Below are 47,409 nucleotides of genomic sequence, written 5' to 3' on the forward strand. Positions count from 1 at the left end.
TCCTTGCGTCTAGCGCAAGGAAGGGGGCCTTCATGTACTCGGGCTGGACCTCGACCGCGGTCGAGGTTGCACGGTGGCTTCATGACCGAAGCGAGTTTCGCCGTACAAGCCTTCCTCGACGAGCCGCGCCTGCCCGCCAGTGTCGCCACCACCACCGGCCGAGAGAACCCGGCGCTGGCGATGATGTGGTTCGTGGCCGAGGAAGGCAGGCTGTGGTTCCACACCCCGGTGGCCGGCGACCGGCCGTCACCGTTCCTGGCCGCCGCTCGCGCGAACCGTGAGGTCGCCGTCATGGTCGCGACGTTCGACCCGCCCGATGACGTCCGTCAGGTGCGGATGACCGGGCCCGCGAGGCTGGAGACCAAGGACCTGGCCCGGGTCCGTCGCATCTACGAGCGGTACGTCCCCGAGTGGTCCCCGGCCTGGGCGGACCATGCCGCGTCGCCTGCCGCCCTGCTGTGGTCGATGTCCCCGGACCGGGGGATGGCCGTCGCCTACCCCGGTCTGGGGAACCACCCGGTGTCGCGCTGGTCGAACGCCGCGGAAGGACCGTTCAGCGCGTGAGGAAGTCCAGCGTCCGGTACTCGTCGACCACGGCGGTGAGCTCGGCGATGCGGGCCTGGCCGGCGTCGATGAGCCGTTGCCCGGCCTGGGACCACTTCTCGAGGTCGGGGGACATCGGCGGGATCTCGGCCAGGATCTGTGCGCTTTCGGCGAGGCTGAGCCCGACCCGCTGGGCGGCGACCGCGAGCCGGATCCGGCAGATGGCGTCGATGGTGAACCGGCGCGCGTTGCCCACGGTGCGCTGCGCGGTGATGACGTCGTAGCGCTCGTAGTACCGGACGGCGTTGGCCGAGACTCCCGCCCGGCTCGCGACCTCGCTGATGGTCAGGTGGGCATCGAGCCGGGTCGGGGTCGTCATGCTGCGCTCCGTGCCGTCGTGGGTTCCACCGCCGAGGCTACCGGGACCGGCCGGGTCCTCAGCCTGACCACCAGGGCGATCACCATGACCGCCAGGACACCGGCGAGCGTCAGGCGATACGCGGAGACCACGTCCCCGGCGAGCGTCGCGCCCGCCGACGGATCGCCCAGTGCCGCGAGTCCCCGTCCTCCAGTGGCCTCGGCGATCAATCCGGTGAACACGGCGCTCACCGCCGCGGTGCCGACCGCGCTCGCGATGGTGCTGGACAGCGGGAGGATCGCGGAACCGGACGCGAGGTCCGGGCCACGCAGGTTCCGGCCGGCACTCACGATCGTGGGCATCATGATCGCTCCGGTGCCGGCTCCCTGGAACACGCCCAAGAGCGCCAACAGCGGATAAGGGGTGTCCGGGGTGAGGACGAGCATCGTCAGCCCGGTCGAGACGATCGCGAGACTCAAGCCTGTCCCGACGACGACCCGCGGACCGAAGCGCTCCAGGACACGGGCCGCGAACTGGATGGTGATGCCCATCCCGAGCGCGGCCGGCACCGACATCAGCGCGCTGACCATCGGCGAGTCACCGCGGATGACCTGGATGTAGGCGGGCATCAGCAGCATCGAGCCGAAGTACGGCGCGGCGTACAGGACCAGGATCGCGGTGTTGCGCCCGAACGTCCGGTCACGCAGGAGCCGGACGTTCAGCAGCGGCGCGGGATGACGCCACGACCGGCGCGTGAACACGGCCACGAGCGCCAGCCCGGCCACGACGATCGCCGCACGGGTGCCCGCGCCGAGCGTCTCTTCGCTGAACCCGTACGCCACCGCGACGACGCCGGGGACGAGCAGCAGACCGCCGACGAGGTCGATCGGGGCGCGTTCCGCCGACGAGACATCGGCGGGGATCCAGCGCAGCACGCCGACGATCCCGAGCAGCGCAGGCGGAACGGTGATGAAGAACAGCGCCCGCCACGACAGGCTGTCCAGCAGAAAGCCGCCGAGCAACGGACCCAGAATCGGTCCGATCAGCAGAGGAAGCCCGGTGATCGTGGTCATCCGGCTCCGGCGCGCCGGGTCCACGGCCCCGAAACCGATGGTCATTCCCAAGGGGTTGATCAGGCCGCCTGCCAGCCCCTGCACGGCCCTTGCCGCGATCAGCCAGCCGAGATCGCCGGCGGCTCCCGCGGCCGCGGACGACGCCGCGAACACGAGCAGCGCGGCCAGGTACACCCGGCGGGCACCCCAGCGTTGAGCGAAGGTGGCCGCCAACGGCATCGCCGCGACCATGGCGAGCGCGTAGGCGGTCACGACCCACTGGATCGTAGTGAGGGACGCGGAGAAGGTCGTCATGAACCGCGGCAGCGCGACCGCGACGATCGTGGTGTCCAGAACGGCCATCAAGCCGCCGAGCGCGATCACCGCCGCGATGCGGAGTTCCTGTGTGGTCAGGCGGTTCATGCCGCACTCTCCTGATCCTGGATCCGTCCGGCGCGCAGCGTGCGGGCCCACCAGCCCAGCTCGGCCATCGTCCCGGCCAGCGCGGCGCGCTCGCCTTCGGTGCCCTCGTATCCGTTCGGACCGAGACGGGTCCACGGAGCGTTCAGCAGCACCGCGTCGCGGATGGTGGTGGCCCTGAGCTCGGGGAAGATCAGCCGCAGCTGCTCGATCGCGCGGATTCCACCCGAACCCGCGCCGTAGCCGACGAACGCGACGGGCTTGTGCGCCCATTCGCTGAAGTGCCAGTCGATCGCGTTCTTCAGCGCGGCCGGGAAACTGTGGTTGTACTCCGGGGTGACGACAAGGTAGGCGTCGGCCGCGTGCAGCCTGCCGCTGATCGGCGTCTCGGTGCCGCCGGGCTGGGTTCCCTGCAACGGGAGGTCGACGTCGGCGAGGTCGATCGGGTCGACCTCCAAGCCGTCGATCGCGGCGAGTTCGGTCAGCAGCCAGCCCGTGATGGCGTCGGCGAATCGTTCGTGCCGGACGCTCCCGATGATCACGGCGACGCGAAGCGGGGACTGTTCCGTGGTTTCAGTGCTCATGCCGACGACGCTAAAAGTTCGTCCATAGGCGAACTCAAGCCGTTGCGGCGCTGGTCACGAACACTGGACCTCTATTTAAGTCGAGGTTGTATGGGTGCTCAATGGCGAGCCTTGTTCCCCGCCGGACTTCATGATGTCTCGAGCGCCACGCTCGAGACGGTGAGCGTCCCAGGCGTGGCGCTCGGGGCGCGCGAAGCCCGGGAATCCGACCAACAGGCAGCGGGACCTTCCGTCGAAGTTGACATGTAGGAAATCTCCTACGTATCGTCTGGGTATGAACATCGACCGCATCCAGTTCCTCACCGTGCCGGTGTCCGACCAGGTCAAGGCGCGTGACTTCTACGTCGGCAAGCTCGGCTTCGATCTGCTCGTCGACGTCAGCGGCCCGCACGGTCCGTTCGTCATGGTCGGGCCCAGGGGGGCGGAAACCGGCATCGTCCTGGTCGACCACGCCGTCGGTGGTCTCGATCACGACACGCGCGTGCACTTCCAGCTGAGCACCTCCGACGTCGATGCCGACATCACGGAACTTCGCGCCCGGGGCGTCGAGGTCGAGGACGCGGAAGAGATGCCGTGGGGTCGGGTGACCTCCTTGAAAGACCCTGACGGCAACGCGATGGGGCTGCCCGAACCCTCCGGCTACGGGAACTGGCCGCGCTAGTGCCGGTCAACGACGACGTCTTCGCCGCGCTCGCCAACCCGGCCCGCCGCGAGGTGCTGGGCATTCTCCTCGACGGCCCACAGGCGGCGGGGGAGATCGCCGACCAGTTCGACATGCGGCGACCGAGCCTGTCGGAACACCTTCGGGTGCTCCGCGAAGCCGGGCTCGTCCGGGAAGAGCGCCAGGGACGCAATCGCGTCTACTCTCTGGAAGCCGGTCCGCTGCGAGAAGTCTCCGACTGGCTTTCGCCGTATGAACGGTACTGGCGCGACAAGCTGGCCAACCTGCGTGACCTGCTGGACGAGGAGGAGCTCTGAACGACGAGGATCCGACGGCCATCCACGTCGATCAGTTTCTTCCGCATCCTCCGCGGAAGGTGTGGCGAGCCTTGACCGAACCGCAGCTGCTGGAGCACTGGCTCCGGATGCCGAACGACATCAAACCCGTTGTGGGGCACAGGTTCGAACTGCTCGCGGACCCCGTTCCCGCCGCCGGTTTCGCGGGCGGGCCGGTCGCCTGCGAGGTGCTGGCCGTGGAGCCGGAGCGGTTGCTCAGTATCAGCTGGGGTCCGGAGTGGACTGTGACGTGGCGGCTCGAACCGGAGGGCCGTGGCACCCGGCTGTTCCTCAGTCACGAGGGTTTCGATCCCGACGACGAGTTCCAGCGGATGTCACGCCGGATCATGGGCGGCGGCTGGCGCACCGGTGTCCCCAAGGCGCTGGCGCGCGTGCTGGACGAGATCCCGGACCAGGCCCCGTAGCGGCTCTGGACACCGGGTCTAGGATCCCCGCTTGTGACGGACGAAAAACCGCTCCGAGCCGATGCCCGCCGTAACCGCACGCGGGTGTTGGAGGCCGCGGAGCGCGTCTTCACGGCCAAAGGCACCAGTGCGCCCACCGAAGAAGTCGCCCGCGAGGCAGGCGTCGGCGTCGGCACGGTGTTCCGGCACTTCCCGACGAAAGAAGCCCTACTGGAGGCGGTCCTCTACGCGCGCCTTCACCGCTTCGTCGACGACGCGGAAACCACGGTCGCCGCGGACTCGCCCGATCCGGGCGCCGCGTTCTTCGGGTTCCTGACCGGCTGGATCGCGATGGCCGACGCCAAGAACGCTTACTTCGAGGCCTTGTCGGCGGCCGGAGTCAGCGTTCCCTCGGCGGGCTCGGTCATCGGCGTCCGTCTCAAGGACGCGCTCGGCGTACTGCTCAGCCGGGCTCAGGACACGGGCGACGTCCGGAAGGACCTCGGTGTGGACGAACTGATCCCGGTGATCATCGGGACGGCGAAAGCGGCAGAGCACGCCGGGCCCGAACTACGGACCCGGACGATCTGCATCCTCTTCGACGGTCTCCGGCCGCGTCAGGCGTAGGGGTCCATCGTCGGCCGCTTCGGCGGGAGCGCGTCGCCCGAGGATTCGCCGCGCAGCCTGCGCTTGATCCACGGGACGGCGTGTTCCTTGCCCCACTGGAGGTTCTCGGTGCGCCGAGCCTGCGGGCTCAGCAGCGGCCGCGGTCCGAGTTCGGCGGGCGTCAGCTTGTGCGGTTCGCCGAGCGCGTCGAGGACGGCGATGGCGATCTCGTTGTGTCCCGACGAGTTCAGATGCAAGCGATCCGGTGCCCACAGGCGCCGGTCGCGGAGACGGCGCATCGCCCACATGTCCACCAGCAGCGCCCCGTGCCGCGCGGCGATGCCGCGGACGTGCTCGTTGTAGATCGCGACGCGGCCCCGGATCTTGCGGAACAAGGCGTCCTCGACCCCGTCGACGCCCGTGAAGAGAACGACCCGCGCGCCGGCCGCCACGACCCTGCCGACAGCGACGTCGTAGTCGTCGATCAGAGCGTCGATGTCGACCTTCGGCCGCATCAGGTCGTTGCCACCCGCGTAGAAGGTCACGAGATCCGGGTTCAGCGCGAGGGCCGGTTCGAGCTGCTCGGTGAGGACCTGCCCGAGGAGTTTGCCGCGGATCGCGAGGTTCGCGTAGCGGAAGTCCTGGTGGTTGGCCGCGAGCCGTTCCGCGACGCGGTCTGCCCAGCCCCGGACGCCGTTGGGGAACGACGGGTCCTCGTCGCCGACACCCTCGGTGAAGGAGTCCCCGATACTGACTAAGCGCTTGCTAGTGGTGCAAAACACGGGATGGATCCCTAAATCGGTGATGACATACCTGTTGATGCTACTGCTCCGGTGCGGCCGAGAAAGATCAGGGCACAGTGCGCAACCGACGCCTGCGGCTGATCAACCCGGCCACCCGCCTGCTCGGCCGGGCGGACTGGGAACCGCACAACGTCGCCGTGACGATGAACCGGGGGGCCCGGCAGCGCACCGGCCGCCGGGCCTGTCGACGCCCATCAGGTGCTAGTCGTCGGCGGAGACCTTCTTCGTCGGCTTCCGCCCGTTCTTGCGCAGAGTAAGCAGGAGCGGGGAGAGCAGCCCGGCCACTACCAGGGGCGTGGTCGTGGGCATCTTGACCGCGAGGAACACCAGCGCGCACACGATGCTGAGCAACAGCAGCGTGATCGGGATGAGCAGCGTGACCGCGCGGCGAGTCCGGCGTTCGTCACCCAGGACATAGTGCAGCAACTCGGTCCAGCTGGTGTTCCGGTGCGAGAACAACAGCGTGCGATGGGGAAACTTCGCGCATCCTTCAGCGGTGCGCAGCAAACTGGCGTCACCGATGAAGAAATTGGTGTCGCTGTCCGTGAGTATTCGTTCGTACTTGCTGGGGAGACCGCTGGCTGCCTCCGCACGCTTCGTCATCGAGGGGGGCGCGGTGTCGTCGACAGCCTTTTCACTGTTGGAGCGGATGTTCTCCGCCTCCTGATGCAGCTTGTGCCACAGGTCCATCACCAGATCGACCTGAGTGGGGGTGAGGCCGCAGGCCTTGACGAAGGCCTCGACCTGGTCGGGGTTGCTGGGCAGGCCGGTGCGTTTGGTGTCGGGCAGGCTGTAGGCGGTTGACCGCGGCATGCCGGTCTTGATCGCGATCTGGCCGCAGCTCAGCGGCGACTGACCCAGAACCCGGCCCAGCAGGGCCCGGAACTCGGTCGCGTCGGCCGCCTCGTAGACGTTCTGCTGCTGGCCGGGGATGGTCATGGTCATCGCCGTTCCTCCTGCTCGTAATGCAGGCGGGCGAGTTCGTCGGCTGCCGAGCGGAGGAACCGCAGGTTCTTGGTGATCTCGCCGATGCCACGCGGGACCGTGATCACGGCGACGAACACGGCCATCACCCCGGCGGCGATGCCCGCGGCCGCGACGATCGGGGTGTGGTCGTGCACGTTGAGGAAGATGGTCAGGCCGACGGCCAGCGTGATGATGAAGGCCTCCGGCCAGGTCAGTCTGACCGCGGCCGGGACGGCGCCGGCCCCCGAGGGCGGGCTCACCGCTTTCAAGGTCATGTTCGTGCCCCTTCTGCGAGAAACGCGCCTGCCCGCCCCGGAGAACATGGAGAAGGGGGCGGGCGAGGATGGTGCGTTTCGTGGTTGCGGATTTACGAGCACTCACCAGTCGGGCTTGCTGTGGCTGGAACCACGGCCCTGTCGGCGACATCCCGGGGTGGGACCGGAACAAGGAAATCGTCCCGCACGCGCACGCACAGGAGAAGACCTTGCAACACAACGGTGTCTACGTAGACACGACGAAGGCCCCGAGCGAAAACTACGCTCGAGGCCTCGCCTGAGTGCGCGGGCTAGTTCCAGCTAGACCGCAAGTCCCTGCTCTACCGCAACCACGCAGAAGGGCTTCAGGACCCCCGCCGCCCCACTCACGGGCGGAGAAGACACAGCTTGGGCACCGGATGGCATGGAAGGGGGCATGCGATGCGGCGACCGCGTGACGACGTAGGTGGTCACAATGCCCTCCAATCCAGGCCGGGTAGCTCCCGTAGCTTGCGAGAACAAGGATGCCGCGTACCTCTACTGTGCGGAGACTACACGTGGACATCTGGACACCGAGTTTCTCGATCGTGCAGGTCAAGAGGGTCGCAGAGCCGTCCACAAAGATCGCGTGGACACCATGAACACGCATCGGTGAACGCCCCGCGCGATCCCGCCGCCCGTACCACCGCCACCCGAGAAGGCCACCAGCGGAGCCCCGCGATAGCTCTGGCGCCCAAGCGCCGGAGCTGTACCGCGACACGTCTTTCACCGGGTCGAAGTGGCGCGCTGCCCCGCCGGGGCGATGTTCGGCCGGCGCCGCGCTAATGGTTCGTCGCCCGGGTCTGGGTGCGGTGTGTGCGGAGTCGCCTGCCCGCGCGTCGTGCCCGGTCGATCCAGACGCTGCGGCCGGCCTTGAGCATCTGCTCGGTCCGGTAGTCGACCTCGGCCAACACGCCGGTGAGCAGGACGTCGTTGCTGTTCATCTCGGTGTTTCCCTTCAGGACTTCATCACTGCCTCGTTGGTAGTGATCAGAGTCGTCCTGAGGGGTGCCACAGGGCATCGGGTGATCACCTACACCCGTACCCGATATAGCCCCTTACCTTCGTCTATCACCTGCTCAGGCGGGGTAAGGGGTCGCCCGTGGGCGATGGGGTGACGGGTGCGGGGAGAACTTCCCAGCGGACCACGATTTCCGGGGCGGCGGCCAGGGCGCTGTCCGTTCAGCACCCCGGCTGTCCTGAACCGGCTACCCACACGCACGGGCAGCGTCAGGTGTCGAGGCCGAGGCCGGGTTCAAGGTCCGCACGGAAGTTGCGCTGTTCGCCAGTCACGCCGCAGACGTGGGTGCCGTTTACTGCTCCCTGTAGGTGGGTTTCGATGGGGGAGGAAGCGGCGTGGTCGGCGTGAGACGGGCTGTCTGGCTGAGGTTCGTGCGTGCGGTGATGGCGGCGGCGCTGTTCGCTTCGGTGGTCTCGTGCGAGGTACCTCGCACCACACCGGCCACTCCGGATAATGGCTCGGCCGAGGGAACGGCACCGGCTGTTTCGGCGGCCGAGGCACGGAAGCTGCTGGGCACGTTGCAGGTCGCGGTCCGCGGGGTGCTGGACGGGTACGACCGGGATAAGTTCCCGCATTGGAAGACCGTGTCCGGCAGTTGCAACGTGCGAGAGGAAGTGCTCAAACGCGCCGGCGAGAACGTCGGGGTCAATGCGGACTGCGCTCCGACGTCGGGGTCCTGGCGCAGCCCTTACGACGGCGAGACGTGGCGGAAGGCGTCCGATGTCGATGTGGACCACGTGGTGCCGTTGGCTCATGCGTGGGTCAGCGGCGCGAAGTCGTGGGATCAGGCCAGGCGTGAGCAGTTCGCCAATGACCTGACTAGTCCGCAGCTGCTGGTGGTGACCGACAACGTGAACCAGGAGAAGGGCGACAAGGCGCCGGATGAGTGGAAGCCGCCCTTGGTGTCGTTCTGGTGTGCTTACGCGACCGATTGGATCGTCGTCAAAGCCGGGTACGGGCTGTCGATCACCGTGCCGGAACGGACCGCGCTGGCGGGCATGCTCGATCGGTGCCCCTGACACGATCTGCTCAGCCGCGTCACTGGCCGGTCCCGGACTCGTGGTGAAACCTCCGCGGGCTCTAGCATGGGCTGATCCCGCGTGGACGAGGGAGCGTGACCATGAGGCGGCAGCTGCGAGGACGGATGGCGAGCCTGGCGGTTGGCGAGTTGGTCAGTGTCGTGGTGTTCTTCGTCGTCTTCTTCGTGCTGGCGGGGGTGCCACTGACAGTCGCGAACGTGTCGGGGTACCTGCTCACCACGGTCCTGCTGTTACAGGGCAGTGCCTACTGGATGGGTAAACGCCGCGAACTCGAAGGTCACCGTGGCGCTTTTACCTTCGTGGTTCGAGTGTTGCGGGTGCTGGCGCCGGTGAACGTGGCGCTGATCGCGATCGGTGTTGTGCCTATCGTGGTGGAGGCACAGGCGGGATCTCTTGGTCGTTTCTGGCTGGGTGCCGCGTTGTGGGCTCTGGCCGTCGCCGAGTACGTCAACTATTTCCATGTTCAGCTGGCCTATGGGCGCCGGGCGGATCGCGCCTGGATCCTTCGCAATCGACGGCTCAGGAGATCCCATCTGGCTCGTGACATCTCGCGACTCCGGTCGGCCGAAACACTGGGCCACAGCGCCCTTTCGCGTTGAGGACTTGCCGGCGGGTGGAGTGAGCCCTTGGGGACCAGAGTGGCCGGTCAGAGCTTGTAGCCGCCGCTCGCCTCGATGACCTGGGCGGTCACCCATCGGCTTTCGTCGGAGGCCAGAAACGCCACGACCGCCGCGATGTCCGAGACTTCGCCGAAGCGCCCGAGCGCGGTGTCCGTTTCGATTTCCGCCACTATGGCGTCGTTCTCGCGGACGGCGGCGTTCATGTCGGTTCGTGTCCAGCCGGGTGCGACGGCGTTCACCGTGATTCCGCGCGGCCCCAGTTCCATCGCGAGTGCATGGGTCAGGTTGTTGATGCTTGCTTTGGCCATGGAGTACATGGGGACGGCTTGCATCGGGCGCGTGGCCGCGGCGGAGGAGATGTTGACGATCCGTCCGCCGTCGGAAAGGCGGCTCAACGCTGTTTGGACAACGAAGAAAGGGGTGCGGGCATGGACTGCGAACAGGGTGTTCCAGCTTTCCGGCGTGGCGTCCGCGAGGCCTCCCCAGCCGGAGTTTCCCGCGTTGTTGATCAGCAGGTCGAGGGTTGTGGTTCCGGTGCGCTGAACGAGTTCATTGTCGAGTTTTGTGAACAGGTCCGGAATGGACTCCGCGTCGATGAGGTCGGCGTGAAGTGCGAATGCGGTGCCGCCGAGGTCTTCGATGGCCGTGACCGTTTCGGCGGCGCCGTCCTTGTTCTCATTGTAGGTGAGTGCGACGGTGGCGCCGTCGTTCGCGAGGCGTTCGGCTATCGAACGTCCGATGCCCCGCGAGCCACCGGTCACGAGGGCGGTCTTTCCGGCAAGCGTCTTCTGTGTGGTGTTCATGTCCTTCACCTGTGGGAATTGTCTGAGGAATTCCATAATGCGAAGTCCGATAATGTTTACGTATCGTCCAGTCTCACGCCTTGCTCTGGTGGCGCGCTCGGTCCCGGAAGTGTCGAGGCGACGCCCCGACGACGCGGCGGAATGCCGTGCTGAAGGCGCTTTCGGATTCGTAACCCGTGGCGGCCGCCAGTTCGGAGATGGTCCGGGTGTCGTTGCGCAGGGCGTCGCGGGCCAGGCTCATCCGCCATTCGATCAGGTAGGTCAACGGCGCTGTGCCGACCTTGGCCTTGAACGAGGCTGCGAACGCCGACCGTGACATGCGGCTGATCGAGGCGAGTTCGTCGAGTGTCCAGCGTCGGCTCACGTCTGCGTGCATCGCGCGCAGCGCTGACCCGACACCGTCTTCGACCAATGCCCCGAGCCAGCCGACGGGGTGTTCAGTGGCGTCCGCGTGGACCCGCAGCATGTGAACCAGGATGAGTTGGGCGAGGTGCTCCAGCACGAGGGTTCTGCCGACGCCGCCGGACTCCATCTCGGCGACTGTGAGCGCGGACAAGTTGGTGAGGAGTGCTCCGCGTGGGTCGTCGGCTCGGACCACCACGATGGGTGGGAGTACGTCGAACAGCATCGAGGTGTTGGTCTCCTCGAACACGAAGTCGATGCAGCACACGTAGGTGTCTTCGTCGGCCCTGGTTCCGATGCGCACCTCGCCGTCGTTCTCTCCGGCCTGGAAGTCGGCGGCTTCGCATGGTGCCACCTCGAGCGCGCTGGCGAGTGTGTAGGCGGGTGGGTTGTTCAGCAGGAAGAAGTCGCCCGTGTGCAGAAGCAGCGGCTCGCATCCGTCGAGGGTCATCCAGCATTCGCCCGTGAGGACGACGCCCAGCTTGACGTGGATGTGCGGGTCGAAGCGCACCGCCCACGGCGAGGCGGCGTGCACTCGTACCGGCAGGACGGCCTGCGTGCGCAGTAATCGCAGCACGTCGACGATCGGATCGCCGGAGCCGACGACCATCTCTCGCGTGGACGATGAGTAAGGTTTTTCGGAGTTCACATTATTCATCTTATTCCATGGTGGTCCTACGGTTGAGTCCATGAGCACTGCACAGAAGGTGTCCGCCACCGGAACGGACGAGCTGCCCAGCGAGAACTACAAGATGATCGACGCCCTCGGCCACCGGCTGCGGGTGTACGACGAGGGACCGGCCGATGCGCCGACCGTGGTCATGCTGCACGGTGCCCCGCACAACTCCTCGGAGTTCCGGTTCAACGTCCCGGCGCTCGTCGGAGCCGGTTATCGCGTGGTCATCCCGGAGCACCTGGGCGCCGGTGGATCCGACCGCCCTGAAGACGTGGAGCTCTACTGGGCCCCCCGCGACTACGACCGCGCCCTGGCGGTCGTGGACGCGCTGGGGATCGACAAGTTCTACGTCGAGGGCGGCGACCGCGGGAGCATCCCGCTGTGGATGTTCGCCGCGCTGAATCCCGACCGGGTGCTCGGTCTCATCTCGGAGAACGTCAGCCACCTCAACGGCTTCTTCGTCAATCCGGCCATCGACCAGCGACGGAGGTCCTGGTACATGAGCTACTTCCAGTTCGAGGCAGCGGAAGAGGCGCTGCGGGAAGACGACTGGGCTCTCGCGAGGGAGTTCTTCGACTGGCACCCGGACATGGACCTCATCCTCGCGGACTGGGAGCGCCCGAACGGGTTGAAGGCCAGCTGGCTCAACTGGTACCGCGCGACGATGAATCCGGACACCTCCAAGAAGATGGATCCCCTGCCGTCGGCGACGGTGCCGGTCCTGTTGTTCTACTCGATGACCGACCCCTACATCGGGCCGGAGCAGCTGTTCGTCGGCCGAGAGTTCATCGAGGGTCCACTGACGATCAAGCGGATCGGGGGCGCCGGCCACTTCATCGCCCGCAACGCTCCCGAGGTGTTCAACCGCGAAGTCCTCAACTGGCTCGGCGACCGCGAGAGCGAGCGGCGCGGTAACTGAAACCGCGTCCGCGATCCGCAGCCGTCCGGGGGGCGAACGACGAGTCCCCGGACGGCTGCGATGGGCACGCCGACGATCGTGACGGCGTCCCGGCACTACTTCTGGACGGTGTTGCCGCTCGCGAGGTCCATGAAGATGGCGACGTGGGCGGGCGGCATGGCCGCGAGCGTTCCGCCGGGCGGAGACAGGCGCTCCGCGCTGTCGATCATCTTTCGGGCGTCCTCGGGTGTGACGGGCGGGACCGGCTGCTTGAGGTAGTAGCTCTTTTCCTCGTCCCCGGTGAGGCCTTCCGGAATGGCGGGGGCGTACGGCCAGAAGTAGATCGGGGTGTTCGGCTCGATACGCCAGCTTTCGGCGAGCGAGCCGGCGTCGACCACGTCGTAGCCGACCGTCTCCAGGAACCGGGTCACGGTCTCCTTGGCCGCGGCGTCGTCACCGGCGATAGGCATGGTCGTCCGTTCGGGGTCGCCCTTCGGGCGGGCGTTGGAGTACATGTGATTCCAGTCGAGGTTGTGCAAAGCCTTCACGACGATGGAGTCCTTGAGGTGCCGCTGCACGAGCTCGCTCGAGGTGAGCTCCCCGCTGTCGAGCTCGGTGTTGCGCCAGAACTCGGGGTAGTAGTTCGTCTGGTCGATGACCACCTTCCCGGCGAGCGTGCCGGCCGGTAGCGCCTCGAGACCCGCGAGCGGGAGAGGGAGCGCGACGATGTCTCCCGCCGCGATCGCCTCGTCGACGGTTCCGGCACGCGCGAGCGGCCCGAGCTCCCGGGTCAGTGCCGAGATCGTCTCCGGGCCCCGCGAGTTGCTGAGCACGACGCGATAGCCCGCGTCGACGGCCAGCCGGGCGATCGCGCCGCCGGCCAGGCCGGAGCCGATGATTCCGATGGTTCGCGTCATCACAAGTTCCTTGTTGTCCAAGAGCGGCGAAGTCCCGCCGCTCGGTGTGTCCGTGTGACTCGATGGTCGACGCGGCGACACAGGCGCACCAGGCGTTGTCGTCCCTGGTAATCCGGGTACCACCCAGCTTCTGAGGCAGGAATGCATACTGGAACGGTGAGCACGCACAAGGAACTCGGCACCGCCTTGCGCGCCTGGCGCGAGCGGATCCGCCCGGCTGAAGTCGGCCTGCCCGCAGGCGGCCTAAGGCGGGTGCCCGGACTCCGGCGCGAGGAGCTGGCCGTGCTGGCCGGAATCTCGGTCGACTACCTGGTGCAGCTCGAACAGGGCCGCGCCGGCAACCCGTCGCCCCAGGTGCTCGGGGCCCTCGCGCGGACGCTGCGACTCAACCCGGTGGACCGCGACCTTCTCTACCGGCTGGCCGGTTCGGTGGTCCCTCCGTCCGGTTCGGTGCCCCGAACGGTGCCGCCCGGCGTGCAACGCATGATCGACCGGATGAGCGACACCCCGCTGGCGGTGTTCACCGCCTCGTGGGACATCGTGCAATCGAACCCCCTCTGGGGCGAACTGTTCGGCAGCTCCGCCGAACCCGGTACCAGCCTGAACAACATGATCTGGAGCCATTTCGCCGCCCCGCGCCCGCCCGGCGCGTCCCGCATCGAACGCGACACCGCCCACGCCGACGCGTTCGAGCGCATGATGGTGTCCGATCTGCGACGGGCCGCCGACCGCTACCCCGACGACCGCGCCGTCACCGAACTGATCAACGGCCTCCGCGAGGCCGACCCCCGGTTCGCCGACCTCTGGAGCCGCTACGAGACCGTGCCGATCGGCCGCTCACACAAAACGGTCGTCCACGCCGAGCTCGGAGAAATCGTCCTGGACTGCGACATCCTGACCATCGAGCACGCCGACCTGCACATCGTGCTCAACTGGGCCGCCCCGAACACCGGCGCCGCCGAGAAGCTGGCCGTACTGCGCGAGCAGGTCGGCGCTGCGACAGGGTGATCAGCCCGGACTCCGCGGTAAGTCTGGCCAGGTCGCGCTTCCTGTCACCTGACAAACGAACGTCTTGGCAGCATCCCGCCGAGGACCGTCGAAAGCCCGACGTCACGTCTGACGGCGAGAATCACCATGGCGTAACGAATCCCACCGGCGCCTCGACTGTCATCGGTGTCCGCGAGTGGGAGCCACATGAGAACCGTCGTCTTGTACGCAGTCCTGATCCTGGCCTTGACCGGCTGTAGTTCGACTCAGCCCGAATCACCTGGGAGCCGTTACCCCGGCACCCAGGACGGTGCCCGTCAGCTGGTCACGGATCTCCGCACCGGCGATCCGCTGCCGCTGATCAAGACCCTCGTTCCGACGGCGGAAGACTGCCGGGCCGTCTTCGAGGGCGAACTCGCCGCGAAAGCCGAGGCGTACTACGGCAAACAGTTCGCGACGCCGGAGACCGGGCCCATCGCCAAACCGGACCAGACCGAACTGGAACTCTGGGCCGCCTCCAGCGAGGACCTCAAGGCGAAGGCCGGGAACTTCGTCCATTTCCCGGGCGGCTACGCGAAGATCGCTCCATCCCTGAAACCGGGATTGACTTTCTACCGCTGGAAGTACGTCGTGCCGGGCAGCGACCTCGGGATGGCCTACGACGGCTTGGTGTACCTCGGTTCCCGCTGGGTCTGGCTGCCCAAACCGTGGCGGCCGGCCGAGTCGGCTTGACGGTTTCCGGAAAGCGACGGATCAATGCGCCGCTACATCAGAAAAGCCGTCCCGCGGCGGCGGTTGTACTCCCGGATGACGCCGCGGCCGGTCCGCCGCCCCGCCGCGGCGTCGAAGCACAACTGGGTGCAGTCGATTGTTTCGGGCTTGACCGTGCTGACAGCGATCGCCGCGCTCGTCTACACCTCCCGGTCGACGACCGAGCAACTACGGCTGACCGAACAGGGACAGATCACCGATCGCTACAGCCGGGCCACGGACCAGTTGGGGTCGGAGAAGATCGACGTGCGCCTGGGCGCGATCTACTCCCTCGAACGCCTGATGCGCGACTCCGCCGCGGATGTGCCGACCATCGTGGAGGTGCTGTGCGCGTTCGTCCGGGAGCACGCGCCGCGGAAGGTCACGCCACCGTCCACCACCACAACGCCCCCTCGGCCGAGCCGGACGGCCAAGAGCCCGGTCCGGCCACCGCCGGACGTCCAGGCGGTGCTGACCGTGCTGAACCGCCGGCCGGACGGCGGTTCAGCACGGATCGACCTGCACCAGACCGAACTGGCGGGCGCGGATCTCAGCAGGGCCAAGCTGGCGGGCGCGGACCTCACCGGCGCCAACCTCGCTTTCGTTCTGTTGCACGAAGCCTCACTGGAGAACGCGCTCCTGCGGCAGGCCGACCTGCACAACGCGAGCCTCACCCACGCGCGGCTTCACAGCGCCGACCTTTCCGAGGCGAACCTGGTCGACGCCACCCTGACCTCGGCCGACTTGACTCGCGCGCACCTGGACCAGGTGGACCTGACCTACGCCCGCCTCGGTGACGCCACCCTCAACGGAGCCGACCTGCCACAGGCCAACCTGACCCGCGCGAGCCTCGGCGCCGCGAAACTGATGGGCGCCAACCTGTTCGCCGCGAAACTGAACGACGCCTATCTCGGCGCGGCGAATCTTTCCGCGGCCAACCTGACCGAAGCCGACCTGACCGGAGCCGATGCCACGACGCCCGAACAAATCGCCCAGGCGCGGACGAACTCCAGGACGAAGCTGCCGAACGGCTGACGCGGGGGACAGGCACCCGGCGGTGTACTTCGGTCGGTAGGCAGGCCGTAGTGCATCGGAGGGCGTCCCAGCACGAACTTCGCCCTCATGGCTCCGTGAGCTGCTGGCCCCATCACGGCGCCTCGTGAGTGGGTAAGGACGATCGGAGCCCCGGTGGGGCCTCGCTCAGGTTCGTCGCGCGTGGAGGAGGGCTTGCCAGCGGGTTTCGATCTCCGCCCACGAGGTGAGCGGCTGGAGGTCGGGATCGAACATCGACCCGAACTCCCTTCGTGTGGTCGTCCAGGGGATGCCCGCCTCGTTGTCGAGGATCCACATGAGGCGCAGCGGAGACAGCCGAAACGTTTCGCGGGCCCGGAGGAACTCGATCAGCTCGAGGAGATCACATCCGCGGTCGACCATCCGGCCGACCGCGCCTGCCACGGAGTCCATGTGCCCAGTCCTGTTGTGTGAGAACGACTTCGACCTCAGGGTACGTCCCTGGGGTTCGTTCTCGATCTGGCTATGCCGCTAGGGGTCGGTACACCGACTATGTGAGAACAGGTTGATGCTCACAGCACTCACCGCGTGCCGATGCCGAGCGTGCGCAGCCTGCCCTCCAGCACCGGGCCGATCACACGCAGCGCCTCCGGCGAGGTCATCCCGAGGTGATCCGCCGCGACCTCGATCGATTCGGCATCATCCTCGAGATATGGCCGCCAGGCACCGGGGTCGAGGACGCCGGTCGGCTCGTCGGCGGCGAGGAAGTGCAGCGTGGTGACCTTCACTCGTTCGTGGGTGAATTCGGTGACGATTCGCCGGTTGACGCTCATCACCCGGACCATCCGCAGCACCTGCTCTTCGTCCAGGCTCGCGAGCACGGTGTGGCCCGCCCCGGCCAGTTCGAGGAACCGCTCTTGGGAAAGCGTCTCCCGTTCACCGGACGGGACGGCGATGCCGAGTGCCTCCAGCAGTTGGACGCGGGCGATTTCGTCGGGTACCTCGGCGCTCTGCCCAGACGCTGCCCACAGCGCCGGTTCCGCCGGGGTCGTGTCGAGGAGGGTGAGCAGCGCGACTTCCCGGCCCTGGCGCAGCAGCTCGGCAGCCAGCGCGTGCGCGATCATGCCCCCGAACGACCAGCCGAGCAGGTGAAAAGCACCGTCAGGCTGGATGCGGACGACGTCGTCGGCATAGTGGCCGACGAGCTGTTCGACGGACTCCGGGAGCTCCGCGAGGTCGGTCAGGCCCCGCGTCTGCAGCCCGTACACAGGAAAGTCCGCGTCGAGATACCGCAGCAGCCCGGCATACGTCCAGCTCAGCCCGGTCACCGGGGGAACGCAGAACAACGGCGCGTACCGGCCGCCCGGACGCAGTGGCAACAGAGTGCCCAGCGCGCCGGAGCCGCCGCTTTCCACTCCGTCGTCGAGCCTCTTGGCCAGCGTGGCGACGGTCGGCGCCTCGAAGAGAGCCTGCACCGGCAGGTCGACGCCCAGTACCGCGCGGATCCGCTCCGCCAGCTTCGTCACCAGCAGCGAATGCCCGCCCAGGTCGAAGAAGCTGTCGTCCACGCCCACCCCGCTGGTGCCGAGGACTTCGGCGAACAGTCCACAGAGGACCTCTTCGCGTGGGGTCCGGGGCGCTCGCCCGGCGACGGCGGCAGGCGCGGGCAGCGCTCGCTGGTCCAGCTTGCCGTTGGTCGTCAGCGGCAGTCGGTCGAGTGCGACGAACGCCGCCGGGATCATGTACTCCGGCAGCCGTGTAGCGGCCAGCTCACGGAGAGCCGCACCGTCCACCGCGCCCGACGGCACGAAGTACGCGACGAGCCGGGCCGAGCCGGGCGTGTCCTCACGGACCACGACTGCCGCCTGCGAGACGCCGGGATGCCCGGCCAGCACGGACTCGATCTCGCCGAGCTCGACCCGGAATCCCCGGAACTTGACCTGACTGTCGGCACGCCCGGCGAACTCCAGCAAACCGCGGGTGGTCCAGCGGCCGAGATCGCCGGTGCTGTACATCCGCGCGCCGGGTTCGCCGAACGGGTCCGCCACGAAGCGCGACGCGCTGGTCGCCGGCCTGCCGAGGTATCCGCGAGCGAGCCCGCTGCCCGCGACGTACAGCTCGCCGATCACGCCGGCCGGAACCGGTCGCAGGCGTTCGTCGAGCACGTAGACGCGTTCGCCGCGGAACGGGCGCCCGATCGGGACGACGCCGCGCGCGTCCTCCGGGTGGCAGCGGAACGTGGTGGCGCCGATGGTGACTTCCGTCGGGCCGTAGCCGTTGAAGAAGCGGTGGTCGCCGGACCAGTCCGCTGCCAGCTTCGGTGTGCAGACGTCGCCGCTCACCGTCAGTGTCACCCCGGTGGGCAGGCTGCCCGGCCGCAGCCCGGACAACACCGCGGGCGGCATGGTGAGATGGGTCAGCCGGTACCGGGCCGCGAACGCCGTCAGCTCTTCGCCGGTGACCCCTCGGGGCGGGGCGAGCACAAGCGTTCCGCCGGACAGGAGCGCGCCGAGGATGTCCCACAGCGACGCGTCGAAACTCGGTGAGACGAGTTGCAGGACCCGGTGGCCCGGTTCGATGGCGAGGGTCTCCCTCAGCTCTTCGAGAAGGTCCGGAATCCCTTCGTGGCTCAGTGAAACTCCTTTGGGACGGCCGGTGGAACCGGACGTGTACACGACGTACGCCAGGTTGAGCGGCAACGGACGCCGAGGTGGCGCACCGGTTTCGTCGTCGTTGTCCACCAGGAGAACCGGGAAGTCCCGGGGGAGACGGCCGGCGAGTTCGGTGGTGGTGACGACCAGCGCCGGGGCGGCGTCGGTGAGCATGTACGCCACACGTTCGTCCGGGTAGGACGGATCGATCGGCAGATAGGCCCCGCCCGCCTTGACGGTGCCGAGGAACGCGGCGATCAGCTCGGCCGAGCGGGGCAGCGCGACCGCGACGATTCGTTCCGGGCCGACGCCCCGCGCACTGAGCCGTTCCGCCAGGCGATCCGCCCGTGCGTCGAGTTCGGCGTAGGTCCATTCAACCGCGCCGTCGACCAGTGCCGATCCGTCCGGGGTGCGGGCCACCTGCGCCTCGAACAGCTCTGGCACCGTCGCCGGTGCGGCATCCGACGCGCGTGCCCGCCAGAGCGCCGCGAGGTCTTCCCGGTCCTCCGGTGTCATCAGGTCCACGGCGATCGACCGGGCGGGATTCTCCGCCATGGCACGGAGAACGACCGTCCAGCGAGCCGCCAGCGTGGTGGCGGTCTCCTGGTCGAACAGGTCCGTGGCGTACTCGATCAGCCCTGTCATTCCCGCCGGTTCACCGGTTTCGTCGTGGTTCTCGGTGAGGCTGAGGAAAAGGTCGAGGCGGGCGACGGCTGGGGTGGTGAAGTCGAGACGGCTTTCCAGCCCGGCGAACGCGAACCGTGCGCTTTCGGTGTTCTGCAGCGCGAAAGCGACCTGGAACAACGGGTGATGGGCTGTCGAGCGCTGCGGGTTCAGGCGCTCAACGAGGTATTCGAACGGGACGTCCTGATGCGCGTAGGCGCCGAGACTTGTTTCCCGCACCTGCCCGAGCAACTCGGCGAAAGTGGGGTCGCCGCTGGTGTCGGTACGGATGACCAGCGTGTTCACGAACAGGCCGACCAGGTCCTCGAGCCGGTTCTCGACACGCCCGGCGACGGGCGAGCCGACGGCGATGTCGGTGCCCGCGCCGAGCCTGGTCAGCAGCACGGCGAGGCTGGCGTGCAGCACCATGAACAACGTCACGTCGTGGCGACGCGCGAGAGTGCGCAGCCGGCGATGGAGGTCGGCGTCGAGTTCGAACCGGACGGTCGCGCCGGAGTGGGAAGCGACGGCAGGGCGTGGCCGGTCGGTGGGCGGGCCGATGCGATCGGGGAGGTTGGCCAGCCGCTCCGTCCAATAGGCGAGCTGGTGGTGCAGCCGGCCTTCCTGGCGTGCCGTCTCAGCTGCGGAGCCGAGGAGTTCTCGTTGCCATAGTGTGTAGTCGGCGTATTGGACCGGTAGAGGGGTCCAGTGGTGGTCGGTTCCTTCGCGGTGGGCTTGGTAGGCGGTGCTGAGGTCGCGGGCCAGCGGGGTCAGTGACCAGCCGTCGGCGGCGATGTGGTGCAGGACCAGTACCAGGACGTGCTCCTCCGGCCCGCAGGACAGGAGCTCGGCGCGGACCGGAAGCTGATTCGCGAGGTCGAACTCGTGGCGCGCGGCGGTCGAGAGTAGACCGTCCATATCGGACTCGTCCGCGTTCCGGACCGTCAGTACCGGGGCGGCGTCGACGATCAGCTGACGTGGTTCCCCGGCCACCTCGGGGAAGACCGTTCGGAGGGCTTCATGGCGGTGTGCCACGTCGGCGACGGCCTGCCGCAACGCCGGGATGTCGAGTGGGCCGAGCAGCCGTACGGCGAGCGGGATGTTGTACGTCGCCGACGGTCCTTCGAGCCGGGCGAGGAACCACAGACGGCGCTGGGCGAACGAGAGCGGAAGCGGTTCGGGGCGGTGCCGGGGGATCAGCGGCGGCCGGGCGGGCAGGCTCTCGTCGAGGTGCCGGGAGAGCCTGGCCACCGTTGGGGCGTCGAACAGCGCGCGGACGGGCAGTTCGACGCCCAGTGCCGCGCGGACCCGGCTGATCAGACTGGTGGCGAGCAGCGAATGGCCGCCGAGGTCGAAGAAATCGTCGTCCACGCGGACCTGTGGCCTGCCGAGCACCTCGGCGAACAGCCCGCACAGCAGGATCTCGCGCTCACCGTCCGAAGTGGACTCTGGAACGAAGTCCACAGTGGACTCCAGTGCGGGCAGCGCGGCTCGGTCGAGCTTTCCGTTGGCGGTGAGCGGAAGCCGGTCCAGGACGACCACCGAGGGCACGAGGTATTCGGGCAGCCGGTCCGCCAGGTGGGCCCGCAGGCGCACGACGTCGATGTCACCTTTGGCGGGTACGACGTAGCTGATCAGACGCCGGCCGGTCGCGTCCTCGTGCACCACGACGACGGCCTGCGCGACGTCGGGTGCGGCCGCCAGCACCGCCTCCGCTTCACCGGGCTCGACACGGAACCCGCGGATCTTGACCTGGTCGTCGGCCCGGCCGACGAACTCCAGCTCGCCCGCCCGGTTCCAGCGCACCACGTCGCCGGTCCGGTACATGCGGGAACCGGGCGGCCCGAAAGGATCCCCGACGAATCTCGACGCGCTCGCACCGGGCTGTCCCGTATAGCCGCGGGCGAGACCAGGGCCGCTGACGTACAGCTCGCCGGGCACGCCCGGCGGCACCGGTCGCAGCCGGGCGTCCAGCACCCGCAGGCCGCTGTCGTCCATCGGGCCACCGATCGGAACGCCGTTCACCGGCGGACCGCCCACGAAATACCGGGTCGCGAACGTGGTTGTCTCGGTCGGTCCGTACCCATTGACGATCCTCAGCCCAGGGTGTGCCGCGAGCAGGCGCCGCACGGCCGCCGCCGAGACGACGTCTCCACCGGTCCAAACCTGTTCGACGTCCCCGAAGCAGTCCGGTCGCTCTTCGCTCATCAGGGCGAACAGGCCCGCCGTCAGCCACAGCCCGGTCACCCCGTACTTGGCGATGTCCCCGGCGAGCAGAGCGGTGTCCAGCAGGCCTGGGGTGCCGATGACGACCGTGCCACCGCGGAGCAGCGGCACCCACAGCTCGTACGTCGATGCGTCGAACGACGGGGGAGAGTGCAGCAGGACCCGGCGGTGCGCGTCGCCCCAGCAGCTGTCAAGCGCGAGCCCCGCGACGGCGCGCTGCGGTACCACGACACCCCTGGGCAGCCCGGTGGAGCCGGAGGTGTAAAGGACGTACGCGGCGTTGTCGCCGGTGACCCGAGACGGGACATCGGACGCTTCGGCCCGGTCGGGGATGGCGAGTTCCCACACCGCGGCAGACGGGAAGAGGTTTCGGGCGCGCGAGGCTACCTCGCCAGGGACGACGATCGCCGAAACCCCGGAATCCGCGAAGACGCGCCGCAGCCGCTCGTCGGGATGGCCCGGGTCAGCGGGGACGTACGCGCCGCCCGCCTTCAGCACGCCGAGGATGACGGCGACCAGGTCGGCCGATATGGGCATCAGGACGCCGACGCGATGTTCCGGGCCGACTCCGAGTGCGGTCAGCTCCAGCGCGACGTGATCGGCACGTGCGTCGAGTTCGCGGTAGGTCAAGGCGGCCCCGCCCGAAATGACGGCCTCGGCCTCCGGGGCGCGCCGGACCTGCGCCTGGAACAACTCCGCCAGTGACGGGCAGTCGGCAGGGGTCGCTGGGTTGACGAGCAATCGGTGGTGTTCGGCCGGGGTCAGGATCTCGGCCTCGCTGATCGGCCGGTCGGGACGGGCGGCGAAAGTGCGCAGCAGCCGTTGCCAGCGTGCGGTGAGCTCATCGACGGTTCCGGAGTCGAACAGGTCGGTGGGGTACTCGGCGAACCCTTCGATCCCGGCGGGTGCGCCCGCCGTGTCGAACGTTTCGTCGAGGTTGACGAACAGGTCGAACCGGGACACCCCGGCGTGCGCGAATGCGGTGTCGCTGTCGACGCCGGGGAAGTCGAAGCCGGCTTCCTCGTTGTTCTGCAGGGCGAGCGAAACCTGGAAAAGCGGGTGGTGAGCGGGGGAGCGTCTCGGGTTGAGCTTCTCCACCAGGTATTCGAAGGGGACATCCTGGTGGGCGTAGGCGGCGAGATCGGTTTCCCGGACCCTGGCCAGCAGCGTGGTGAACGTCGGATCGCCCGAGGTGTCGGTCCGCAGTACGAGCGTGTTGACGAAGAACCCCACCAGTGGGTCGAGCGCGTCGTCGGTGCGACCGGCGACGGGGGCGCCGATCGGGAGGTCGGTGCCCGCGCCGAGGCGGGTGAGCAGCGCGGCGAATCCGGCCTGCACCACCATGAACAGCGTCGCGTCGTGGCGGCGGGCGAGGGTGAGCAGCGCGCGATGCAGTTCGGCGTCCAGTCGGAAGTGGATGGTGTCGCCGGCGTAGGACGCGGTGGGCGGGCGCGGCCGGTCGGTGGGCAGGTCGATGCGATCAGGGAGGTCGGCGAGCCGCTCCGTCCAGTACGCCAGCTGGCGGTGGAGGATGCTGCCGGAGTCCTTTTCGGAGCCGAGGAGTTCTCGTTGCCATAGTGTGTAGTCGGCGTACTGGACCGGTAGCGGGGTCCAGTTGTGGTCGGTGCCGTCTCGGCGGGATTGGTAGGCGGTGCTGAGGTCGCGGGCCAGCGGGGTCAGTGACCAGCCGTCCGCGGCGATGTGGTGCAGCACCAGTACCAGGACGTGCTCATCGCCGTGTACCAGCAGCTCGGCGCGGACCGGCAGGTCGACGGACAGATCGAAACCCCGGGCCGTTGTCGCGGCGATCGCGGCGGGGATGTCCTCGGCCTCGCTCACCGCGAGGACCGGAACCGCTGCCACGACTCGCTGCACTGGTTCGCCGGCGACTTCGGCGAAGACCGTCCGGAGGCTTTCGTGCCGCTCGGCGACGTCGGCGAGCGCGAGGCGCAACGCCCGGACGTCGAGTTGGCCGGTCAGCCGCACAGCGAGCGGGATGGTGTAAGTCGCCGATGGACCTTCCAGTTGCGACAGGAACCACAGCCGTCGCTGCGCGAAGGAAAGCGGCACGGTTTCGTTTCGTGGCAACGGTTTCAGTGGCGGACGGACGACGGCGTCGCCTAGTCGCGGGGCGAGCCCGGCCACGGTCGGATGGTCGAATAGGTCGCGCACGGCGACCTCGGCCCCGAGTACGGTGCGGATCCGGCTCACCAGGCGGGTGGCGAGCAGGGAATGCCCACCGAGGTCGAAGAATCCGTCGTCGACGCCGACCCTGGACAGGCCGAGCACTTCGGCGAACAGTCCGCAGAGCAGCTCCTCCCGTGGCGTGGCGGCCTGCCGCGAACCGCTCGCGGTGTCCTGGACCGGCGCGGGCAGCGCGCGCCGGTCCAGCTTGCCGTGCGCGCCGAGCGGCAGCCGGTCGAGGACGACGAACGCCGAAGGGACCATGTAGTCCGGCAGCCGCTCGGCGAGGTAACGGCCGAGGGAGCCGGTCAGGGCGCCGAGTTGGTGTGAACGCGCCGGATCGCCCGCGTACGAGGAAAGCGGCACCTGCGCGAGGCCGGGTGGAGGGACGTTCGGCGTGGCCGCACCGTGGGTGAAGACGTAGTCGACTCTGCCGCCCCCTCCGGCCGACCAGCGTGCTGTGACGTGGCGGCCGAGCCGTTCGCCGTATTCCCTGACGTCCTCCGGGTCGAGGATCTCGCGACCGGGCACCGCGTTCAGCGCGTCGAACGCACCCTCCTCGTCGGCAAGCGTCCACGCCCGCTCTGCCTGTACCTCTGTCCACACGCGACGGTCGGGGACGCCTTCGAGCCGCAGCTGTCGATCGCCGTCCGATGGCCGCAGTTCGTCCAGAGTGGACAGATCGACACCCCAGCGCAGAACTGTTTCGCCGGGTGGTGTGGCAGGCGCCGTCTTGTGGAGGATCGCCGAGTAGCGATACCGGGTCAGCTCGTTGTGCGCGCGGCCGCGTTTGAGCCGGACCTGGTAGCCGCCGACGCCGCCGAGCCTGGCGCCGAGCGCGGCGAAGAACTCCGGGTCGACGAGGAGTTCTTTCTCCAGCAACAGACTTTGCTCGATCGTCCGCCGCAGTGCGGCCCGGTCGCGGCCCGAACCCGCGCGCAGCTCCACCGCCGTGCGGAACACCCGGTTCAGCGCGCGCACGCGGACGTCGCCGACGTACACCGAGCCGCCGGGCGCCAGCGCGTGGACCGCCGCGCGGAGGACGTCGGCCAGGTAGTCCACATTCGGGAAGTACTGCACCACCGAGTTGAGGACGATCGTGTCGAAGAACCCCACGGGGATCTCGTCCCAGTCGTCGGCGGCCTGGCGCCGCAGGGTGACCCGGCCCGATGGCTCGGCTTCGAGCCGGGTCCGCAGGGCGTCGATCGCCGCCGCCGAGAAGTCCGTTCCCCAATACTCTTCGCAGTCCGGCGCGAGCTTCGCGAGCAGCAGCCCCGAGCCGACGCCGATTTCGAGGACCCGCTTCGGCGCCAGCGCCGCGATCTCGGCCACCGTGGCGTCCCGCCATTCGGTCATCTCGCCGAGCGGGATGGGCGCGCCGTCGTAGCTGGACCTCCAGCCGGAGAAGTTCTCCCCGAGCGGGACGCGGTCCGCGTCGCGGTAGACGGAGGTGTAGATCTCCTTCCACTCGGCCACCTGTCGCTCGGGCAGGTCGGCAGGGACTTCCTGGTCCCGTGGGACGACGTAGGCGACCAGCCGTTTGCCCGCGCCGCCGTCCTCCCGAACGACGACCGCGGCCTGCGCGACCTCGGGATGCCCGGTCAGCGCGGCCTCGATGTCGCCGGGTTCGATCCGGAACCCGCGGAGTTTCACCTGCTCGTCCACCCTGCCGACGAACTCGAGCGCGCCTTCGGGCCGCCAGCGCACGAGGTCACCGGTGGCGTACATCCGTTGTCCCGGCCCGCCGAATGGATCGGGCAGGAACCGGGTGGCGGTCAGCCCTGGCGACCGGGTGTAGCCGCGGGCGAGCCCGGTCCCGGCGAGGTGCAGCTGCCCGATCGCGCCCGGCGGCAGCAGGCGGAGCCGCTCATCGAGCACGTAGCCGCGGGTGTTTTCCATTGGTTCGCCGATCGGCACCCCGTCGTCCGGCCGGTAGTCGCGGCCGAGCCGGTGGTAGGTGGCGAAGGTGGTGGTCTCGGTCGGGCCGTACACGCTGACCACCGATGTGTCCGGACAGGCGTCGAGCACCCGCCGGAACGCCTGCGGCGAGCCGGCCTCGCCACCGGTCCAGACGTCGGCCAGCCCGGCGAAGCAACCGGGGTCGTCCTCGGCGAGCGTCCGGAACAGGCCGGTGGTCAGGAAGACCGAGGTGATCCGCCCACCGCCCGCGTATCGGCGCAGGAGGGCGGTGTCGACGTCGCCGGGGGCGAGTACCGCGCGGCCGCCGGACAGCAACGGGATCCACATTTCGTAGGTGGAGGCGTCGAACGCGTGCGGGGAATGCACCAGGACACGCCGGTGCGCCGGACGATGCCAAGCACTGTCCGCGGCGAACTCGGCGACCGCGCGATGGGTGATCTCGACGCCCTTCGGCGCGCCGGACGAGCCCGAGGTGTACATGATGTACAACAGCGAATCCGGTGCGACGTGCCGGGGTAGTACGTTTCCCGGCGCGGGCGGCTCGTCGGTGTCCGCGGCGAGCGCCCGGTGCTCGGTCGCCACCTCGTGCGTGCCGGTGGTCCGGTCGACGAGCAGCAGCGGAGCCCCCGCGTCGGCAAGCACATTTCGCAGGCGCGGCAAGGGGTAGCGCAGGTCGAGCGGGACGTAGGTTCCGCCTGCCTTCGCCACGGCCAACACCGCGACGATCAGCTCGGCCGACCGCCGCATCAGTACCGCGACCGGCGTCTCCGGCGTTACCCCCGCGGCCACGAGCCGCAGTGCGAGCCGGGTGGATTTCGCGTCGAGGTCCGCGTACGACAACGTCGTCCCGTCGGATTCGACGGCGACCTCGTCCGGGGACGCGGATGCCTGCGCGGCGAACAGGTCCGGCAGGCTCGACGGCGGCACGGAGCGGACCGCGCCGTGCCGGGCCGTCAGCAGCGCGCGATCGGCGTCGTCGATCAGGTCCGGATCGCCGATCCGGCCGTCGGCGCCGTGTTCGGCGAGAGAGGTCAACACGCCCACCAGCCGTTCGTGGTGGCGATCGAGCTCCCCGGCGGGATAGCGGGCGGGGTGGGCGTCGGTGTCGAACCGCAGGCCGCCGTCCGCGGTGGGGTAGCAGAGCACGGACAGGTCGTCGACGGGCATCGGCGAGCAGTTGTGCAGGTTCGCGACGAGCCCGGCGAAAGAGTACCTGGGGTGGAATGGGACGGAGTTCACGATCGGCCCGAAGAACGGCCCGCCACCGTGGCGGACGAGGTCACGGCGGACGTCCTCGCCCCGGTACCGCTGCACCGCGATCGCGGCGCGGACCTCGTCCGATACCGCGCCTGCCAGCTCCGCCCAGGTCCCCTCCGGGCGCACGGCGACGCGGATGGGCACCACGGTGGAGGCCATCGCCGGCACAGTCTTGCCGAGAGGGGTCGCGCGACCGGCTATCGCCATGCTCAGCAGGACATCGTCCTCGCCCCGCATCCGGGCCAGGTAGGCGGCGGTGACCGCCAGGACGAGTCGGAACCAGCGGGTACCCGCGGCCGACGCGGCCCGCTCCAGGTCCGCGAAGACCGACGCCGGCAAGTGCGTGGTCCGGCGCACGACATCGTGGGCGAGCCCACTGCCCGCCGAGAGGTAGGTCGGCCCGGACACCCCGTCCAGCCGGTCCGCCCAGTACCTGCGGGCCTCCGCGAACTCGGCCGAGTCCCGGTAGGCGGCGTCCTCGGCGAGATACTCGGTGAAGGAGCCGAACGGACTTTCCCCGGCCGGTTCCCCGGCGAGGAACCGGGTGTAGAGCTGGGCGAGACGTCCGCTGAACAGGTTCAGGCCGAACCCGTCGATGACGATGTGGTGAAAGCCGAGGTAGCACCGAAACCGTTGGGGGGAAAGGGAAATCAGTGCGAAGTCGAACAAGGGCCCGTTCTCGAGGTTCCACGGCTCGCTCAGGCGTTCCCTGATCCACGTGTCGGCCGCGGCGTCCGGGTCGGGCTGATCGCCGAGGTCGATCAGCGGCAGTGTGACCTCGGTGGCCGGGTGGACGAACTGCCGGACTTCGCCACTGGTCTCGGCGAAGGTGACCCGCAGGCCGTCGGCTTCGGCGAGCGTCCGCGTCAGCGCCCGCCGGAGCACTCCGACCTCCACCACGCCATCGAGATCGAGGTAGAGCCCCAGGTGGTAGGCAGGGTTTCCGGGATCTGCCCGGCTCGCGTGCCAGATCTCCCGCTGGGCAGCCGAAAGCGGTAGCGGAGCGTTCACTCGTTCGTCCCCCTCGTCACGCCGTCACAGGCGTAGTGGCAACCTGGCCAGTCTGCGCATCCCCGGATGCGGCTGCTGCCATTCGAACTCGGACTCGTCGACGGCGAGGGCCAGGTCCGGGTACTTCCGCAGCAGCGCGCCGAACGCGACCTCGCCTTCCTCCTTCGCGAGCCCGGCACCGAGGCAATAGTGGGGTCCGTGGCTGAAGCCGACGTGCTGCTCGCCGCGGAACTCGTAGGTCCGGGTGATGTCCAGCCGGTCCGCGTCGGGGAACCGCCGCGGATCGCGATTGGCGCCGGGGAGGATCGCCATCACCCGCTCGCCGGCGGCCAGCGGCACTCCGCCGAGGTCGAGGTCGACGGTGACGTGCCGCGGCCTGGTCAGCATGACCGGCGTGCACCAGCGCATCAACTCGTGGATCGCCTTCGGCAGAAGGGAAAGGTCCGACCGCAGCAGCGCGAGCTGGTCGGGATGCGTCAGCAGAGCGGCGGTGCCGGTGCCGATCAGGTACGACGTCGTCTCGTGGCCGGCGACCCCGAGATCGAGCAGCAGCATGACCAGTTCGGTGTCGGACAGCCGGTCGCCGTCCTCGTCCTGGACGCGGATCAAGGCGTCGATGAGATCGTCGGCCGGCGCGGCCCGCCGCTCGGTGATGAGTTCCTGGATCTGCGCCACCATGGCCCGCATCGCCTCGGCGAGTGTCATCGCGCCAGGTTTGACGTGCCACATCGCCGCGTGACTCCATTCGAGCCACAGTGGACGGTCGGCCTCCGGCACACCGATCAGGTCGCAGATCACGGTCAGCGGCAGCGGATGCGCGAAGTGCTCGATGAGGTCGACGACTCCGTCCTCGGCGTGCTCGGGAAGCGCGTGGAGCAGTCGCGCGGTGACCTGTTCCATCCGGGGCCGCAGTTCCGCGATGCGCCGGGCGGTGAACGCCCGCGACGCCAGCTTGCGCAGCCGGGGATGGCCGGGGGAGTCGAGTTCGGCCATGCTGGCGGACAGGTACGGGCGCGCGATCTCCTCGTCGATGCCGATCGCGACCATGCCCTCGACGCGGCGGTCGGGGACGGCGCCACCGGGTACCGAAGCCGGGTTCACCACGAACCGCGGGTCGTCGAGGATCGTCCGGACTTCGGCGTCCCGGACGAACATCCAGCACGGCTCGCCGTCGATGAAGGTGCCCTTCACCGCTGGTCCCGCCTCGCGCAGCCGGGCGATCGTCGCGTACGGGTCGGCCTGGAATTCGGGTCCCATCAAGGAAAAGATGGTATCCGGGGTGGTGGTCATGGAGCTCTCCGTCTTCGGTTTCCCTCGCGGGATTCAGGCCTCTTGGCGCGCGTGGCGGTACAGGCGCAACCGGACCGCGTCCGGGCGCAGGGACGCCTTGACCGCGGGTCGCACCACTGCTCCCGGCATCGGGCGCAGCCGCCACATGCCGAGGATCCGGGCCAGCGCGATGGCCGACTCCGTGTGCGCGAACTCGTCGCCGATGCACTTGCGGCTGCCGCCGCCGAAGGGCACGTAGCCGCCCTTGGGCAGGTGGTCGGACGCGCCGGGCAGCCAGCGGTCCGGCCGGAACTCGTGCGGCTCGGGGTACAGGTCGGGCCGGTGGTGGATGACGTACGGGCTGTAGAACAGGTTCGAGCCCTCGGGGAGGCGCGTGCCAAGCACCTTGGACTCCGTCCGCAGTCGCCGATGGAAGATCCACACCGGCGGGTACATGCGCAGGGTCTCGGTGAGCACGCGGCGGGTCAGTTTGAGCTTGCCGACATCGGCGAGGCCGACTCCCTCGTCGGGCAGTTCACGGGCCTCTTCGCGGATGCGGTCCTGCAGATCCTCGTCTTCCGACACCAGATGCAGTGCCCAGGCCAGCAGGCTGGCCGTGGTCTCGGTGCCCGCCATGAACACCGTCAGTACTTGTGCGTGCACCTCGTCGTCGGTGAGCGCGTCGCCGTGTTCGTCGGTGCTTTCCAGCAGCATGGACAGCATGTCGCCGTGGTCGCGGCCGCTGCGGCGATAGTCGGCGATCAGGTCGGTGACGGTCTTGTTCATCCGCGCGATCGAGGTGTCGAACCGCTTCCCGGCCGCGGTCGGGACCCAGGCGAGCCCGGACATCCGCGCGAACAGCTTGTGCCGCGCGCCGTCCATGATGTTCGTGAGGTCCTCCCGGACCTGCGCCACGGTGTGTTCGCCGAGCGCGGAGCTGAACATCGTGCGCGCGGTGACCCGCATGGCCAGTCGTTGCATCTCGCCGACGCCGTCGAGGACCCGATCGGTCGACCAGGAGTCCGAAACGGCGCGGATCTCGGTGTCCATCACCGCGGCGTACTGGTCTAGACGCTGGTGGTGGAACACCGGCTGGACGAGCCTGCGCTGCCGCTTGTGCGGTTCGTGCGGGGCGACCACCAACCCGTCCTGGACGATCAGCCGGGTCGCCTCGTCGAACGTGCCTCCCTTGTCGAACGTGCGGCCGTCCTGCAGGACATGATGGGTCAGCTCCGGGTCGCACAGCATCCACACCCGTACCGTGCCCAGCCGCAGCCGCACGAGGTCGCCGTGTTTCGGCAGGCTTTCCAGGAAGCCCAGCGGATCCCGCCACAGTCGCACGATGTGCCCGAGGCCACCCCAGGAGCCCGGAATGGCATCGAGTTTGTAATCGCGGTCTTTCCCACGCACGACCGGCCCCCAATCACGAATATGACACGGCGGCGAGTGTAGCGAAGACTCGGCAGGCCGTCGAGCTACGGAAACCGCACAACCAATTCTTCTATTGCGTCGCAATTCGTACGGTGTCGCGGGTTCTCGTGCCGTGTCTCGAAGCGGACGCTGGGCTGACCGGATGAAACCCGCGTGGAGGGCTTGTCTTGATCCACATCCCGTGCTTACCGTCGAGGCGATCAGCCGTGGTGGGGAAGTTTCCCGCTGCCAGGTAAAGGTTTGCTTGCCCGGCGAAGCGGCTGGTACGGTGTGATCGAGGCCGTATGGGGCGGCGTTCGGGCCGACGTCGGCAGAGACGTCCGCTGGGGGTTCCATGACTGGACTTTGTTTGTAGTGCGCCGTTTCCGGCATTCTCCTTTTGTCGGAGGTGTGCGGGGGAAGGAATGTCATTCATGCGTTCCATGAGTTGTCCGGCCCGATGCGGATGAGTGGTCACAACGACGATCCGATCGCCGTTGTCGGCATTTCCTGTCGATTTCCCGCTGCGCGCGAGCCAGGTGAATTCTGGCGATTGCTCCTTACGGGCGTGGACGCGGTTTCCTCGCCGCCGGAGGAGCGGTTTCCCGAGAGCTCGCTCGCCGGAGCCGGGTTGACCGCCGAGCAGGCGAGCGCGGTTCGTCACGGTGCCTATCTCGACCGGATCGACGAGTTCGACGCCGGCTTCTTCGGTATCTCCCCGCGTGAGGCTGCCGCGATGGACCCGCAGCAGCGGCTCGCGCTCGAGCTCGGCTGGGAGGCGCTGGAGGACGCGGGCGCCTGCGCCGCCGCACGACGTGACGGCACCGGGGTCTTCGTCGGCGCGGCCTCCGGCGACTACGCCGTCCTGCTCGACCGGCTCGGCGCCGCGGCCAGGACCGCGCACACCTTCACCGGTAACCAGCGTGGCGCGATAGCCAACCGGCTCTCCTACTTTCTCCGCCTTTCCGGCCCCAGCTACACCGTGGACGCCGGGCAGTCGTCCTCGCTGGTCGCCGTGCACCTGGCCGCCGAAAGCCTCCGGCGCGGCGAATGCGGCCTCGCGCTCGCCGGCGGTGTCCAGCTGAACCTCCTGCCGGAGAACGCTTTCGCCGCCGCTCGCTTCGGCGCGTTGTCGCCGGGTGGCCGGTGCCGCACCTTCGACGCGGCCGCTGACGGCTTCGTCCGCGGCGAGGGAGGCGGACTCGTGCTGCTCAAGCCGCTTTCGCGCGCACTCGCCGACGGTGATCGGGTGTACTGCCTGCTGCGTGGCAGTGCCGTCAACAACGACGGCGGCGGGGACGCTTTCGCCGTCCCGAACGGCGCTGCGCAACAGGAGGTACTGCGGCTCGCCTACGAGCGGGCGGGGCTGGACCCGTCTGTCGCGGGGTACGTGGAGCTGCACGGAACCGGGACGAAGGTCGGTGACCCGATCGAGGCAGCGGCGCTCGGCGGGGCCCGCGGCCGTCACGGGCCGCCGCTGCGCGTCGGCTCGGTCAAGACCAACATCGGGCATCTGGAGGCCGCGGCCGGGATTGCCGGGCTGCTGAAGACGGTGCTGTGCCTGAAGAACCGGAGGCTGGTGCCCAGCCTTCATTTCACCACCCCGAACCCGAGGATCCCGCTTGACGAGCTGAACCTGCGGGTCTGCACCGAGACGGCCGAGTGGGCCGGGACCGATGGCAAGCGCGTCGCCGGGGTCAGCTCGTTCGGCGTCGGCGGAACGAACTGCCACGTCGTTCTGTCCGATTTCGTGTCCGATCCGGTGCCGGGCGTACCGCCGCGCGCGCCCGCCGGTCCCGTGCCCTGGGCGGTGTCGGCCGCTTCTGTCGAGGCACTGCGGGCCCAAGCCGGGCGACTGCGCGAGGCGGAGATCGACGACCTGCGCGACGTCGGATTTTCACTGGCCACCACCCGGACCCCGCTGCCGGTGCGCGCGGTGCTGATCGCGGAGGACAGGGCCGGGTTCGAGAACGCGCTCGAGTCCGTCGAGAGGGGCGAGCCGCATCCGTCGGTGGTCGGCGGGGTGGCGGGCGACGTCGGGCGGACGGCGTTCGTCTTTCCCGGTCAAGGTTCCCAGTGGCCGGGGATGGCCGCCGAACTGCTGGACACCTCGCCGGTGTTCGCCGAGGAGATCGCCCGCTGCGCGACGGCGCTGGAGTCCTTTGTGGACTGGTCGCTCACGGAGGTGCTGAGGGGTGGCGAAACCGCGCTCGACCGCGTCGAGGTGGTCCAGCCCGCGCTGTGGGCGATGATGATCGGGCTGGCGGCGCAGTGGCGCGCGTTCGGGGTGCGTCCCGAGGCCGTCGTCGGCCACTCGCAGGGCGAGATCGCCGCGGCGTACGTCGCGGGCGCGCTGTCGATGGAGGACTCCGCGAAGATCGTGGCACTGCGGTCACGGGCGCTGGCCGCGATCGATGGGACCGGCGCGATGGCCGGGGTCGACCTGTCCGCCGCGGAGGTCGTGGCCGCGGTGCCCGGGTCGGTCACGGTCGCCGCCGAGAACGGGCCGTCTTCGACCGTGGTCGCCGGGCCGTCCGACGAAGTCCGCCGGTTCGTGGACGCATGCACCGAACGTGGTGTTCGCGCCCGGCTGATCCCGGTCGGGTACGCGTCGCACACCGAAGCCGTCGAGGGCCTGCGCGACCGGCTGTTACGCGAACTCGTCGACGTGCGGCCGAGGCCGTCGGAGCTCCCGTTCTACTCCACTGTCACTGGTAGCGTGCTCGACACCTCCGAGTTGGACGCCGCGTACTGGTTCCGCAACCTCCGGCAGCCGGTGCTGCTGCGCCCGGCTACCGAACTGCTGGCCGCGCACGGGTTCCGGACGTTCGTAGAGGTCAGCGCGCACCCGGTGCTGACCATGGCGGTCCAGCAGACCTGCGCCGGCGGTGCCCCGGCCGCGGTCACCGGCACGCTGCGGCGTGGTGAGGGGGGACGGCGTCGCCTGCTGACGTCGCTGGCCGAACTCCAAGTCCGCGGGGCCGACGTCGATTGGCCCGCCGGGCTCGGCTGGTCTGATGCCCGCCGGATTCCCTTGCCCGCCTATGCTTTCCAGCGCCGACGGCACTGGCTCGGCACCAGCGCGACAGTGTCCGAGCCGGTGCCCGCCACCGACTCGTTGGGCATGGTCCGCGCCACCGCCGCGGCCGTGCTCGGCCATCCCGATCCGGCGGCCGTCGATCCGGCGCTGACGTTCAAAGCACTCGGCTTCGACTCGGTCTCGATCGCCGACCTCGCGGCGCGGCTGAGCGGCACGCTCGGACGGCTGCTGTCACCCGCGGCCGTGTTCGACCATCCGACGCCGGAACTTCTTGCCGCATCGCTTGGCGAACCCCGACAGGTGGAAGCCACTCGTACCCGCCCGGCCGGCGACGACGAGGCCGTCGCGATCGTCGGGATGGCCTGCCGTCTGCCGGGCGGGGTCGCCTCGCCGGACCAGTTGTGGGATCTGGTGCGGCTCGGCAGGGACGTGATCGGGCCGTTCCCCGAAGACCGCGGCTGGGACCTCGCCGCGCTGTACGACCCCGATCCCGACCGGCCGGGCAGCAGCTACACCCGGTCCGGCGGGTTCCTCGACGACGTCGCGGGGTTCGACCCGGAGTTCTTCGGCATCGCCCCGCGCGAGGCGATGGCGATGGACCCGCAGCAGCGCGTCCTGCTGGAAACCTCGTGGGAGGCCTTCGAACACGCGGGTGTCGACCCGCGTTCGCTGCGTGGCAAGCCGGTCGGAGTTTTCGTCGGCGCCGGTGCCGGAGACTACGGACCGCGGCTGCACGAAGGCGGACAAGATGATTCGGGCTACCTGCTGACCGGCACCGCGGCAGGTGTCCTGTCCGGCAGGCTGGCCTACACCTTCGGCCTGGAGGGGCCGACGCTCACCGTCGACACGGCCTGCTCGTCGTCGCTGGTGGCGACGCATCTGGCCGTGCGCGCGCTCCGGTCAGGTGAATGCGACCTCGCGCTCGCGGGCGGGGTGACGGTGATGCCGACACCGGGGATCTTCGTCGAGTTCAGCAGGCAGCGCGGGCTCGCCCCGGACGGTCGGTCGAAGGCCTACGCCGCGGCCGCGGACGGCACCAGCTGGGCCGAGGGCGCCGGGATGCTGCTGGTCGAACGGCTGTCGGACGCGCGAAGGCACGGGCACCGGGTACTCGCGGTGATCTGCGGCTCGGCGATCAACTCCGACGGTGCGAGCAACGGCCTCACCGCGCCCAACGGCCTCGCCCAACAGCGCGTGATCACCGGCGCGCTGGCCGACGCCGGGCTCGGCGCGGCCGACATCGACGCCGTCGAAGGACACGGCACCGGCACCGCGCTCGGTGACCCGGTCGAGGTGCGGGCGCTGCTGGCCACTTACGGACGCGCCCATCGCCAGGAGGAGCCGGTGTGGCTCGGATCGCTGAAGTCCAACCTCGGCCACACACAGGCCGCGGCCGGAGTGGCCGGGGTGATCAAGATGGTCCAGGCGTTGCGGCACCGGGAGCTCCCGGCGACCCTGCACGTCGACGCCCCATCGCCCCATGTGGACTGGTCGCCAGGCGGGCTCCGCCTGCTGACCGAGAGCCGTGACTGGGACTTCGGGCGTTCGCGCCGCGCGGGTGTGTCGTCGTTCGGGATCAGCGGGACCAACGCGCATCTTATTCTCGAAGAGGGCGACGACGAACACCGGCGGGGGACCGGCGAGCACATCCGGGTGCCGTGGCCGGTTTCGGCCGCGACCCCGGAAGCCCTGCGGGCGCAGGCGAAACGGCTGCGCGAGTTTGTCGCCGGGAACCTGGACGCGGGCATCGCCGACGTGGGCTTGTCGCTCGCGACCACCCGGGCCCGGCTCGCCTGCGGAGCCGTCGTCACCGGCGCGGATCGCGAGGAGTTGCTCGCGGCGCTCGCCGCGGTGGAGTCCGGCGACGAACCACCTCAGCGGCGAGCTGATGGTGGCCTCGCCTTCTTGTTCACCGGTCAGGGCGCGCAGTACCCGGACATGGGCCGGGAACTCGCGCAGGGTTCCCCGGTGTTCGCGGCGGTGTTCGACGAGGTGTGCGCGCAGCTGGACGGTCTGCTGCCGAAGCCGCTGCGCGAAGCCCTTTCCGACGCCGAACTGCTCGACCGCACGGAATTCGCCCAGCCCGCGTTGTTCGCGCTGGAGACGGCGTTGTTCCGGTTGCTGGAGCACTACGGCGCGAAGCCGGCCGCGCTGGCCGGGCATTCGATAGGGGAAATCACCGCGGCACACGTTGCTGGGGTGTTCACTCTGCAGGACGCGTGCGCACTGGTCGCGGCCCGCGGACGGCTGATGCAGGCGGCCTCCTCCGGCGGTGCGATGGCCGCCGTTCGCGCGGGTGAGGACGAGGTGCTGGCCGTCATCGACGCGGTGGCCCCCGGACAGCTGTTCCTGGCGGCCGTGAACGGACCGGCGTCGGTGGTCGTCTCGGGTGACGATGCCGCGATCGGCCTGCTGGGCGAGTACTTCGCCGCGCAGGGCCGGGACATCAAGCGGCTCCGGGTCAGTCACGCATTCCATTCGTCTCATATGGACAGTGCGAGGGACGCTCTTCTCGATGTCCTCAAGGGACTGTCCTTTCACGAGCCCGAAATCCCGGTCGTCTCGACGGTGACCGGCCGGATTGCGACGTCCGAACAGCTGTCCTCGCCGGAATACTGGGCCGACCAGCTCCGCCTGCCGGTGCGCTTCGCCGACGCGGTCGCGACACTCGGCGAGCGCGGGGTCACGACGTTCCTCGAACTCGGCCCGGACGGCACACTCACCACGATGCTGCCGGACGTGGCGTGCGCACCCGTCCTGCGGCGCGACCGCGTGGCGGTGACCGAGGCGCTCGGGCACCTGCTGCTCGGCGGTGCCTCGCTCGATCCGGCCACCGTGTTCCCCGGAGGGAACCGGATCGAGCTACCCACCTACGCCTTCCAGCGCCGTCGGTTCTGGCGCGACGGGCCGGTGAAGAACCCAGGATCGCTCTTCCGGCTCGACTGGACAGAGGTGCCCGTTCCGGCATCCCGCGACCTCGGCGACGACGTCGTGATCCGGGTCGGGCGCGGCGGCGAGTCGGTGGTGGGGACAGCGCACGTGGAAGCCCGCCGGGTGCTGGAACTCGTCCGGGAGAAGGTTTCCGGCGAGGGGCCGGGCAAGCTGGTCGTGCTGACCAGCGGCGCCGTCGCCACCGCGGACGAGGAGGTGGATCCCGCACAGGCACCGGTGTGGGGCCTGGTGCGGTCGGCTCAGTCGGAGTTCCCCGGCCTGCTCGTCCTCGTCGACACCGAGGGCGAGGTGACGTCCGCGGAACTGGGCCGCGCGCTGGCTACCGGAGAACCTCAGCTCGCCCTGCGCGACGAGCGGATTCTCGTACCCCGCTTGGCAACGGTGATCCCCTCGGCGAGCGACCGTCCGTCGTTCGGTACCGGCACGGTGCTGGTCACCGGCGGTACCGGAACGCTCGGCGCACTGCTGGCACGCCACCTCGTCACCGTGCACGGTGTCCGGCGACTCGTGCTGACCAGCAGGCGAGGCATGGCGACGGAAGGCGCCGCCGCGTTGTGCGGCGAACTCGCCGGGCTCGGTGCCGAGGTCCGAGTCGAGGCTTGTGATGTCGCGGATCGGGTCCGGTTGGCCGCCGTACTCGACGGCGTCCCCAAGGACCGGCCGCTGAGCGCCGTCGTGCACGCGGCAGGGGCACTCGACAACGCGCTGGTGCCGGAGCTGACACACGAGCGGCTCGACCCGGTGCTCGCGCCGAAGGTCGACGGCGCCTGGCATCTCCACGAGCTGACCGCGGGGCTCGACCTCGCCGCTTTCGTGCTGTTCTCGTCGACAGCCGGCTTGCTCGGCCACGAAGGCATGGCGAACTACGCGGCGGGCAACGCGTTCCTGGACGCGCTGGCCCGGCACCGGCACGCCCGCGGTCTGCCCGCGACATCGTTGGCATGGGGCCTGTGGGCGACGGAAAGCGCGACGACCGGGCACCTGACCGACACCGACCTGGAGCGGCTCGGCCGGTGGGGCATCAGCCCGCTGCCCCCGGCCCGCGCGCTCAGGTTGTTCGACACGGCGGTGGCCTCGGGCGAGGCCTTCCTTGCCCCGATCGCGCTCGATCCCGCGCGCCTGCGTGCGGGGGAGTGGCTGCCCGCGCCGTTGCGCGGGTTCACCGGTGAGGCGGCGGTCGAGTCCCCGATGGGCGCCGATCCGGGGACAAGCCTGCGGTCCTTGTCCCCCGACGACCTCGATCTGGAGCTGACCAAGCTGGTGCGCGTGCACACCGCCGTCGTGCTCGGCCGCGACGACCCCGCCCGGGTCCCACTCGACGCGGCGTTCAAGGATCTCGGGTTCGGTTCGCTGGCCGCGGTCCAGCTGCGGGGCAGGCTGACCGTCGCGACCGGCCTTCCCTTGCCCGCGACGCTCGTTTTCGACCATCCGTCCCCGGCCGCGGTGGTGCGGTACCTGTGGCGGTCGATCGCTCCGGAGCCCGAACCCGCACCGGCGGCCGGGGCCGACGACCCGATCGCCGGGATGGACGCCATGAGCCTGGTGCGCATGGCGCTGGACACCGAACTTTCCGACTGAGGGAGCTTGCCGCCCATGACCGCGTCTGCCGACCAGCTGGTCGACGGCCTCCGGGCCGCCCTGAAGGAGAACCAACGACTTCGCGGGCGCAACCGGGAGTTGACCGCCGGGGCCAGGGAACCGATCGCGATCGTCGGCACCGGCTGCCGCTATCCCGGTGGCGTCGCGAACGTGCGGGACCTTTGGCGGATCGTCGCGGAGGAACGGGACGTGATCACCGGCATGCCCTCCGGGCGTGGCTGGGACCTCGACGAGCTGTACCACCCCGACCCCTACGAGCCGGGCCGGTGCCACGCGCGCGGTGGTGGTTTCCTCGACGCCGCCGACGAGTTCGACGCGGCGTTCTTCGGGATCAGCCCGCTGGAAGCCGCGGCGATGGACCCGCAGCAGCGGCTGGTGCTGGAAACCGCCTGGGAGGCACTGGAAACCGCCGGGATCCGGCCCGGCGAGCTGCGCGGCACGCAGACCGGAGTGTTCGTCGGTGCGAGCATCGGCGACTACGCGCCGCGCGAGATCCCCGAAGAGCTCGAGGGGCAGGTGCTGACCGGAAACGCACTGAGCGTCGTGTCCGGCAGGGTGTCCTACCTGCTCGGGCTGGAAGGTCCCGCGCTCACCGTCGACACCGCGTGCTCCTCCTCATTGGTGGCACTGCACCTCGCGGTCCGCTCGCTGCGGCAGGGGGAGTGTTCGGTCGCGCTCGCCGGCGGGTCGACGGTCATGTCGACGCCGAACAACCTGATCGAAATGTCCCGGCAGCAGGTGCTTTCCGAGGACGGCCGGTGCAAGGCCTACGCCGCGGCGGCCGACGGCGCCGGATTCGCGGAGGGCGCCGGAATGCTGGTGCTGGAGCCGCTTTCCCGGGCCCGTGCCGCGGGACATCCGGTGCTGGCGGTGATCCGCGGCAGCGCGGTCAACTCCGACGGCGCGAGCAACGGCCTCGCCGCGCCGCATGGCCCCGCGCAGGAGCGGGTGATCCGCGCCGCGCTGTCCGACGCGGGGCTGGACACCGGTGACGTCGACGTCGTGGAGGGCCACGGCACCGGCACCCGGCTGGGTGACCCGATCGAGGCGCAGGCGCTGCTCGCGACCTACGGCCGTGGGCGGGCGCCGGAAAGCCCGCTCTGGCTCGGGTCGGTCAAGTCCAACCTCGGGCATACGCAGGCGGCCGCGGGTGTGGCCGGCGTGCTCAAGATGGTCCAGGCGCTGCGGAACCGGTGGCTGCCGAAGACGCTGCACGTCGACGCGCCCTCGGATTATGTCGACTGGGCCTCCGGCGGCGTCCGGGTGCTCGAGTCCGGCCGCGTGTGGGAGGGCACCGACCGGCCGCGCCGCGCCGCGGTGTCGTCGTTCGGCATCAGCGGCACGAACGCCCACGTGATCCTGGAAGAGGCACCCGCTGAGACGCCGGTGCCCGCCGCGCCGGTCGAACCACCGCTGGCGCTGGCGTGGCCGGTGTCGGCAAAGACCGCGGAAGCCTTGCGGGCACAGGCGAACCGGCTTCAGGAGTCGGTCGCCGCACACCCCGCGCGGGACACGGCCTTCTCACTCGCGGAGCACCGGTCGTCGTTCGAGCACCGGGCGGTCGTGCTCGGTGCGGACACGGCGGAGCTGCGCGCCGGGTTGCGGTCGCTGGCCGAGGGTGAAACCGGCGTGAACGTGGTGACCGGCCTCGCCCGCGACGTCGGCAAGACCGTCTTCGTCTTCCCCGGCCAGGGTGCGCAGTGGGTCGGCATGGCGAAGGAACTGCTCGCGTCGTCGCCGGTGTTCGCCGCGCGGATCGAGGAGTGCGCCGCCGCGCTGGAGTCGTTCGTGGACTGGTCGCTGCTCGACGTTCTGGCCGAGGACGCCGAATCCCTGGACCGGGTGGACGTCGTCCAGCCCGTGCTGTGGGCGGTCATGCTCGGACTCGCCGAGTTGTGGATATCCGTCGGGGTGCGGCCGGCCGCGGTGCTCGGGCATTCCCAGGGCGAGATCGCCGCCGCGTGTGTGGCGGGCGCGCTCAGCCTCGAGGACGGCGCGAAGGTGGTGGCGCTGCGCAGCAAGATCGCTTCGCGGCTGGCGGGCAAGGGCGGCGGGCTTTGGCTGCCGTTGTCCGCGGACCGGGTCGAAGCCTTGCTACGGCAGTGGCCGGACCGGTTGTGGGTCGCGGTGATGAACGGGCCGGAGTCGACGGTCATCACCGGTGACGTCCCGGCGTTGGAGGAACTCGCCGCGCGATGCACCCGCGACGGGATCGACTTCCGGACCTTCTCCGCCGCATACGCCTCGCACTCGCCACGGGTGGAAGTGCTGTACGAGCCCTTGATGGAGGCGCTGGCGGGTATCGCCCCGCGGACCGCGAAAATCCCCTTCTATTCCACAGTGGACGTCGCCGCGGTGGACGGCACCACGCTCGACGCCGAGTACTGGTACCGCAACATGCGCGCACCGGTCCGGTTCGATCCGGCCGTCCGGCTGCTGCTCGCCGCCGGATACGACGTGTTCGTCGAACCGTCCGCCCATCTGGTGCTCGGCAACGCCGTCCGGGACATCGCCGGCTCGGCCGGGGTAGAGGCCACCATCACCGGCACACTGCGCCGGGACCACGGATCTCTGCGGCAGTTCCTGTCCGCCGCCGCCGGCCTGCACGTCGCGGGCGGCGCCGTCGGCTGGTCCGCGCTGGTGCCGGGCGCGCGGGCGGTGGACTTGCCGACCTATGCCTTCCAGCACCGCTCGTTCTGGACGAAACCCGCGCCGAAGGCGGCCGGGCGCCACACCGACGGACACCCGCTGCTCGAAGCGGTCATCCCGCGCCCGGACGGCGAGGGGTGGACGATGACCGGGCGGCTCTCGGCGGGAGAACACCCCTGGCTGGCCGACTGCGACGGCAGCGCGATCCTGCTGGAACTGGCGATCGTCGCCGGGGACAGGGCCGGCTGCGACCGGGTCGACGAGCTTACGGTCGAGGCACCGCTCGCCGTCGGCGCGGGCCATCCGGTCGAACTCCACGTCGCGGTGGCCCCGGACGGTGAGGGCAGGTGGACCATCGCCGTGCACGCTCGGCGGGAGTCCGGCTGGACCCGGCACGCTTCCGGCGTACTCAGCGCGGGCACCGGCCGCGCTGCCGTCCCAGAACCGGGCGACGACAAGGGTGACCTCGTCGAGTTGGCCGAGGACCAGCCGGCGGACGCGTTCGCCCTGCACCCGATGCTGCTCGACCCGGTGCTGCGGCGATTCGGCGCGCCGGTCACCTTCACCGGCGTTGACCTGCTTGCGGCGGGCGCCGCCGCCGCTCGCGCGCGGGTATCCTTTGTGGACGGAGCCGCTGCGCTGCTGGTCACCGACGAGTTCGGCACGCCCGTGCTGACCGTCGACTCGGTCGTCCAGCGCTCCGGACCACGTCCTGGAGACGGCGGGTCGTTGTTCCGGCTCGGCTGGATGCCCCTGTCCGGCGAGGCTCCCGAACCTGGCCGGTGGCGGATTCTCGGCGATGACCCGTGGAGCCTCGGCTCGGACGAGAACTCACCGGTGACGGTCCTGCCCTGCGTCGGTGACCGGGACGACGACGTGGTCGGCCGAGCGCACGACGCCGCCCGGTCGGTGTTGCGGCTGGCGCAGGAAACCAGCACCGGCGAGCACGGACGGCTCGTCGTGGTGACGCGGGAGGCCGTCGCCGCCGGCGATGGCGCGGTGGAGGACCTGGCGATGTCTCCGTTGTGGGGGCTGCTGCGCTCGGCGGCCTCGGAGTATCCGGGCCGGTTCCTGCTGGTCGACGTCGACCAGCAGGCAGGGGCCGACGACGTCCGCGGAGCGGTCGCGGTCGCGCTGGACCGGGACGAGCCGCAGCTCGCCGTCCGCGCCGGGCGCCGGTACGTCCCGCGCGTGACCAAGGCAAGCGAGCAGGAAAGCTTCGTTTTCCCTTCGAAGGGAACGGTTTTCGTCACCGGCGGTACGGGTGCGCTCGGCTCGCTGGTGGCACGTCGCCTCGTCGAGTGGCACGGCGTGCAGAAGCTTGTCCTGGTGAGCAGGCGGGGGCCCGCGGCCGCGGGCGCGGAAACGCTTCGGGGCGAACTCGCCGGTTTGGGCGCGGAGGTGCGGATCGTCGCGTGCGACGTATCCGACCGCGCCGCGCTGGCCGAGGTGCTGGCGTCGATCCCCGACCTGGCCGCCGTCGTCCACACGGCCGGTCTCATCGACGACGCGCCGCTGGCCGACATCACGCCGGACCGGCTCGCGGGTGTGTTCGGCCCGAAGGTCGACGCGGGCTGGTATCTGCACGAACTCACCGCGCACCGCGATCTGGCGGCGTTCGTGCTGTTCTCCTCGTTCTCCGGGCTCATCGGCAACGCGGGCCAGGCGGGCTACGCGGCGGCGAACACCTTCCTCGACGCGCTGGCGAGCCATCGCCGGGCACTCGGCCTGCCGGCGGTCTCCCTGGCATGGGGGCTCTGGCGCACCGTGGTCGACGGCGGTCTCACCGAGACGGATCTGGTGCAGCTGAACAGGTCCGGCATCACGGCGATGACCGAGGAACGCGGGCTGGCTTTGTTCGACCGCGCGCTGGGGGTGGCCGATACGCTGGTCGCGCCGGTCGACGTCGACCCGGCCGCGCTGCGGGAACGTGCCGTGTCCGGGGAACTCCCGGTGGTGCTGCGGGGCCTGGTGCCGAGGCCTCGGCGGACGGTCGTACGGCAGGCCGGGGCCGGTGACCGGGTCGGCCGGGAACAGCTCGACATGGCCGCGGAATGGCTGCGTCGCCGTCCCGGTGTCACGCAGGCTGTCTGCGTGCCCAGGGAAAACGGGCGAATGGCCTCGTATGTGGTCGTCGAAGGTGACGCCGCGCTCGAAGCTCTTCGAGCGGAATTGCCCACGTATCTGACGTCGGACGCTGTCGTGACGACAGCCGCGACTCGGCTTCCCATGCCCGAGCACGCTCCGGTGGGGGCACGCCCGCCGGTTACCGCGCGGGAAGAGCTGCTGTGCGGGCTGTTCGCGGAGATCCTCGGCCTCGCGTCGGTGAACGTCGACGACGGCTTCTTCGATCTGGGTGGGCATTCGCTGCTCGCGACCCGGCTGGTGAGCCGGATCCGGAGCGTGCTCGACACCGAGCTCCCGGTGCGTGCGCTGTTCGACGCGTCGAGTGTGGCCAGCCTCGCCGAACGACTCGGCGATCCGGGCCGCAGCCGGGCGGCGCTGGGGCCGATGCCGCGGCCGGAGAGTGTGCCGCTGTCGTTCGCGCAGCAGCGGCTCTGGTTCCTCTACGAGCTGGAAGGGCCGTCCGCCACCTACAACATCCCGCTCGTGCTGCGACTGACCGGCGAGGTGGATCCGGCGGTGCTCCGGCGGGCGCTGGAAGACATCGTCGAACGGCACGAAAGCCTGCGTACGGTCTTCCCGGCCGTGGACGGCAGTCCGCACCAGAAGATCCTCGACACCGGAAGCGCGATCCTCGATTTCGACGTCGTCCAGTCCACACCAGACACGGTCGACGACGCGGTGGCGCAGACGGCGGTCCGCGGTTTCGACCTGGCCACTGAGATCCCGGTCCGGGTCCGGCTCTGCACCCTCGGCATGGGCGAATCGGTACTGGTCGTGGTGCTGCATCACATCGCGGCCGACGGCTGGTCCGTCGGACCGCTGGCGCGGGACCTCACCACCGCTTATGCCGCCCGTCAGGCGGGCGGACGTCCACAGTGGACGGCCTTGCCGGTGCAGTACGCCGACTACACCCTGTGGCAGCGGAACCTGCTCGACGAGCGTGGACACCTCCTCGCCGACCAAGTCGCTTACTGGACGGAGCGGCTGGCGGGGCTGCCCGAGCAACTCGACCTCCCGCTCGACCGGCCGCGGCCCGCGGTGTCGTCCTACGCGGGTGACCTGGCCCGCTTCACGCTGGACGCCGGGCTGCACCGGCAGCTCGTCGACCTCGCCCGCACCGGCGACGCCACGGTGTTCATGGTGCTGCAAGCCGCGCTGGCCGCGTTGCTCACCCGGCTCGGCGCGGGGACGGACATCCCGCTCGGCGCCCCGGTGGCGGGCCGGACCGACGACGCGCTCGACGACCTCGTCGGCTTCTTCGTCAACACCCTGGTGCTGCGCGCGGACACCTCGGGCGATCCGTCGTTCGCCGAGCTGCTGGCCAGGGTTCGCGAGACGAGCCTTGCGGCGTATGCCCACCAGGACGTCCCGTTCGAGTACCTGGTGGAGCTGCTCAACCCCCAGCGGTCCACCGCGCACCACCCACTGTTCCAGGTGGCGCTGGCGCTGCAGAACAACGAGCGGGGCCGGTTCGAGCTGCCGGGCCTCACCGCGAGCCTCGACGTCGGGTCCACCGGGACTTCGCGGTTCGACCTGTTCTTCAGCGTCACCGAGCAGGTCACCGAGGGAAGCGGTGAGCCCGCCGGGGTGTCGGTCATGGTCGAGTACGCCACCGACATCTTCGACGCCGAGACGGTCACGACGCTGGTGGCCCGCTGGGAGCGGCTGCTGCGGGCGGTCGTCGCCGATCCGGCCGCCACGATCGGCGACGCCGACATCTTCGCTCCGGACGAACGGGCCGCGTTGCTCGCCGCGCCGGAACCCGTCGCCGTCGGCGCGTTGTTGCCGGAGCTGTTCGAGAAACGCGTCGGGGAGCGCCCGGACGCCGTCGCGGTTGTGTCGGGGGACACCCGGTGGACATACGCGGAGTTGAACGTACGGGCCAACCGCGTGGCCCGGCTGCTGCTCGACAAGGGTGTCGGCCGGGAGGACCGGGTCGCGCTGCTGCTACCGAGGTCGGCTGAACTGGTCGCCGCGATACTGGGCGTGCTCAAGGCCGGGGCCGCGTACCTGCCTGTCGACCCGGACTATCCGGCCGAGCGCGTCGCCTACCTGCTCGACGACGCGGGTCCGAGCCGGGTCCTGACGACCTCGACGACGGTGGTTCCCGGGGCCATCGTGCTCGACGCACCGGACGTGCGGGCGGCGCTGGAGACGTACCCCGGCACGGACCCGCATGTGCCGGGAGACCCCGGGCAGGCCGCGTACGTGATCTACACGTCGGGCTCGACCGGCGCGCCGAAGGGTGTGGTGGTGCCGCACCACAACGTCGTGCGGCTGCTGGAGACCACGCGGCGATGGCTCGAGTTCGGCCACGAGGACGTCTGGACCCTGTTCCACTCGGCGTCGTTCGACTTCTCCGTCTGGGAACTGTGGGGCGCGCTGGCCTGGGGCGGGTCGGTGGTCGTGGTGTCCCACGAGGTCAGCCGCTCACCGGAACGGTTCGTGCGGCTGCTCGCCGACGAGCGCGTCACGGTCCTCAACCAGACACCCTCGGCGTTCTACCAGCTGATCGAGGCCGACCGCGAGACCCCGTTGCCACTCGCCCTGCGGACGGTCGTGTTCGGCGGGGAGGCGCTGGATCTGTCCAGGCTCGCCGCCTGGTACGAGCGCCATCCGGACCGGGCTCCGCTGCTGGTCAACATGTACGGGATCACCGAAACCACCGTGCACGTCAGCTACCTGGAGCTGGATCGGGTCTCGGCCGCGGCGGCGACCGCCAGCCGGATCGGCGAGCCGTTGCCGGATCTGGCGGCTTACGTGCTCGACGCCGGCCTGCGGCCAGTTCCGCCCGGTGTCGCCGGAGAGCTGTACGTGGCGGGAGCCGGTGTCGCGCGTGGCTACCTGGGCCGTCCCGGGCTGACGGCGGGCCGGTTCGTGGCGGATCCATTCGGGGCGCCGGGCTCCCGGATGTACCGCACGGGTGACGTGGTGCTGCGCGACCGGTGCGGAGGGCTCGAGTTCGTCGGCCGGGCCGACGACCAGGTCAAGGTGCGCGGCTTCCGGATCGAGCCTGCCGAGGTCGAAGCCGTGCTGCGCACGTATCCCGGCGTCTCACAGGCCGTGGTCATCGCGAGTGACGACAGGTTGGTCGCCTACGTCGTTTCCGACGAATCGGACGCCGGCGCGCTGCGGCGGTTCGCGCGCGAGCGGCTCCCGGACCACCTGGTGCCGTCGGTGGTGCTGTCCGTCCAGGCGATTCCGTTGACCGCCAACGGAAAACTGGACCGCGCGGCGCTGCCGTCGCCTGAGCTTCCGGCGTCGGCCGGGCGGACGCCGTCGACGCCGCGCGAGGAGATTCTGGCCGGACTGTTCGCCGAGGTCCTCGGAGTCCCGTCAGCGGCCGCCGACGACGACTTCTTCGATCTCGGTGGGCATTCGCTGCTCGCGACCCGGCTGGTCAGCCGGATCCGCGGCGCACTGGGCGTCGAGCTGTCGGTGCGGGCACTGTTCGAGACGCCGACACCCGCGGGTCTCGCCGTCCGCCTGGCGATGGGCGCCGCCGCCCGGCCCCCACTCGTGGCCCACGATCGTCCCGACGTGCTGCCGTTGTCGTTCGCGCAGCAGCGGTTGTGGTTCCTGCACAAGTTCCAAGGGCCATCGGCGACCTACAACATCCCACTGGCCTTGCGCCTGACCGGCGACCTGAACCGGGACGCGCTCGAGGCGGCACTGAACGACGTCGTCGGACGCCACGAATCGCTGCGGACGGTGTTCCCCGAACGGGATGGCCGCCCGTGGCAGCGAATCCTGGACATCGAGCTGACGTTGCGTCTCGAGCGGCTCGGCGAGGCCGAACTCGTCGAAGCGTTGGGAGCGGCGGCGCGGTACGAGTTCGATCTGGCTGGGGAGATCCCGATCCGGACGACGTTGTTCGAGGTTGGCGAGTCGACGTCGGTGTTGCTGGTGCTGGTGCATCACATCGCGGGTGACGGCTGGTCGATGGGGCCGCTCGCGCGTGACCTCGTCAACGCCTATACCGCGAGGTGCGCGAAGACCGCCCCCGAGTGGTCGCCACTGCCTGTGCAGTACGCCGATTACACGCTCTGGCAGCGTTCTCTGTTGGGCGATGAGTCCGATGTGGACAGTCTGTTCGCCAGGCAGGTGGCCTATTGGACCGAGCGACTCGCCGGCTTGCCGGAGGAGATGACCATTCCGCTGGACCGTCCACGGCCCGCCGTGGCCTCGTATTCCGGTGCGGTCACCTGGTTCGGGTTGGATGCGGGGTTGGTGGGTGGTTTGGGGGTGGTGGCTCGGTCTGTGGGTGCGTCGTTGTTCATGGTGTTGCAGGCTGGGTTGGC

General features: G+C 69.6%; 27 protein-coding genes. 13 read left to right on the forward strand and 14 right to left on the reverse strand.

Going from position 1 to position 47,409, the window contains the following annotated elements; all coding sequences use genetic code 11:
• Nucleotides 1-81: 81 nt before the first annotated feature.
• Nucleotides 82-564 carry a pyridoxamine 5'-phosphate oxidase family protein gene (locus ACFWMR_RS25095; RefSeq protein ID WP_378380112.1) on the forward strand — a complete coding sequence of 161 codons (483 nt, stop codon included), beginning with the start codon at nt 82-84 and terminating at the stop codon, nt 562-564.
• Here the strand turns inward: ACFWMR_RS25095 and ACFWMR_RS25100 are convergent.
• The 3 genes from ACFWMR_RS25100 to ACFWMR_RS25110 are packed head-to-tail and all read right to left on the reverse strand — an operon-like array spanning nt 554 to nt 2,957.
• Nucleotides 554-922, reverse strand: a complete 369-nt coding sequence (locus ACFWMR_RS25100; protein WP_378380113.1) for a MerR family transcriptional regulator — start codon at nt 920-922, stop codon at nt 554-556. The two genes, ACFWMR_RS25095 and ACFWMR_RS25100, sit on opposite strands and share 11 nt — an antisense overlap.
• Nucleotides 919-2,376, reverse strand: a complete 1,458-nt coding sequence (locus ACFWMR_RS25105; RefSeq protein WP_378380114.1) for a DHA2 family efflux MFS transporter permease subunit — start codon at nt 2,374-2,376, stop codon at nt 919-921. The genes ACFWMR_RS25100 and ACFWMR_RS25105 overlap by 4 nt, the downstream gene beginning before the upstream one ends.
• A complete protein-coding gene (locus tag ACFWMR_RS25110; protein WP_378380115.1) occupies nt 2,373-2,957 on the reverse strand; it encodes an NADPH-dependent FMN reductase in 585 nt (194 codons plus the stop codon). Before ACFWMR_RS25110 ends, ACFWMR_RS25105 begins: the two co-directional genes overlap by 4 nt.
• 274 nt (nt 2,958-3,231) lie before the next feature.
• Between ACFWMR_RS25110 and ACFWMR_RS25115 the strand changes: the two genes are divergently transcribed.
• Genes ACFWMR_RS25115 through ACFWMR_RS25130 form a run of 4 tightly spaced genes read left to right on the forward strand, consistent with a single transcriptional unit; the run spans nt 3,232 to nt 4,984 of the window.
• Nucleotides 3,232-3,618 (forward strand): VOC family protein, encoded by a 387-nt coding sequence (locus tag ACFWMR_RS25115; RefSeq protein WP_378380116.1) that lies wholly within the window; start codon nt 3,232-3,234, stop codon nt 3,616-3,618.
• Nucleotides 3,618-3,935, forward strand: a complete 318-nt coding sequence (locus tag ACFWMR_RS25120; protein ID WP_093934098.1) for a metalloregulator ArsR/SmtB family transcription factor — start codon at nt 3,618-3,620, stop codon at nt 3,933-3,935. The genes ACFWMR_RS25115 and ACFWMR_RS25120 overlap by 1 nt, the downstream gene beginning before the upstream one ends.
• A gap of 20 nt (nt 3,936-3,955) precedes the next feature.
• Complete coding sequence (locus ACFWMR_RS25125; protein ID WP_378380133.1) at nt 3,956-4,378, forward strand: SRPBCC family protein; 423 nt, start codon at nt 3,956-3,958, stop codon at nt 4,376-4,378.
• A 33-nt stretch (nt 4,379-4,411) separates the two neighbouring features.
• Nucleotides 4,412-4,984 (forward strand): TetR/AcrR family transcriptional regulator, encoded by a 573-nt coding sequence (locus ACFWMR_RS25130; protein ID WP_093934100.1) that lies wholly within the window; start codon nt 4,412-4,414, stop codon nt 4,982-4,984.
• Here the strand turns inward: ACFWMR_RS25130 and ACFWMR_RS25135 are convergent.
• From ACFWMR_RS25135 to ACFWMR_RS25150, 4 genes are all read right to left on the reverse strand, one after another.
• Nucleotides 4,975-5,745 (reverse strand): SGNH/GDSL hydrolase family protein, encoded by a 771-nt coding sequence (locus ACFWMR_RS25135; RefSeq protein WP_378380117.1) that lies wholly within the window; start codon nt 5,743-5,745, stop codon nt 4,975-4,977. The genes ACFWMR_RS25130 and ACFWMR_RS25135 overlap by 10 nt on opposite strands.
• A gap of 222 nt (nt 5,746-5,967) precedes the next feature.
• Nucleotides 5,968-6,711: a hypothetical protein gene (locus ACFWMR_RS25140; protein ID WP_378380118.1), complete on the reverse strand. Its 744-nt coding sequence runs from the start codon at nt 6,709-6,711 to the stop codon at nt 5,968-5,970.
• Nucleotides 6,708-7,007 carry a hypothetical protein gene (locus ACFWMR_RS25145; protein ID WP_378380119.1) on the reverse strand — a complete coding sequence of 100 codons (300 nt, stop codon included), beginning with the start codon at nt 7,005-7,007 and terminating at the stop codon, nt 6,708-6,710. Before ACFWMR_RS25145 ends, ACFWMR_RS25140 begins: the two co-directional genes overlap by 4 nt.
• An 800-nt stretch (nt 7,008-7,807) precedes the next feature.
• The gene (locus ACFWMR_RS25150) at nt 7,808-7,969 is read right to left on the reverse strand and encodes a hypothetical protein (protein WP_167406100.1); all 162 of its coding nucleotides are present in this window, start codon (nt 7,967-7,969) and stop codon (nt 7,808-7,810) included.
• A 412-nt stretch (nt 7,970-8,381) separates the two neighbouring features.
• On the opposite strand from ACFWMR_RS25150, the gene ACFWMR_RS25155 reads away from it, so the two are divergent.
• Nucleotides 8,382-9,065, forward strand: a complete 684-nt coding sequence (locus ACFWMR_RS25155; RefSeq protein WP_378380120.1) for an HNH endonuclease family protein — start codon at nt 8,382-8,384, stop codon at nt 9,063-9,065.
• A 101-nt stretch (nt 9,066-9,166) separates the two neighbouring features.
• Complete coding sequence (locus ACFWMR_RS25160) at nt 9,167-9,685, forward strand: hypothetical protein (protein ID WP_378380121.1); 519 nt, start codon at nt 9,167-9,169, stop codon at nt 9,683-9,685.
• A 47-nt stretch (nt 9,686-9,732) separates the two neighbouring features.
• On the opposite strand, the gene ACFWMR_RS25165 is transcribed toward ACFWMR_RS25160, so the two are convergent.
• On the reverse strand, nt 9,733-10,509 hold the full coding sequence (locus ACFWMR_RS25165; RefSeq protein WP_378380122.1) for an SDR family NAD(P)-dependent oxidoreductase: 777 nt from the start codon (nt 10,507-10,509) through the stop codon (nt 9,733-9,735).
• A gap of 73 nt (nt 10,510-10,582) precedes the next feature.
• The gene (locus ACFWMR_RS25170) at nt 10,583-11,602 is read right to left on the reverse strand and encodes an AraC family transcriptional regulator (RefSeq protein WP_378380123.1); all 1,020 of its coding nucleotides are present in this window, start codon (nt 11,600-11,602) and stop codon (nt 10,583-10,585) included.
• Between ACFWMR_RS25170 and ACFWMR_RS25175 the strand changes: the two genes are divergently transcribed.
• Nucleotides 11,601-12,506, forward strand: coding sequence for an alpha/beta fold hydrolase (locus ACFWMR_RS25175; RefSeq protein ID WP_378380124.1), 906 nt, complete (start codon nt 11,601-11,603; stop codon nt 12,504-12,506). The two genes, ACFWMR_RS25170 and ACFWMR_RS25175, sit on opposite strands and share 2 nt — an antisense overlap.
• A 95-nt stretch (nt 12,507-12,601) precedes the next feature.
• On the opposite strand, the gene ACFWMR_RS25180 is transcribed toward ACFWMR_RS25175, so the two are convergent.
• The gene (locus tag ACFWMR_RS25180) at nt 12,602-13,402 is read right to left on the reverse strand and encodes an NADPH-dependent F420 reductase (protein WP_378380125.1); all 801 of its coding nucleotides are present in this window, start codon (nt 13,400-13,402) and stop codon (nt 12,602-12,604) included.
• Between the two features lie 156 nt (nt 13,403-13,558).
• Here ACFWMR_RS25180 and ACFWMR_RS25185 point away from each other — a divergent pair, with 156 nt between their 5' ends.
• The 3 genes from ACFWMR_RS25185 to ACFWMR_RS25195 all read left to right on the forward strand — a co-directional run bounded on the left by ACFWMR_RS25185 (nt 13,559) and on the right by ACFWMR_RS25195 (nt 16,174).
• Nucleotides 13,559-14,410 (forward strand): helix-turn-helix transcriptional regulator, encoded by an 852-nt coding sequence (locus tag ACFWMR_RS25185; RefSeq protein ID WP_378380126.1) that lies wholly within the window; start codon nt 13,559-13,561, stop codon nt 14,408-14,410.
• A 186-nt stretch (nt 14,411-14,596) separates the two neighbouring features.
• On the forward strand, nt 14,597-15,121 hold the full coding sequence (locus tag ACFWMR_RS25190) for a hypothetical protein (protein ID WP_143267075.1): 525 nt from the start codon (nt 14,597-14,599) through the stop codon (nt 15,119-15,121).
• A gap of 24 nt (nt 15,122-15,145) precedes the next feature.
• A complete protein-coding gene (locus tag ACFWMR_RS25195) occupies nt 15,146-16,174 on the forward strand; it encodes a pentapeptide repeat-containing protein (protein WP_378380127.1) in 1,029 nt (342 codons plus the stop codon).
• A 165-nt stretch (nt 16,175-16,339) separates the two neighbouring features.
• Here ACFWMR_RS25195 and ACFWMR_RS25200 read toward each other — a convergent pair whose 3' ends face one another.
• The 4 genes from ACFWMR_RS25200 to ACFWMR_RS25215 all read right to left on the reverse strand — a co-directional run bounded on the left by ACFWMR_RS25200 (nt 16,340) and on the right by ACFWMR_RS25215 (nt 30,741).
• Nucleotides 16,340-16,603: a hypothetical protein gene (locus ACFWMR_RS25200; RefSeq protein ID WP_378380128.1), complete on the reverse strand. Its 264-nt coding sequence runs from the start codon at nt 16,601-16,603 to the stop codon at nt 16,340-16,342.
• 128 nt (nt 16,604-16,731) lie between these two features.
• On the reverse strand, nt 16,732-28,062 hold the full coding sequence (locus ACFWMR_RS25205) for an amino acid adenylation domain-containing protein (RefSeq protein WP_378380129.1): 11,331 nt from the start codon (nt 28,060-28,062) through the stop codon (nt 16,732-16,734).
• A gap of 24 nt (nt 28,063-28,086) precedes the next feature.
• Nucleotides 28,087-29,319 (reverse strand): cytochrome P450 family protein, encoded by a 1,233-nt coding sequence (locus tag ACFWMR_RS25210; protein WP_378380130.1) that lies wholly within the window; start codon nt 29,317-29,319, stop codon nt 28,087-28,089.
• Nucleotides 29,320-29,385: 66 nt separating this feature from the next.
• Nucleotides 29,386-30,741 carry a cytochrome P450 gene (locus tag ACFWMR_RS25215; protein ID WP_378380131.1) on the reverse strand — a complete coding sequence of 452 codons (1,356 nt, stop codon included), beginning with the start codon at nt 30,739-30,741 and terminating at the stop codon, nt 29,386-29,388.
• A 466-nt stretch (nt 30,742-31,207) separates the two neighbouring features.
• Between ACFWMR_RS25215 and ACFWMR_RS25220 the strand changes: the two genes are divergently transcribed.
• Together ACFWMR_RS25220 and ACFWMR_RS25225 are read left to right on the forward strand one after the other, a co-directional pair.
• Nucleotides 31,208-38,311 (forward strand): type I polyketide synthase, encoded by a 7,104-nt coding sequence (locus tag ACFWMR_RS25220; protein ID WP_378380134.1) that lies wholly within the window; start codon nt 31,208-31,210, stop codon nt 38,309-38,311.
• Between the two features lie 15 nt (nt 38,312-38,326).
• Nucleotides 38,327-47,409: amino acid adenylation domain-containing protein (locus ACFWMR_RS25225; protein WP_378380132.1), on the forward strand; the 9,083-nt coding region annotated here is incomplete at its 3' end.

Source organism: Amycolatopsis thailandensis (assembly GCF_042723255.1).
Lineage (GTDB): Bacteria > Actinomycetota > Actinomycetes > Mycobacteriales > Pseudonocardiaceae > Amycolatopsis > Amycolatopsis thailandensis.

Excerpts from the sequence above, each read along its gene's own strand:
- ACFWMR_RS25095 (WP_378380112.1), top strand. The coding sequence starts at position 82 with ATGACCGAAGCGAGTTTCGCCGTACAAGCCTTCCTCGACGAGCCGCGC.
- ACFWMR_RS25100 (WP_378380113.1), bottom strand. The coding sequence starts at position 922 with ATGACGACCCCGACCCGGCTCGATGCCCACCTGACCATCAGCGAGGTC.
- ACFWMR_RS25105 (WP_378380114.1), bottom strand. The coding sequence starts at position 2,376 with ATGAACCGCCTGACCACACAGGAACTCCGCATCGCGGCGGTGATCGCG.
- ACFWMR_RS25110 (WP_378380115.1), bottom strand. The coding sequence starts at position 2,957 with ATGAGCACTGAAACCACGGAACAGTCCCCGCTTCGCGTCGCCGTGATC.
- ACFWMR_RS25115 (WP_378380116.1), top strand. The coding sequence starts at position 3,232 with ATGAACATCGACCGCATCCAGTTCCTCACCGTGCCGGTGTCCGACCAG.
- ACFWMR_RS25140 (WP_378380118.1), bottom strand. The coding sequence starts at position 6,711 with ATGACCATGACCATCCCCGGCCAGCAGCAGAACGTCTACGAGGCGGCC.
- ACFWMR_RS25145 (WP_378380119.1), bottom strand. The coding sequence starts at position 7,007 with ATGACCTTGAAAGCGGTGAGCCCGCCCTCGGGGGCCGGCGCCGTCCCG.
- ACFWMR_RS25150 (WP_167406100.1), bottom strand. The coding sequence starts at position 7,969 with ATGAACAGCAACGACGTCCTGCTCACCGGCGTGTTGGCCGAGGTCGAC.
- ACFWMR_RS25160 (WP_378380121.1), top strand. The coding sequence starts at position 9,167 with ATGAGGCGGCAGCTGCGAGGACGGATGGCGAGCCTGGCGGTTGGCGAG.
- ACFWMR_RS25165 (WP_378380122.1), bottom strand. The coding sequence starts at position 10,509 with ATGAACACCACACAGAAGACGCTTGCCGGAAAGACCGCCCTCGTGACC.
- ACFWMR_RS25175 (WP_378380124.1), top strand. The coding sequence starts at position 11,601 with ATGAGCACTGCACAGAAGGTGTCCGCCACCGGAACGGACGAGCTGCCC.
- ACFWMR_RS25170 (WP_378380123.1), bottom strand. The coding sequence starts at position 11,602 with ATGGACTCAACCGTAGGACCACCATGGAATAAGATGAATAATGTGAAC.
- ACFWMR_RS25180 (WP_378380125.1), bottom strand. The coding sequence starts at position 13,402 with ATGACGCGAACCATCGGAATCATCGGCTCCGGCCTGGCCGGCGGCGCG.
- ACFWMR_RS25190 (WP_143267075.1), top strand. The coding sequence starts at position 14,597 with ATGAGAACCGTCGTCTTGTACGCAGTCCTGATCCTGGCCTTGACCGGC.
- ACFWMR_RS25195 (WP_378380127.1), top strand. The coding sequence starts at position 15,146 with ATGCGCCGCTACATCAGAAAAGCCGTCCCGCGGCGGCGGTTGTACTCC.
- ACFWMR_RS25200 (WP_378380128.1), bottom strand. The coding sequence starts at position 16,603 with ATGGACTCCGTGGCAGGCGCGGTCGGCCGGATGGTCGACCGCGGATGT.
- ACFWMR_RS25210 (WP_378380130.1), bottom strand. The coding sequence starts at position 29,319 with ATGGGACCCGAATTCCAGGCCGACCCGTACGCGACGATCGCCCGGCTG.
- ACFWMR_RS25220 (WP_378380134.1), top strand. The coding sequence starts at position 31,208 with ATGAGTGGTCACAACGACGATCCGATCGCCGTTGTCGGCATTTCCTGT.